We start from the raw sequence: 57,671 nt of genomic DNA on the forward strand, positions 1-57,671 counted from the left end.
ACTTACACCTACACCGTTGCGGCGACAGCACCTTGTACCGTTGATGATATTTCCGAGGTGATAGTCTCCGAACAGGCCGCTCCCGATGCAGGTACGGACGGAACATTGACCATCTGTGAAGGGTCAACGGTAAACGAAACCCAACTTTTTGCTCAACTCGGTGGCACACCCGATTCCGGTGGGACATGGTCACCAGCAATGGCAGGTGCCGGCACTTACACCTACACCGTTGCGGCGACAGCACCTTGTACCGTTGATGATATTTCCGAGGTGATAGTCTCCGAACAGGCAGCTCCCGATGCAGGTACGGACGGAACGTTGACCATCTGCGAAGGTTCGACAGTAAACGAAACCCAACTTTTTGCTCAACTCGGTGGGACACCCGATTCAGGGGGGACCTGGTCTCCAGCAATGGCAGGTGCCGGAACTTATACCTACACCGTAGCGGCTACTGCGCCATGTACAGTGGATGGGACATCCGAAGTAGTGGTCTCCGAACAGACCGCTCCTGATGCAGGTACCGATGGAACATTGACTATCTGTGAAGGCGCAACGATAAACGAAACCCAACTTTTTGCCCAGCTTGGCGGTACTCCTGATTCCGGTGGGACATGGTCGCCAACCCCCTCTGGAGCGGGAACCTATACGTACACTATAGAAGGTTTCTCATGTCCCAATGCAACTGCTACCGTTACTGTTATTGAAGAAATATTACCGGATGCCGGTACTAGTACCTCATTAATCATATGTCCCGATACTACAATATCCGCTGCTCAACTTTTTTCACTCTTAGGAACTTCAGAAACTGGAGGAACTTGGAGTCCAAATCCCGAGAACGCTGGTGCAGGGGTTTATGTCTATAGCATTGCAGGCAATATTTGCGGCGGAAATTCTGAGGCTTCAGTTACAGTAACAATATCAAATCTAGATTCAGACGGAGATACCATTATAGATTGTAAAGAAGACCTGGATACTACCGATCGTTTTAATGATTGCGACTCCATTGGTGGAACCCCCTTGTCCAATAGCGATTGTGACAATGATAACCTTTCAGAAGAGGAAGAAAATTTATTGGGCACAGACCCTAAGAACCCTGATACCGACGGTGACGGCGTACTGGACGGACAGGAAGTAACTGATAATACCGACCCCTTGGATTCTTGCGATTTCTTATTGGTAAGTCAGACTCTTGAACCTAGCGCAGATTGGAAGTTGGAAGATTGTGATATGGACAGCCTGAACAACCAACAGGAGGTAATGAGAGGAACCGACCCTGCAAATCCGGATACCGATGGGGATACAATTACCGATGGTCAAGAAGTTTTGGATAACACAGACCCACTTGATCCGTGCGATTCCGTAGGAGGAAATCCACCAGCCAATATTTCATGTGAGTTGTTCGTTGAAATAGATATAGTTAAGCCCGGGGATATTTTAAACGGAGCTTTTAAAATTATAAATATTGACCGATTCCCCGATAACCACGTAGAAATTTTTAACCGATGGGGAATTTTGGTTTGGGAATCCGAGGGTTATGATAATCAGAACAACGCTTTTGAAGGTTCTTCACAAGGACGTATAACTATAATCGAAAATCAGAAATTACCCTCCGGTGTTTATTTCTATCAAATAAAATATGTCTCAAAAGGAGAAGATAAAATGATAAGCGGGTATCTCTATTTGATGCGACAATAATTAAGGATGAAAAAAGAACTTACATCTCTAATACTACTTCTGACCACTGTTTTTTGCTTTGGTCAGCAGGATGCGCAGTTCACTCAGTACATGTACAACACCTTGTCTGTGAACCCTGCTTATGCCGGTTCTAGAGATGTCCTTGGGGTCTCCCTATTACATAGGTCACAATGGGTAGGCTTGGATGGCGCACCTAGTACCCAAACCTTCAATATCCAAGGACCTTATACTAATAAAATAGGTTTAGGTTTTTCTATCGTTCATGACGAAATAGGGAATAACACCAACCAAAACACAAATTTTGATCTTGCTTTCTCATATAATATTCCAACATCGGAAAACTACAAACTTTCATTCGGCCTTTCAGCCGGAGGTCATCTATTAAATGTAGATTTCAATAAGTTAAGGAATTATAGTGCTAACTTGGCACCTTCCGTAGAAAGTGAACTCTACAAAAAGTTTTCTCCCAGTATTGGGGCTGGCGTTTATTTCTACTCCAACAAGTTCTACATAGGTCTCTCTACCCCTAACCTCTTAGAAACCGAACATTTTCAAAATCCAGATGATGATGGCACTGTAATAGCTTCAGAGCGTGTGAATGTCTATTTAATATCAGGTTATGTCTTTGATCTAAATTCAAACTTAAAATTCAAACCTGCATATCTCATCAAGGCTGTTGCCGGAGCTCCTCTTCAAGTAGATGTTTCCGCCAATTTCCTGCTCAATGAAAAATTCACATTGGGAGCGGCATATCGGCTAGATGCTGCAGTAAGCGCGTTATTTGGATTTCAAATGGGAAAAAAGTTTATGCTAGGACTAGCCTATGACCGTGAAATATCATCTCTGGGAGGGCAACAATTTAACAACGGTTCTTTTGAAATATTCCTTAGATATGAATTCATTAAAAGTGCCAAAATAGATTTAACCCCAAGATTCTTTTAGATATGAAGATAAAACCCACATATCTATTACTTCTACTCCTTTTAATCTGCTGGGGCACGAATTGTTTTTCGCAGAGGAAAAAGAAAGACACGGATGTTGATAATTTTGACCATTATGCCTACATGCAGGAAATTGAGTCCTATGCATCTTTACTGGAAAAAGGGTATGATGAAGTCACTATTCATAAGAAACTTGGTAATGCCAATTACCATAGTGCCAACTATGACGTAGCCACTTTTTGGTATGGGAAGCTTTTAGAAAACGACCAAGTTGCAGTTTCTCCAGACTATCTTTACAGGTATGCCTTGGCGCTCAAATCCATAAAACGATACGATGAGTCCAACCAATGGATGGAGAAATTCAAAAAAATAAAGAACAATGATACCCGGGCCAATCTGCACGCCCGTAATCCGGAATATCTAAAAGAGATTCAAATTCCAAAAGAACAATATACGATAGAGAACCTAGCTGCACTTAATTCCGAAGAATCGGATTTTGCCCCATCTTATTTTTTAAAAAACCTCGTATTTACTACCTCCAGAGACTTGGAAACCCAAAAATACAGCCCCCTTCCCTACCTTAATTTATATGAGTGCGAAGTTGGAGAAAAGGGCAAAACGGGACAGCTTTCTGTACTTTCAGAGGTTCTAAATACCAAAGCCAATGAATCCTCTACATCTTTTTCAAAGGATGGAAAAACTGTATATTTCACAAGGAACAATTTTTCCAAAAAATCTTTCAAAAGGGATAAAAATGGAATCAGTAGGTTAAAGATATACAGAGCTTTCAATACAAATGAAATTTGGCAAGAACCGGAAGACCTCCCCTTTAACGGCACCAATTTTTCGGTTGCCCATCCTTCTTTAAGTTCAGACGGAACAAAACTCTATTTTGCTTCCGATATGCCCGGTGGAATGGGCGCTTCTGATATTTACGTGGTAGATGTATTATCCGATGGTAGTTTTGGAGAACCCAAGAATTTAGGAGCTCCTATAAATACCGAGGGCAAAGAAACGTTTCCTTTTATTTCGGATTCAGGAATTCTATATTTTGCTTCTAACGGACACCCTGGTCTAGGCGGACTTGATATTTTCAAATTCGATATTAATACTGAAAATAAGGTAACCAATTTAGGAAGTCCTATTAATAGCCCGGAAGATGATTTTTCACTTGTATTGGACCCATCCGAAGAAATAGGCTATTTTGCTTCCAACAGAAAAGGTGGAAAAGGCAATGACGATATATATACCTTAAAACGAAATGATACTGACTGCTTTACCTTTATAGAAGGAAATGCCTATGATAAGGATTCTGACCAACCATTGGCAGAAACTCTTATTGAAGCGCTGGACTATGATGGGCAGAAGTTGGCAGAGACCCTGACCGCTTCTGATGGCTCGTACACTATACGTATCCCCTGCCAAGAAAAGCAATACCAGCTCTCCGGCAAAAAAGAAGGTTATGAGGTTGGCACGTTGTTTATGCTCACTACCAGCGATAAAAAACAGATTAGCGGTACTCGTTTAGAACTAGAACTGTCTACCAAAGTTGCAGATGTAGGTTCCGATTTGGTCAAGATATTAAAGCTTACCCCTATTTATTTTGACCTGAACAGCTCCTACCTAAGAAAAGACGCCTACACCGAATTGGACAAGGTAGTTGATTATATGAGTAAAAGACCGGATATAAAAATTGCCGTGGGATCACATACGGATAGCCGTGAGGGAGATGACTATAATTTATGGTTATCCAAAAGAAGGGCTATGAGAACGGTAGCTTACATAACATCAAAAGGAATAGATTCTTCCCGAATTTCCGGTACGGGTTACGGTGAAACCCAATTATTGAACGATTGCGCCAATGGTGTAAGATGCTCGGAAAGCAAGCATCAACTGAATAGACGTTCAGAATTCATTGTAATAGAAAAATAACCTGGTTCCTGTCTAAGAAATAGCATTAGAGAGGGGGTAAAATAATTCTAGGAGCCTTATTTTTGCACAAAGGAAACTTCCTATGCAAAAGAACTTCAGAAAAGTGGCTAAAGTAGCTCTGGTCCTCGTATATCTTGTTATTATTGCCGGTGCCGTGGTACGTGGAACAGGAAGTGGAATGGGGTGCCCCGATTGGCCCAAATGTTTTGGACACTATATTCCTCCCACCGAAATTTCACAACTACAATGGAAGCCAGATACCGATATCAAGAAAGGCCAAATCATTATTGTAGACGAAACTCTTCAAGTGGCCACGGAAAGTTTTAGAACCAGCACTTCGTTTGATAAAAACAACTGGAAAACTTACACCAAACATGATTATGCTCAGTTTAATCCCGCCCATACATGGATAGAGTACATCAATCGCCTATTTGGTGCTTTGGCAGGTCTGGCTACTTTAGTGCTTGCCGTTATGTCTATCCCGCAATTTAAAACCAATAAAAAAATAACCGTTCTGTCATGGCTCGTAGTCTTCGGTATGGGCTTTCAAGCCTGGTTGGGTGCAACGGTAGTCTATTCCGTCTTAGAGCCGGTTAAAATCACGGTCCACATGGTTATGGCATTGGTTATTGTGGCCGTTCTTCTATACATTATCTACTTAACAAAAGGAAAAGTAGAAAAACCCAAAAATTACAGAGATATTGTTCCGCTTGTAGCGCTGCTACTTTTTATGACCTTGGTGCAAGTAATTCTAGGTACTCAGGTAAGACAATTTGTAGATGATCAGATGGATATTTTTGGCGATGCGGCAAAAAACCAATGGCTAGTTAATGCAGATTGGCATTTTTACGTACATCGTTCGTTTTCAATAGTTATTGTACTGCTAAACGTTTTTCTGGCTCAACGCATTTTTAAATACAAACTTAATTTCCCTAAAATAAATTGGGTACTACTATTCTTGCTGTTAGAGGCCTTGTCCGGTGTTGTCATGTACTACTTTCATTTTCCGCTCGCATCACAACCTATTCATCTGGTATTGGCCAGCTTGCTTTTTGGGGTTCAGTTTTATTTGCTTTTAGAAGCGTTAAGTGCCAAAAGAAGCTATAAATCTTTGTAACTTTGTCAACCCTTAAAAATTGTGGTTATGATTTACAAAATACGTGTCATATTAGATGCTAAAGAGGATATTTTCCGAGACCTAGAAATAGAAGCCAGTACTTCTATGGAAGAGTTTCATAATGCTATTGCACAATCTTTTGGGTTTCTTGGTAATGAAATGGCCTCTTTTTACACTTGCGATGAAGAATGGAACCAAGATGAGGAAATCGCCCTTTTTGATATGAGCGATAACGGTTCTGACGTACGCCTGATGAACGAAACGTTTTTGGAGGATATCATGACGGAAAACAGCCCAAAACTGATTTATGTTTATGATTTTTTAAGTATGTGGACGTTCTATGTAGAACTAGCGGATATTGTTGAACCTGAATCCGGTATTGCATACCCCAACGTATTGTTCAGCTTTGGTGAACTTCCCGAAACTCCACCTGAAAAGAATTTTGAGTCCAAACCCAAGTTTGATTTTGACGATACTTTTGACAATTACGATGATTTGGATTTTGATGAAAACTGGAATTAGTTTATTTCTTCCGGATCAGCAATATATCCATCTTTACAAATTCATTTAGCATTCTAATTTTAAGCAACACGTACCTTATCAAGAATTAAAACAGCTATTAAAATATGATCAACCTATATCCTACCCAAATCGAAACAATTTCCCTGCACCGTGTGGGGAACAAAAACAAAGGCGAAGGGATCTTTCTTTCCGAGGAGCCTTTTTCTTTAAATGATGAGACTACCGGTCTCCTTAAAGAATACTTCTTTAAGCCTTTTCGTGAGAAGGAAGAGAACTATTTTAAGTTTGTAAATGATGTAGATGTTGAGTTTAACGAACTCTTTAAAGTAGTTACAGATATGTTTTCCGATCCGGAAAGCATGCACGTAAATTCTAAAAAAATAGCACAACACCTTTTTGAACAATCCAACCACCCACATATTAAAAGTGGTGAGGTCTATGTGGCGCATTTGTCTAATGTTATGCTGGATAATGAAAAGACCGAAGCTATTGGTGTTTTCAAAAGTGAGCTAAAACATGATTTTCTTCAATTTGAGGAAAAAGGAAGCAACCTAGATATTGTAATCCAGCAAGGTATTAACATTAACAAATTAGATAAAGGCTGTCTTATATTCAACGTAAACAAAGAAGAAGGATATAAAATTCTTTCTGTTGACAGTAACCGCTATGACACCAAATATTGGCTAGAAAATTTCTTGGATGTAGAGGCACTTGCAGATGAAAACTTCTACACTAAAAACTATTTGAAGTTTTGTCAGAATTTTGCAAAAGATGTGGTATTGCCTGCCGAGGATAAGCAACAAGAGGTTCTCTTTATGAACCGTGCGGTTAACCATTTTGCTAAGAACGATGCTTTTGAAGAGACAGGATTCCTAAATGAAGTAATGGAAAATCCTGAATTAATACCTGAATTCAAAAACTATAAGGTAGAAAAAGGACCCAAATTTAGTATTGAGGACGTATCTAATTTTGATATTGCGAACAAAGCCGTATCCGACGCTCGAAAGAAAATAAAAAATGTCATAAACCTAGACACCAACATACAGATTAAAATGGATTTTATAAATCCGGAATCTGCAGAGAAATTTGTAGAAAAGGGCTGGGACGAAGAACGCCAAATGTACTACTACCTTGTTTATTTTAACAAAGAGGAAAAAAACTAAAAATTAGGGTTGTTGGTATCGCTAAAGTGCTATTACTTTTGATGCCAACAACCCCTTTTATTACTGTATTTTTATACGTTGTTCCAATATTTGCTTCATACTCACATCTTCGTAATTACGACGTACAAAATTCAAGGCCAAATCCAATACTTCGCCCATAGTTTCAGACTTCCTAAATTGCTGGTCCAGTGTTAGTTCGTAGATTTGTTCTCGTAACATTTCTAAATTTTCCCGAGTAGAAATCGTATCTTTCTTAACAATGCCACGAAGCCGTTTTATACGTGCTCCAGAACTTAAAATTCGCTTGGCAACAATAGACCTTTCTTCCAACTTATATTGATCTACGGAATCTCTTCTCAGCTTTTTCCTTACAAGCTCTACCATCTGAAAATTTTCCTTAAAAAATTGAGGTCTATACACCTTTAGTTTCCCTTCAAAACACTGTTGATCAAAATCTATGGCACGTATACGATAAACCACATGATCAAAGTCATGAACAGGAACAATTACGTAATTGTAAGACCTCATATCTCCCAATAAACGAATCATACAACGCTCATTGAATTTTACGAATTCTTTGGCCAATTGAGATTTTTCGGATTCCGTACAATTGGGCAACATATCCTTTATAAAAACATCTCCCGGAATACCGGCAATATGCTCTTCGATCAAGGTGTCTTTGTAGACCAAAAAGTTAAGGTTATAAGGAGAAAGCATATGCTCTAATTCCAGTCCGTATATCCTAGATGCATCGGTCTTTTTTACATAAAAATAGGTGAAGTTATCGTTTAAAATATTCCTGACCTTTATCCGAAAAGGTTTGGAGTTTCCAAAGGTGCAAAAGTCTACCGCATCTACATTTAAGTATTGATGAATGTTATCACTACCATCCGAATGGAGTATGGAATATACCTTCTTTAGGCTATTATCAATTTCAATTCTATCAAACTCTGAATAATATACCCGTATCCACAGTGTATCCTCATCATCAGAATCATAGACCACTACAGAACCGGCAAAACGTAACAAATCTTCATAAAAGATGGGTATCTCTATTTTTCGGCTATAATGCCCTAAATATTGGTCTAGCTTCTTGCTCACCGGGTACGCCGGTTTTTTCTTCGACATGAGTCGTTCTTCTGACATATTTCCAATTTCCTTACAAATTAATCAATTCCCACAAATTATGGGTCAACTTACAAGTATTACGCTTAAAACAACATCTTTTACAGGGTTTACAACATTTATTTAGCAGAGTGGGGCAACCTTAGTTATTTTGTTACAGTTCCAAATTGACCAAACCAATGAATACGTTACTAAAGCCATCTCTAAAGGGCATCCTTTATCTTTTTATTGCGTTTAATGCATTTTTCGGTTATTCACAATTAAGTGATCTTCATTATCTACCCCCATTAAAGCAAGGTCAAAATAACCAAGGTATACAAAACCAGGCAATTCATTTGTCTACACCTGAAACAACACCTTTTACCGTTAACGCCTATAGAGGTACGAGCAATACTCCTATACAGACCTTTTCTATTGACAATCTAAATTCGGCCGTTTGGACCCTAAGTAACGGAGACAACAATATTACATTGGTTAGTAACAGTAATACCGGGGTTGTACTTACAAATAGCGGATTGCGTTTTGAGGCACCGGGCGGACAAGAATTCTATGTTAACTATAGAGGTAAGTCCGGATCACAGGCCGCTTCTTTAACCGCAAAGGGAAGGCAAGCGCTAGGTACTAATTTTAAATGGGGAGGTGTACCGAATAAAGGTACCCATTCTTCAAAATCCAACACCTTAGGTATTATGGCCACTGAGGATAATACCACAGTAACCTTGTCCGGTTATGATTCCGGATGTCAGTTTAGGCTCGGTAACAACAGGGCCGGTATTACTGCAGACTCCTATACTATAACTTTAGATAAAAACGAATCGTTCGTATTTGAGACCTATATAGGTAATTCATATACTCGGGCCCATGAAGATGGTTGGATCGGAGCTTCAATTGTTTCTAACAATGATATTGTAATTAGTAACGGTTCTATAAACTTTGGTAGTCAAGACGGACAAAGCCATAGGGATGCCGGTATTGACCAACCTGTTCCAGTAAATAAACTGGGTAAGGACTATGTTTTTATTAGAGGTAATGGAAATACCAACGGACTTACGGAATTTCCATTGATTATTGCTACAGCAGATAATACACAGATTTTTGTAAACGGGAATACAGCCCCTATCGCAACAATAGACAATGGCGAGTATTTTAAAATTCCTAGCAGTAATTATTCTCGTAATTCCGCTGGTGGTAACATGTTCGTTCAAACATCAAAAGATACATACGCTTATCAATCCGTAGCGGGTTCGTCCGCGTTGTATACCCAAGGTCTAAATTTTGTGGCTCCGGTAAATTGTTTATTACCGGATAGAATGGACAACATTCCGGATATCAGGAACGTAGCCACATCAATAATGACCGGTGGACTAACGATTACAGCTTCAGTAAATACACCGGACAATAATGTAAAGGTTTTTCAAGATGGCGTAGAAATAAGCAAACCAGCGTCCGAAGCAGTTGCCGGCTCGTCAGACTGGAAAACATTTTTCATACCTAATCTAGATGGAGATATCAGTGTTACTTCAACCGGGCCTATGGCTATCGGTTTCTTTGGTTATAACGGGGCACAGGGTGTTGCAGGTTATTTCTCGGGTTTTGATACCGTTCCGGAAGTAAGGCTAGAAATTAACGGAGGTACTGTTGGGGAATGTTTTTCCGGTTCCAGTATTTTTGAAGCATCAGATGATAATTTTGATGCCTATCAGTGGTTTTTTGATGGAGTGTTGATTCCAGGAGCAAACTCGTTTGATTATGCCGCGACTATTGCAGGGGACTACTTCGTAAGGGGAACCAAAGGGCCTTGTACCTATGATTCGCAATCTATTAAAATTTTCTACTGTGAACCAGACGTTAAGGTTGAAAAAACAGTTGATAAACCAGAAATAGTAGAAGGCGAAACGGCCACCTTTACCATTAGAGTGGAGAATTTATACTTTAATGATATTACCAACTTACGGATTACAGATAATATTCCAGCAGGGTTGACCTTAAACTCGGCTAATACCATTAAAGGTTCTTGGAATGGTAGTGTTTGGAACATTGGCACCTTGGCTCCAGGAGAAGTTGCCTTTTTAAACTTGCAAGTAACCGCAGATGAAATAGACATTTTGCCTTTAGTAAACCTCGTTAACACGGCTACCAATTCACAAAATCAAATAGATGCCAACACTACAAGGGATGAGCCCTCTGCCCGAATTATAGTACATAACGATTTTGATAATGATGGCGTAGTAGATAGTGTTGATTTGGATGATGATAATGACGGTATTTATGATGCTGTTGAACAAATGTGTATCATATCTAGTGATGTTAATTTCACTTCTCCTTCAAGTACTATACAAGGGGGTACTGCGGTAACAGAAATTTTCTCTAATTACGGAGGTTTTTGGCGAAGTTCTACAGCTTCAAATAATCCCGTATTACCTAACTTATCACATGAATTATTGGCATTCACATCAGGAGGTACTACTTTCTCCACCGGGGTTGCAGACGATAATCTTTTTGATGCTGATGCTAATGGTTTATTAGATGGCATAGACTCCAATAATGATGGAATTGCAGACATTTCGGCTACAGAATCTAGCTGGATGGCCTTAACACCATCAAATAATATTTATGGAGAAGCAACATTTGAAGCGAATTTAAATGACGGTAACAACAATAATGCTTTAGGGTTGACCATTGTTAACGACCCTACCTCTGACCCATTAAATCCTTTATTGACCCACGGACAAAATGGATTAGATCTTGGTTCTGGTATTGTTAACATTGGTGACACATGGACCTATGAAATAGATCCTATCGTAGCTACCAATGTTGGTGATGGTATACCAGATATATTATTGACCCAAGTGGCAGACCCAAGTGGTGTTGGTCATGTTGTTAGTCTTTATGATGCTTCAGGCGCTCCTCTAGGAAATGCTGTACGTGTGCAAGCCTATAGCGGCGGTGCACTTGCAAATGTTGTTGGTTCGTACAGATTAGATATTTATCACGCAAACGGAAGTATTTTCTATAATAACACCACAAGAGATTACCGCTTGGCCACAGTAGAATTATCAGAATTTGGAATACCCACCGCTAGTTTAAGTAATGTGGCCTATCTACGCTTGCAACTTAGTTCAAATGCCGATGTTGCATTTTTATCCTACAATACATCGTCCTTCTCCGGATTTTGCTCGAACTTGGATACGGATATGGATGGTTATCCTGATCATTTGGACTTAGATAGTGATGATGATGGCTGTAGCGATGCAAACGAATTTTATAAAAGTGATTCCGCAGATGGAGGAGATGGCGGTGAATATGGTACAGGTGTTCCTGTAGTGGACCCTAATGACGGTACCGTAAATGCAGCTTCTTACAACCAAGTCTTCGCACCGGTCATCAATTTGGGCAACACTTCTGAATTATTGGGCGGCACGGATATTAACGGAGAGGATGTGAGTCTAGGAGATACTTTTAACTATGTGCTCCGTTTTCAAAATACAGGCGATGATGATGCCACCAATTTTACTATTAGAAATGTATTGCCAAATAATGTTACGCTAGACGACATCAATATTGATGACGCTCCTGGAGTAACCAGTACGTACAATGCAGGCACGAATACCATAGATTTTACTATTCCAGATAACTTGGTCGAAATTGATGACCCAGAATATAAAATTAAGATTACGGTTACCATATCCGGTGATTGCTCCGAATTTGTGGCTGCTTGCGCCTCTCAATTGGAAAATCAAGCTTTTGCTACGTACCAAGGTATCATTAATACGAACACATTTTCCGACGAAGACGGTAGCAATACGGCGGGCTCTTGTGTTACCGACCTGGAAGTTGCCAACAACAATGTTGCCGATGCTTTAACTAACTGTAACGTTGCACGCTCCGTACAACTTTGTGGGGCGGAAGCTGAACTTACTGCCGGATCTGGTTTTGAAACCTACAACTGGGCCATTGACAATAATAACAACGGAACTATAGATTCTGGTGACACTATCCTTAACGACGGAGACCCTGATAGCGACCCTAGTACAATCACTATAACCAACATTGGTAATTATATAGTAGAAAAAACAGTTAGTAACGGTTGTTCTAACCATACTGAACTTATTTCCGTAGAACGCTATGGGGAAACCCAGACCAACCCTATTATAGAATACTTTAACCAAGTAAATGGAGACACGAATCCCGATAATGATATTCAAGGTGAAATAGTTACCTGCTCTATAGACGGTAATTCTATGCCAAACATCTTCCTTTGTGGAACTGGAGATAGCGCCTTTATTCAATTGGGCATTACAGATGCACAGAGTATTACTTGGGAAAAACTTGACGAAAGTAGCTGTTCCGAAGCTACATGTGGCGAGGTAAGTGATGACTGTGCGAATACGGACAGTAACTGGTCTTGGACGCAAGAAGAAGTATCCAACAATTTTACGATTACCAATAGTGGTAAATACAGAGTGGTAATCGCTTACGAAGGAGGTTGTTTTAGCAGGTTCTATTTCAATGCCTACCAAAACACTTTGGATATACCAGAACCGGATACATCAGATATTATTTGTGATACAGATGGTTCCATACGTGTTATCGATTTGGGATCGGGCTACGGATATCAGTTGTACGATGTAGAAAACAATACAATAGCAGTGCCGTTCAGTGCCGGGCAAGGACCAATTTTTGATATTGCCGTTAGCGGAACGTACAAAGTACAGATTACACAAATTAACCCATCTACGGGTAGTCCAATAGCCAACAGTTGTATTTTTGAGACGGAAGAAGTTGGTATTTCGGAAAGAATATTTGAGGTAACCCTAGGTTCAACTCCTGTTGATTGTAATGATTCTGGAACCATATCCGTACAAGCGTTGAACGTTTCTCCAGAATACAGTTATGAACTTTATTATGATGACGGAAGTGGTAATGCCGGTGCGTTTGTTACCAACAACCTTGTTTCCTCAGATAACACACATACATTTACTGGTCTTTCTGAAGGTGACTATGTAGTGGTAACCACTACAGTGGACGGCTGTAGAGATGAAAGCACTATTACGGTAAATGAAATTCCAGAATTAAGCCTGACAGCGACCAATCTGGAGAACATCACTTGTACCTCGGGTGTTATTGACCTTTCAGTATCGGGTGGAACAACTGGCTATGAGTATGCTATATATAGTAAAGACGGAGTTGCTACTTATGCCGATGAAACTACTATTCCAGATTCTGAATTTTCAGAGAATGCCACATTCTTATTCGGTTATGACCTGGCTTCTTCCACCTATATCCCTAATGAAGATGGCGATTATGTTTTTGTAGTAAGAGATGACAACGGGTGTTACGGGCTTTCCAATATCGTAACCATGAATGATTTTGGTTCAGTAAGCATTACCGCTTCAAATACGGATATCAACTGTGCCGATTCATCCACATCGGTATTAACAATTAACGCCACAGGAGGTATCGCTCCATATCAATACAGTCTTGATGGAGGAACAACCTATCAATCCGAGAATTTTTTCAACAACATTTCAGCTGGTATTTACACTATAACCGTTAAGGATTCTAGCAACCCTAGCGGAAATGGTTGTGAGGAATCTATTGACTATGAGGTAATGCAGCCGTTTAGACTTACTGCATCCCCAGCTATCATAGAAGACGCTTCTTGCGATACTTCCGGAGCTACGCCTGCAACCGCACTCGTAAAAATCTTAAATACCACAGGAGGTCAGGCTCCTTATGAATTCAGTTTTGACGGAGGTAGTTCTTTTGATGTTGTAGATGAAAAACGCCTAGCTCCTGGAACCCACCAAATGGTAGTAATGGACGCGTTAGGATGTACTACGGATTTAGAAATTACCGTACCGACTACAGCAAACGACCCAAGTTTTGATAATGCTATTACCTACGCTTGTGACGGAAACGGAATCATAACGATTACGCCATCCAACACAACTGATTTTACATATACTTATCAACTAAACGGAACCGATAACACACCAATTGACAGTAACATTTTTAATAATGTAGCATCTGGAACACAAACGGTAACCGTAGGTTATACCAGTACAATTTCAGCTGGGCAAAGTACTGTACTACTAGAGAATTTTGGTACAGGTTCTACTACCCAAATTGCGGAAATAGGTCCTGGATATTGTTACGAACCACAAGACGGGAGCGAAACTAACTGTAACCTTGGTCCTGCAGGTATTTTAGTAAATGCAGAATATGCAGTAACCGATAGAGTTACGAACCCAAATACTACGTGGAGAAGTCCTAATGACCATTCAGGTCTTACAGACGGTAGGTTCATGGCTATAGGTGTAAGCACTTCTGCCGGTAACAATAACGTATTATGGTCTAGGTCTGGTCTTGAAGTTCTTGCCGATCAAGACATAACTATTTCGTTTTATGCCTATAACTTACAAGTAGATGGTACACCAGGCAACAACCCTGAAGTGCTTGTGGAACTAGTAGATGCCTCTGGCACAGTTATTAATAGTCAAGCTACCGGCTCTATTCCACAGAATACCAATGCAAATGATTGGCACTTAAGAGAGGTTACGTTTAATCCTGGTACAAACACTGCCGTTGGTATCGTGCTTCGTACCAATCTGGATAGTGATGATGGAAACTTTTTGGTCCTTGACGATATTCAAGCCACTCAAGTACCTGAAATCTGTAATAAAACCGCAGATATTACAGTGGTTGTAGAGACTGGTAAAGCTTTTGAGGTAAATATCCTTGGAAGTACAAACCCGACTTGTAATGGAAGTAACAATGGTAGTATTCGCTTTGAAGTCGATAATTTCAATCCTGCTTTTGGATATGAATACTCTTTGGATGGAGGTACCACTTGGACAGCGGAAACCACTTCTCCAATTACCTCAGCTGCTACCTTGGCCGATGGTACATACAGCGTAATGGCTCGTAAAGTAGATGACAATACATGCACGGCAACCTCAGCAACATCAGTTACTTTGACTTCACCAAATGCGTTGACTGCAACTTTACAGCAAACAGCTGAGTTTACCTGCTTAAACACAGGTGCAACGTTGGAGGCAACGGCAACAGAAGGAACACCGGGATACGAATATCAGTTGGAACTTACGGATGGCACCATGGTTCGGGCATTTAGTACGTCTAATCAGTTCTTGAATGTTCCTGCGGGTGATTACCTGGTTAGAATCTCCGATACGAACAACTGCGAAGCATTATCTACGGTACCAGTTAACGTAATTGATCCTACACCAATCTCTGTAGACCTAACGGCTACCCAGTGTTATGACGGTCTTAATAATGGAAGCGTAACCGCAACCGTCACGAACGGAAATGGCAACTATACATTTAAATTGGGTACAGGTGCAGAACAGACCCCAACACCTATCAACGGAACTACATTTACTTTTAATAACTTATCGGAAGGAACCTATGATGTAGAAGTAAAAGACCAATATGGATGTTCCTCAGGAATTCAGTCTATTACCATAGCTCCTGCCGTTACCTTAAGTGTTTCTGTAACCAACGCCAGCAGTTGTGCAGATGGTACTTTAACCGCAACCGCAAATGGAGGAGATACTAATTATATGTATGCATTTATACCTAGCGGAAATACGGTTACGGATGCAGATTTTGCTGCAACCAATACTAGGAACGTACCTCTAGCCGATATTGGAAATTATGATATTTATGTAAGGGATAAATCTAACGGAACCAATTATTGTCAAGCAACCGTTACGGAAGAGGTTCAAGCCAATCCTACTTTATCCTTTACCGCGGTCCCAACGGATGCCGAATGTTTTGGTGGCAACGGAAGTATTGAAGTGAATATCACAAGCGGACTTGCACCGTTCGATTACAGATTAATCGATATTACAAATGGTAACCCGGACCAATCAGATACGGACGTGGTTAGCAATACCAAAACCTATTTCAACTTAACCCCAGGCACATATGACGTACAGATTACTGACGCCGCTGGGTGCGTACAAACAGTTACAGGTATTGTTGTTGACGAACCTATTGAGCTAACCAGTGATATAGAAGGTAGAACTCCCGCCAATTGTACGGGTGATGTTAATGATTTTGGGTTTGACTTTTTAAATTATCCGACTACTATAGGAACTGTTGAATTTAGTGCCGATGGTGGTACTACATGGCAAACCTCCGATCAATTTAGAGGATATTTATCAGGTGAAGAAGTTGAGCCTTCATTAAGAACGGTAGATGGTAGCGGTGCTACTATATGTCAAACCGATTTACCTAGATTTATCATTCCTTACCCATTGGATGATTTAGATATTACAATTCTTCCAATAATCGTTAATTGTGATGAGTTACAGGTTAGTGTACGTGGTCAAAACGGTACAGCTCCCTATGAGTACACCTATTCGGACAATCCGGCAAACTTTAACGCCGTTACTCCAACCAACCCATGGACAGTGGCATATCCTTCGGGAACCACTCATACCTTCCCGAATTTAATTCCAGGAAGAACCTATGCTTTCTACGTAAGGGATGCCGTAGGTTGTGTAAGACAAAGTAGTGTAAACGTTAATGATATCGTTACCAATCCAATGGAAATTACGGCCAGTATTACCCCTGCCTGTAATGCTACAAGTAATGGTGAAATTGAATATACGATTACCGATAATCACGGAAGCACAGAGCCAAGCATGGAATGGGTTTTATATGACGTTGATGGTAACGCTATCCGCAATAGCGGAGGTGTAGTAGCCTATTCCGGTACCATTAATATTACAGGGTTACCAGCAGACGAATATTTCATAGAAGTTCAGCAAATAGATGGCTCTGGAACCCCACAATGTATCAGCGCCAGTGAAAATGAAATTCTAGATGAACTGGATACTATCACTGGAGTTCCACAATCTATTCAGGATATTTCTTGTGAAAGTCCCGGACTTATAGAAATTGACAATGCACAAGGTGGTGGCGGTACGTATCTATATACCGTAACCGGACCTGCTCCGTTTGCAACCATTACCGCTACAGGTGATAATCCTATTGAAATTGCGGCAAATTCGCCTGCAGGAACTTATACTGTTTCCGTAGAGGACCAATATGGCTGTTCGTATGCATTAGGTAATGTAACCATGAATTTTATGGCACTACCTACCATAGATGCTATTGATATAGATAACTGCAGCACCAATGCTACCATTACGGTAAGTTCTACCGGAACAGGAACCGTACTTTATTCTTTGGATGGTGGAAGCACATACGAGAATAACGGGGGTAATTTCACCTCTGTACTGGCAGGAAATTATGATATTTTCATTAAAGACGGAACCGGTTGTACAGCTTCACAAAATATTGATGTACACCCTACCCTACAGGCTACAGCAGGTTTGGATAAGCAACTGGGCTGCGGTGCCGGTAATGAAGCGGAAATAGCTATTGAGGCAATTTCAGGTTCCGGTAATTATGAATTCGAAATTTTAGATAGTTCTGCTGCGGTTAAAATTGCACGCCAAACATTAACGAGCAGTCCTTTCAATGCAATAATAGATGTTGCGGATACATATACTGTTAACGTTTACGACATGGGAACTTCGGCCCCACAATGTAGCAGAAGTTTCACAGTAGAGGTTCCTGCTGCTATTCAACCACAGTTCACGGCCAATCCTACAGATGTAAGTTGTTCAGGTGCTAATGACGGTAGTATAGAAGTGGCCCAAGTTAACAATGGTAATAATCCTTTGACTTTTACCTTGACCCCAATGCCGGTAGGTGCATCTTGGGATGCCACTATTCAATCTTTTATAAACTTACCTGGAGATACGTATACCGTAACAGGAGAAGGCCCTAACGGATGTTCAACAGTTATGAATTCGGTTGTAGTGAACGAGGATGTCCTCATTTCATTTGCCCTACCTGCTGTAGAACAATTTGGCTGTACAAGTGACAATGACGCCAATAATGCAAAAATTACTATTGATTACAGTAGTATTTCAGGAGGAAGTAGTACTTACAATAGATTTGTTTTCATTGACGATGCTACTTCAAACGTTCTTCAAGATGGCAGCAGTCTAGTTTATGAGTATACAGATTTTGCCGGCGGAGATGTAATCGTTCGTGTTTTTGATAGCAAAGGTTGTCCCGTTGAACGGACAGTTACTGTAAATGCTTATGACGCACTAGTTGACGCTACTATTTCCGTTACTAGAGATATCAGCTGTATCAACAGTGGAGAGGACATTAGTATTGATGTAACCAGCACTATTACGGACTTTGCAACCAACCCAACAAACTATGAGTTTAGACAATTGCCGTCCACTACATACCAAGCTTCTAATCAGTTCTTGAATCTTGGAGCTGGCAGCTATACTTTCGGAATTCGAAATATCACTACAGGTTGTGAAATTACCCGTAGTCATTCTGTAGAAAACCCGAATACATTTGATGTTACCGTTGAAAAACTATCCGATGTTGTTTGCCATGGAGACAACGGCAGTATTCGATTAACACTGGTTGATGCCACGTACACTACTGGGTTCTCTTATTCTATTTATGACACCAATGGTACTCCGGCAGACCGTTCGGATGATGGTGCTGCCGTGTTAACGGGCAGTTCTGTCAATGTTGGCCCTACTCCTGCGATTAGTGTACCTGCAGGAAACTATTTGATAGAAGTAGTACAAGATGATTTCCCTAATTGTACACAAGTAAGGTCCTTTAACATTACAACACCAAGCGCTCCAATAACTCTAGCACCAATAGATACGGAAGATGTAGGTTGTACCAATGACCTTGGTAGCGCCAACATTGCCCCTGCTGGAGGAAAAGCTCCGTATGACATTATCTTGACCCACAACGGTTCAGGTACAACATACACAGCCAACCAAGTAAATAGTTTCCTTTTTCAAGGTCTTGGAGCCGGGCAGTATACGGTTGAAGTAACGGACAACTTAGGTTGTAACCCTACGTTCGCCAATGCATTTGAATTGGTTGTCCCAGACCCTATTTCCGCTACCATTTCAAGTGTATCCTTAGTTTGTGAAGGTGATGCGGATGCTTCTGTTACAGCCACCGTTTCCCCAAGGAACGTAACTACAAACTACAGATACATTCTTAATACGTACGATGATGCTTCCGGTACCAACCTATTGCAGACGTCAAGCTCACAGACTACCGATACCTTTAGCAATTTAAGATCCGGTTTTTACAGCATCAGCATATTAGACGATATGAACTGTAGCTTTGAAACACCAATTGAGGAAATTGTTGAACCTACAAAGGTAGAAGGCCAATTGGTTACAGCTCAACGCTTAAGTTGTCTGTCCGATGCCGAGTTGCTATTGACCGCTTCTGGTGGAACCGCTCCTTATATGTGGAGTACGGACGGCACCAACTTTAATGCCATGAACCAAACAAGTGGTCCTAACACACATTTGTTCACCGGTATTACCGCAGGCTCTTACCAATACTATGTTAGAGATAGCTTTAACTGTATTTCCGTTCAGAGCAACAGTATTACCATCAATGCTATAGAGCCATTACAAGTTGTCATAGACGATTCTGCAGCTGTAGTAAACTGTAACGGTCAAAGTACAGCAGTTATTGATGCTGAAGCCACTGGCGGATTGGGCAATTATCAGTACGCCCTGTTCTCGGACGCTGCGCTTACCAATGAAATACGTCCTAACCAGAACACAGGTCTATTTTCAGATTTACCAATGGGCTCCTACTACGTTAGGGTTCAGAGTGATGATTGTGAAGTGTTGTCAACGGAAATTCCAATTGTAGAACCTGCTCCGTTAGAAGTTACTCCAGAAATTGTAGATGTAAGTTGTAATGGTGCCGAAGACGGAAGCATTACCGTGAATGTAAATGGTGGTACAGGAATCTACCAGTTTGCCATCTCTCCAAACTTGAATCAGTTTACAGATGAAAATACTTTTGATGAATTAGCTCCTGGAGACTATACCATCATTGTTCAGGACTCTAACGGTTGTTTTGAGGTTATTGAAGCCACCATTACCCAACCAGAGGTATTGGAAGTTGAAGCATTAGCTACTCCTGAAATATGTGTTGGCGAGGAAAATGGCGAAATAGATTTGACCATAACAGGTGGTACCGCTCCATACAGTACCCGTTTGTTTACAGAAACCAATTTTGTGGAAGGAAGAACTAACTTTAGTGATTTAGCTTCCGGCCTATATATTATCTATGTTGAAGATGCCCAAGGATGTGAAGAAACCATTACGGTTACCATAGAATCCGGAGTAAACCTTGAAGCACTTGTTGAACCGGTCTACGGTTGTAACGGAAACACACCTAGCAATTATGTGAATATTGTACTTGCGGACCCAACTCTAGAAAACGATGTTCTTTTTGGACTTGACACTATGGACCCGTCCCAAATGCAACTGAATCCGTTCTTCCGTGATATTGCTCCGGGTAGCCATTACGTTGCCATTTCGCACGCTAATGGTTGTGTAGCCACCTATGATTTTGAAATTGAATCATTTGACCCCTTAACTTTGACCGTAGCCGAGACCAATATCAATCAGATAACGGCAACCGCTTATGGTGGTAGAGAAAACTACACCTACTATTTTGGGGATACCAACAATGGTTCTGACAACGTTTTTTACATTACCAGAACAGATACTTATATAGTTACCGTAGTAGATGAAAATGGCTGTGAAAGTACCCAAAATATTTATATGGAATTCATAGATATTGAAATCCCTAATTTCTTTACTCCTAATGGAGATGGTAACAATGATATTTGGAGTCCGAAAAACATTGAGATTTACCCGGATATTTTTATCAGTATTTATGATAGATACGGCCGTACGGTGTACCGTTTTAAAGACAACCAAGATGGGTGGAGTGGTATTTACCAAGATACCAACTTACCTTCCGGAGATTATTGGTACATCATAAAACTTAACGGAGAAGCAGATACTAGGGAATTCGTAGGGCATTTTACGCTGTATAGATAAGTAAAATGAAATTAAGAGTATTTATTTTATTTTTCATAGTGTCACTGAGTGGTTTTTCACAACTCAGTGACCTTCATTATTTGCCACCTCTAAAGCAAGGGGGCAATAACCAGGCGGTTAAAGACCAAGCTGTGTACCTATCCACACCTGAAAACACTGCTTTTAGTGTAAATGTTTATCAAGGCACAAACGTTACCCCAATTGCTAATTTAACATTATCCAACGCAGCACCAGTTACTTATGGATTAGCCCAGGGTGACAATAATATTACCATGGTTACAAATAGTAATACGGGTATTGTTCTTACCAATAGCGGTCTTCGGTTTGAATCACCCGGCGGCGAGAAATTTTATGTGAATTATAGAGGTAGCTCGACCTCCCAGTCAACCTCACTTACCAGTAAGGGTAGACAGGCTATGGGTACTTTATTCAAATGGGGAGGTATTCCAAACAGAGCCACACAAAACAGTCTAACCAATTCTGTTGGTATTATGGCAACTGAAGATAATACCATAATAGACATCTTTGGATACGACCCAAATTGTGAATTCCGATTAGGGAATAATGCCGGAGGTATTACTTCGGATACTTTTCAGGTTACCCTGAACGCAAATGAAACATTTGTGATGGAGGCATACGTAAAACAAACTACGGCAAATATTGATGGTTGGCTAGGCGCCACCATTTCGGCTACTAAAAACATTGTAATCAGTAACGGGGGACTTAATATCGGCGTAAGAGTAGGAAACGGTAGTAGAGATGCCGCAATTGACCAGCCTGTACCTCAAAATAAAATAGGTAAAGAATATGTATTCATTAGAGGAAATGGTTCTAGTGAGACCGAAAAACCAATTATTGTCGGTACACAGAACAATACGGCAATTTATGTGAACGGCTCCGCAACGCCAATTGCTACTATAAACAATGGTGATTATTTTGAAATTCCAGAAAGCAACTATTCAAGTTCCGTTGCAGGTGGTAATATGTTCGTTACTACTTCCAAAGATGCATATGCCTATCAATTATTAGCGGGAGGAAGTTCTATTGTAACTGTAGGACTTAACTTTGTAGCACCGGTTAATTGTTTACTACCGGACAACCTTAATAACATTCCCAATATTCAGGATGCAGCAGGAATTACAATGAACGGAGGTGTAACCATAATAGCCTCTACCACTACCCCAAATGCAAATATTACCGTTATGGATGGCAATGGTGCCGTAACCCTTCCTGCCCCAACACCCGTTACAGGATCTGCGGATTGGAAAACTTTTTATGTAGCCAATTTAACGGGAAATGTATCCGTTGAATCCACCGGACCAATTGCTGTGGGTTTCATAGGTTTTAATGGTGCCCGCGGTATTGCCGGTTATTTCTCTGGCTTTGATACGGTACCTGCAGTTGACTTACAGGTACAAGGTGGTGGATGTCTTCCCGGTTCTATCATAGAAGTAGTAGATGCTAATTTTGACGCTTACCAATGGTATCAGAATGGAACTATTGTTACTGGGGCAATTTTTTCGAGCTATACCCCAAGTGAAGCAGGCGATTATTTTGTGAGAGTTACCAAAGGTGGGTGTACTTATGATTCACAACCTATTGCCGCTTATTATTGTTTTCCCGATATTGTTGTAAAAAAAACGGCGGACAGAAATAATGTACTGGATGGAGAACTTGTTGAATTTACCATAACCGTAGAGAGCTTGGGCGTGAACAATGTTACTAACCTAGTGTTGACAGATATTCTTCCTGCTGGATTAGAATTAGTTTCATCCTCTGTATCAAAAGGGAGTTTTAACAGTCCGGATTGGACAGTGGGAACCATGAGCCAAGGAGAACTAGAGTCGTTAACGTTGGTTACAAGAGCCAGATTGAACAATATTTATATTACTTCCGCTAGTTATACCAATACCGTAACTAACAGCCAGGACCAAACGGACGCCAATATTTCTTCCGATGACCCTTCGGAAACCATTATAGTTACCTTGGAACAGCCTACTACAGTAATAACCAATAGAAAAATAACCTATAGGGTAAAGAAAAACTAATGCTTTTGTAACATTATATCCCCTATTTCGTCAAGTATGATATATCAATCAAAAAACACTTGACGTGAATACAATTCTAACGGTTGACCATCTCACCAAAAAATTCGGCTACCTGACCGCGGTCAAAGACCTTTCTTTTACTATTGAAAAAGGCAATGTTTACGGCATTTTGGGCCCGAACGGTAGTGGAAAATCCACCACGCTGGGAATTGTTCTGAACGTTATAAATAGAACGAAAGGCGATTTTTCTTGGTTTGATGGTTCTATGACCACCCACCAAGCTTTAAAAAAAGTTGGGGCAATTATTGAAAGACCCAATTTCTATCCTTACATGACGGCCATACAAAACCTGAAATTGGTCTGTAAAATCAAAGAGGTAAGTGAAACCAAAATAGAGGAAAAATTGGAGCTAGTCGGTTTGTTAGACCGAAAAAACAGTAAGTTCAGGACCTATTCACTGGGTATGAAACAACGTCTGGCCATTGCCTCTGCCCTACTCAATGACCCCGAAATCTTAATTTTAGATGAACCTACCAACGGCTTGGACCCACAAGGTATTCACCAAATACGGGAAATCATAAAGAAAATTGCATCCCAAGGCACCACCATTCTCTTGGCTTCCCATCTTTTGGATGAAGTGGAAAAAGTATGTAGCCATGTTATCATACTTAGAAAAGGCGAAAAACTTTATTCCGGCCGTGTAGATGGCCTACTAGCAAGTCATGGTTTTTTTGAATTAAAGACCAATGATCAGGAACGCTTAAAAACATATCTGGAAAAACACGCCAGCTTTGGACAGGTAAAATTGGAGAACGATTGCATTACCGCTTTTTTAAAAGAAGAAATGAATGCCGGAGAACTCAACAAAACCTTATTTGACCAGGGGATAACGTTATCACATCTTGTGAAAAGAAAAGAAAGCCTAGAAGAACAATTCCTGACTTTGACCAAAAATCAATCCAACTAGAAAACCATGACACGACTCTTACAAATTGAATTCATCAAATTATGGAACAACAGGGCCAGTAAAGTTCTGATCGTATCGTACTTTGTTCTTCTTTGCTCCATTACTTTAGTGGCTGCCATTAAATTTGATATTGGCCCCATAAAGTTCCATTTGGCCGAACAGGGAATCTTCAATTTTCCATACATCTGGCATTTCAATTCATTTATTACCGCATTCTTTAAACTGTTTTTGGCCATTGTTATCGTCTCTATGATGGCCAATGAATACAGTAATAAAACCATAAAACAGAATTTAATAGACGGACTATCCAAGAAGGAATTTATCCTTTCAAAATTTCTGACGGTCATTTCGTTCGCTTTGATTTCCACCGTTTTCGTATTCGTGGTATCACTCATTTTGGGTCTTTTCTACTCTAATTTTAATGAAATTGGTATTATTTTCTCGGGACTGGAATTCCTTTTAGCCTTTTTTGTAAAACTAGTAGGGTTTTTCTCGTTCTGTCTCTTTTTAGGCATTTTGGTAAAACGCTCTGCTTTTGCTCTAGGTTTTCTAATTCTATGGCAAATATTTGAATCCTTTATTCGAGGTATTATCAGATGGCGTTTTTTTGATGGAGAAACCACAGATATGATTATGGGATTCTTTCCTCTTAATGCTATGTGGAACCTTATTAAAGAACCGTTCACCAGGTTAAGTGCCGTACAAACGGCCGTAAACCAAATGGGAGAAGAAATTGTCCTAAACTACAATGTACATTGGTATGAAATACTAATTGTACTAGCTTGGACAGCTATCTTTATTTATGGGTCCTATGCGTTATTGAAGAAGAGGGATTTGTAGGAGCTGATTTGCTGTGATTTCTACCGGATTACCAGTAGAAACCAGTAATTGTTTTCTAGTATTTATTAGTCGGAATTATTAGTGGATTTCCCTTTGGATTATATTCATTTCCAGAATATAACCGAACGCTATGAAATTCGTTTTTACACTAACGCTTCTCCTTACCTCCTTCTTAGTAATTTCTCAGCAAGCGAATGACTGTATTGATGCCATTGTTGTTTGTGGTAATACAAACATTTCAAGTAATGCAACTGGTTTTGGCACTCAAGAATTAGACCGTACAAATGCCTGTTTGCATTACGAAGAAAACAGTTTATGGTTAAGCTTAACTATTGGCACTGCTGGTAACTTAGCATTCAATATAATTCCAAATAGTACGGACTTAGTTGTGGATTATGATTTTTACGTTTTTGGTCCAAACAATGATTGTGGAAATCTTGATGACCCAATAAGATGTAATACAACTAACCCTTTAAAGGCTTCATTAAGTTATAATGAAACGGGCTTACGTGGTTCAGAAACAAACTTTTCTGGAGGACCAGCTGAGTTAGGAAATGGTTATGTTTCTTCAATTCCCGTAAACGTTAGTGAACGTTATTATATATTGATTGATAGACCTGTTGGTAATGGTGGCTTCACTCTTGAATGGACGGGTACGGCAGGGTTTCTTCCCTCACCTAACGTTACTCAACCCGATGATATTGAAATCTGCTCATCTACGACCAGCACAATACTCGACCTGACAAAAAATGAAGAGACCATAACTACTAGCTCCACTGCAAATATTGAGTATTATACCTCCTATAATAATGCTTTTGATGGTATTAACGCTATAGTTGACCCAACTCAATTTACGTACACGGACGCTGTGAATCAAATCTACGTTCGGGCAACAAACCCTAATGGTTGTTTTGAAATCACTGATTTTGCCATACACGCCACCTCGTTTGACAGTCCGCCAAATCTTAGCTATGAGGTATGTGATGAGGATTTTGATGGTGAAGGTGATTTCTCGATAAACGATATTAGACAAGATGCCAAAAACGGAATATCGAATAATTCAGCATACACAGTAAGTTTTCATCCTGATGAAAGTACGGCTATGTCAAATTCTAGTGAAATTACGAGTCCAATTTTCTCCTCAACAAGTACAATTATTTATGCGCGTGTTAGCTCAACTACAACTAGTAACTGTTATATTACATATCCTATTTCGTTAACGGTTACTCCATCAACACCTATTAGTATTGAAAATGTAAAAATTCAAGAATCGTTCAGTAACTATAGTGTAGAGATAGAAATACGTAAAGATGGAGTTTACGAATATTCACTTGACGGATTAAATTATCAAAATGAACCTAGATTTGATAATGTTGATGCCGGTTTTTATACTGTTTTTGTTCGAGATATAAATGCTTGCGGCACCACGGAAAAAGATATTTCCATCATTGGCTTTCCAAAGTTTTTCACTCCTAACGGAGATGGTGCCAATGACGTATGGCAAATTAATGGTCCCAATACCAATTTCGAAAACCTGGCCATCCATATCTATGATCGTTATGGGAAGCTCATAAAACAGATTAATTCAAATTCCGTTGGATGGGACGGAACCATGGACGGGCGTCCACTCCCCTCTTCTGATTATTGGTTTAGAATTACCTTAACTGATGAAAAAGAATTTAAAGGTCATTTCTCCCTAAAACGATAGCTTCATTTTTTTTAGTTAAACAGGGTTATTACAGATTGATCTTTCACTCTTTAAAGATAAAATGTACCACTCATAGAATTTATACAATAACAAATATTTAGGCGACTATATTAGCTCTCAAACGTTAGAGCTATATGAAATTTTCCCGTTTTCACCTATTTTTCATAGGTGTTCTTCTCGTATTTCTGAAAGTAAATGCAAAAGAGGGATATCCCCAGTCTTTACCCGCTGACAGGCCTTTTATCACTACTTGGAAAACGGATAACCCCGGTACTTCAGCGAATAATCAAATTATGATTCCTTCAAGTAAATACCTTCCATCAAATTACGAGGTAGACTGGGGAGACGGAACTTTTGACACCGGAGTAAGCGGTTCTACAACACACACTTATGCCCTACCAGGGGAATATGTCGTAAAAATAACCGGGTTGTTTCCCAACATTGCTTTTGAAAATATAGGAGACAAAGAAAAAATCCTTTCTGTTGATCAATGGGGAGATATTAAATGGAAAACCATGATCTCTGCGTTTGATGGGTGCTCTAACTTGGATGTGTTAGCTACTGATATTCCGGATTTCTCCGGTGTATCAACCGTTAATAATATGTTTACCCGGTGTACTTCGCTTATAGGGAACAGTTCATTTAATAATTGGAAAATGGACACCATTACAAACATGCAAAATATGTTTTCAGGAGCATCACTATTTAACCAACCTATTGACCGATGGGATGTAAGCAATGTTAAAGATATGGTTGGCACATTTAGTTGGGCCACCCAATTCAACCAACCTATAGGAAATTGGGACGTGGGAAATGTTACATCTATGTTTTTTATGTTTTTTGCTGCCGAATCTTTTAATCAAGATATTGGTGACTGGGATGTGAGCAAGGTCGCTTCCATGGATAGTATGTTTGATTTGGCTATTTCATTTGACCAAGACCTGGGCAAATGGAATCCCGTTAACCTAAACAAAGCTCCCTTTATGTTCAGTAGAGCCGGTCTTTCAACAAAAAACTACGATGCTCTCCTAAAGGGATGGACTACTAAAAATCTTAAAACCGATGTTAAATTTCATGCCGGAAATAGTACATACTGCTCGAGTTCCGACATGAGAAAAATTTTAATCGATGTTTTAAATTGGGAAGTTAAAGACGCAGGTCTAGAGTGTACTTCCCAAAAGCCTTTTATAACTACTTGGAAAACGGACAACCCCGGTACTTCAACCAATAATCAAATTACCATTCCTACATTTTTAGGGGAAATTTATAATTATACCATTAACTGGGGTGATGGTGATATTGATACTAATGTTACTGGCGAAATAACACATACTTATTCCACGGCAGGAACGTATGAAGTCTCTATCTCAGGAGATTTTCCTCAGATAAATTTTCGTGATTTGGGGGACAAAGAAAAAATTATATCGATTGTACAATGGGGAGATATTGAATGGAAATCAATGCGTAGCGCATTTAGCGGTTGTACAAATTTAGATGTAATAGCTACAGATTTTCCTAATTTATCGGAGGTTACAATAGTAAATGGTATGTTTTCCGGTTGTTCTTCGCTCATAGGAAATGAGTCTTTCAATAATTGGGATATGGGAATGATTATAGAAATGGAAGGTATGTTTGCTGCCGCATCCCAATTCAACCAGCCGATAGGAAAATGGGATGTAAGCAATGTTAAAGACATGACCGGTACATTTAGCCAAGCTACCTCATTTAACCAAACTATCGGGAATTGGAATGTTGGGAAAGTGGAAGAAATGTGGGATATGTTCGGCGGAGCAACTAGTTTTAATCAAGACATAGGAGACTGGGATGTAAGCAATGTCTTGGACATGTGTGGAATGTTCCTTCTCGCTGAGTCATTTGACCAAAACCTAAGTAAATGGAACCCCACTAGCTTACGTTCTGCCTGTTATATGTTTAACTATTCATCACTATCCACCGCAAATTACGATGCCCTTTTAATAGGCTGGAGTGAACACGATCTTAAAACCAATGTAGATTTTGACGCAGATAATAGTACATACTGCGCCGGAGAGGAAGCCAGAAACAAGTTGATTAACACCTATGGTTGGAAAATTAATGACAAAGGGTATTTAGGTATTACAATAACTGAATTACCTAACCAAGAACATACAGATAGCTATACCTTACCCAAAATTACCGGCGAAAACCTAACTGGAAATGAAATGTATTACACAGGCCCTATAGGAACCGGTCAATCTTTTTCTTCTGGCACAACGCTTTACGCAGGTGATTTTCCGGACTATCCCGTAACATTATACATTTATGATTTTAGTGGCGATAGTACATCCGGTTGTAATGATGAAAAAAGCTTTGAACTTACATTAAGTACTATTTGTGAAAATCCCATTGCTGATAAATTAGAATCCGCACTGAGCTGTACGAGTTATACATTACCAGAGCTAAGCGAAAACAATTTCTACTACACGGAAGCCAATGCAAACGGTAATAAATTAATGGCCGGCGACGTCATTTATAGCTCCAAAACCCTATATATCTATACAGGGTCTAAAAATTGTTATGATGAGAATACTTTTAAGATTACAATAAATGCGAGTTTATGTGATATTAAAATTGAGACTATTGATCCTTGTCTAGTGCAATTTCCTCAATTTATAACTCCCAATGGTGATGGCCTTTTTGATGTATTCAAACCCAAAAAAAATCCTTGCGGGCAATCAGGTGAATTGCATATTCTTGATAGATACGGTAGACTTGTTTATGCAACTGACGATTTATACATGGGCTGGGACGGCACTGACAACTCACGAAAACTACCTGAAACGGATTATTGGTACCTATTCCAAAACTCTGATTCCGGTAAAACAATAACAGGTCATTTTACCATACTCCGATAGATGCACGGATTATTTTAATCGAACTCTTTTAAATCACACTTCTTTTGTAATTTTAAGGGATGAAATTTAAAGTAGTCTCAGAGTTTGAACCAACGGGGGATCAGCCACAAGCCATAAAGCAACTTGTAGAGGGAATGGAGGCCGGTGAACGGTACCAAACTCTATTAGGGGTTACCGGTTCCGGTAAAACCTTTACCGTTGCCAATGTTATAGAGAATGTACAACGCCCTACCCTAGTGCTCGCCCATAATAAAACACTGGCAGCGCAGCTGTACTCGGAATTCAAACAGTTTTTTCCGGATAATGCGGTGGAGTATTTTGTATCATATTACGATTACTACCAACCTGAGGCTTTTATACCCTCATCCGGACTTTACATAGAAAAGGACCTTTCTATTAATGAAGATATTGAAAAACTACGGTTAAGCGCTACATCATCATTACTCTCCGGAAGGCGAGATGTGTTGGTAGTTGCATCGGTTTCATGTTTGTACGGTATCGGAAACCCTGTGGAATTCCAGAAAAATGTCATCACTATTAAAAAGGACCAAGTAATTGCACGTACCAAATTCCTTCATCAATTGGTGCAAAGTCTATATTCCAGAACAACGGCCGATTTTAGGAACGGTAACTTTAGGGTTAAGGGAGATGTTGTTGATGTCTTCCCCAGTTATGCAGACCATGCCTTCCGTATTCATTTTTTTGGCGATGAAGTTGAAGAAATAGAGGCGTTTGACCCGTTCAACAACAACGTAATTGAGATTTACGAAACCTTGAACATCTACCCGGCCAACATGTTCGTTACTTCTCCTGATGTGCTGCAGGGTGCAATTCATCAGATTCAGGAAGATATGGTAAAACAGGTAGATTATTTTAAAGAAATAGGAAAACCGCTTGAAGCAAAACGACTTGAAGAACGTACCAGTTTTGATTTGGAAATGATTAGAGAACTAGGCTATTGTTCGGGCATTGAAAATTACTCACGTTATTTGGATGGCCGTCAACCAGGTACCAGACCGTTTTGCCTACTTGATTATTTTCCGGACGATTATTTGATGGTGATTGATGAAAGTCATGTAACTATACCCCAGGTTCATGCCATGTACGGTGGCGACCGCTCTAGAAAAGTAAACTTGGTGGACTATGGTTTCCGTCTCCCAGCGGCAATGGACAACCGTCCGCTAAAATTTGAAGAGTTTGAAGCACTTCAAAACCAGGCAATTTATGTGAGTGCAACACCGGCAGATTATGAGTTACAGCTTAGCCAAGGGGTATATGTTGAGCAGGTAATTAGGCCTACCGGACTTTTGGACCCCATTATTGAGGTACGACCTAGTCAAAATCAAATTGATGACCTCGTGGAAGAAATTCAGGTTCGGGTAGAAAAGGATGAACGGACTCTAGTAACTACCCTCACCAAAAGAATGGCAGAAGAACTTGCCAAATACTTAACACGAATTAATGTACGGTGCCGTTATATTCATAGTGATGTTGATACGTTGGAAAGAGTAGAAATCATGCAAGATCTTAGAAAAGGTATTTTTGATGTGCTGATTGGAGTAAATCTACTCCGTGAAGGATTGGATTTACCAGAAGTTTCTTTAGTGGCAATTTTGGATGCTGATAAGGAAGGTTTTTTAAGAAGCAATAGATCGTTAACCCAAACTGTTGGTAGGGCAGCAAGAAATTTAAACGGAAGGGCAATTATGTATGCCGATAAAATTACGGAAAGCATGCAGACTACAATTGATGAAACCAACTACCGTAGAGAAAAACAAATTGCCTATAATACGAAACATGGACTCGTACCAAAAGCATTAAATAAAAGTTTGGATAGTGTACTTTCTAAAAATTCAGTTTCTACATATCACTTCGAAAAAGAGGAGATGAGAGCCGCCGAACCGGACCTTGAATATATGACGAAAGACCAGATTGAAAAGATGGTCCGAGAGAAAAGAAAGGCCATGGAAAAGGCCGCCAAAGAACTGGACTTTATGCAGGCTGCAAAACTGAGAGACGAGATAAAATCACTTCAAGAAAAAGCCTAAATTCACGTGTATTAGAGGAGGAAATCCAGTGATTTTAACTATATAAATTAATAATACATATAAACAATTTTAAATAACTGATTAACAGATTAAAAACGTTAATTTTTAGACAAGTCTAAATTGTGGTTTTTATCATTTTTCAATAAAAATAAACTCGTAGTTACAGTTCTTTAAACAGAAAAAAGTAACACTGTTTTAAGTCAATAATTTACTCGATTCACTTTGAAAAAGCAACCGTCAACTGCAAAATAATTTGTCTTTTACTATTCAAAAACGGAGCTGAAAATTGCTTGCCTTTCCACAAAAAAAGCACCCTAGAAATATACCTAGGGCGCTTCTTCAACTAACCAACCAAACTTAAATCTACCCGATTAATAATCGGGATTATGAAACGTTTTGTACTAAGACAAAACAACCAATCTAACTTTTACTTCAACTCAATAAGACGCTTTGGTTTTGGCAAAGCTTCTTCTTTTTTCGGTAATTCAATTTTCAAAACACCATCAATATAATCTGCTTTAATGTCATCTACATTGATAGATTCTGGAAGCGTAAAAGCTCTTTTAAAAGATGAAAATCTAAACTCGCGACGGGTATAATTCTCTTCTTTTACTTCTTTTTCATCCTTTAATTCAGCAGAAATGGTCAAAAGTTCATTGTCTACTTCAATATTAAAATCCTCTTTCTTTCTTCCAGGCACAATCAAATCGAGTTCAAAACTCTTTTCGTTATCCTTAATATTTACAGCAGGAGTGCTTGTTGCTACATTCTCCATACCTCCAAACCAATCAGGCTTAAAAATCTCGTTCATTAATGAAGGAAAAGCCAAGTTGTTTCTTTTTACTATACTCATGATATCTATATTTTATATTAGACTTTAAATTTTTAATTCGATTGATTAAGGACAAATTACATACCAACTACTAAATCATGACTATATGTCATTATTTGCATATATAAAAGTGACAAAACGTCATTTTTATATGTAATATGCAATAGAAGTTACAGCTTGTTCTATGGCAAGATTGTCAGTATAGGGGTTCATCAGTATGGTTCTCCATATTTTTGTAATACCTTGCCGAAAATTTTACGCTATGACCAATAACGATGTTTTTAAGAAGCTCAGAGTAGCATTAATGCTGAGAGATGATGAGATAATTGACATTCTAAAACTTGTTGACTTCAACATTAGCAAAAGTGAATTGGGCGCCTTTTTTAGAAAGGACGACCACCCCAACTATATGGAGTGCGGCGATCAAGTATTGCGTAATTTTTTAAACGGATTAGTCATTCATTTAAGGGGAACGAAAGAAAACCCAAAAACACCGGGTGAAGTACTTTCCAAAAAAGTTGTAAAACCGGCAAAGGTCAATCACGCTAAAAGACCGGATTTTAAGACGCAACAACAAAAGAAAATCAACAAAGATATTACTAATGTAAAATACAAGAACAAAAAAAAATCCTGAGTTCGGTGATGAGCCGCCCTCAGGATTTAATATTTACCTAAACCTATTTAACCTGCAATGCTAACAGGCAAAGTATAGGTTCTCCCTTCCTTATACGCCTGAATACTGACCTTTTTATAATTGAGCTTCTCTTTTACAAAAGCTTCAACCACTTCATTATCTGCATTTACACTTAACACCACAATTTCTTGATTTTGGTTTAAGGTAAAACGAACAAAGGCCGTTTCATCAACTTCTTTAATAGTTAAAGAGTTGTCCGTTAGCAGCTCGTAAATTTGAACCGTTAAGTTTTTTGTTGATTTCTTGTTTTCACCTTCGTTAGCAAAAACATTACCGATTGAAAGTAGCATTGCAGCTACCAAGACTAAACTAGTTTTTCTCATGATTTATCGTTTTAAATGATTTGATGAATTACTTAAAAGACGATACTGAGATGAGATTGTTACGAAGGAACAGCCTTTTTAACACATTCTTATCATTCTAAACAGCCATACACGCTGTTGTAATAGCATGATACTTAGTGGTCAGCTCTCAAAATTTATATGCCTACTCATGTTCTCTTCTACAGAAATAAAGGATTCTATACCCCTAATACCTTCAATAGTAAGTATTGCCTCTTGATACAGTCTCCTGTAATGTAGACTATCCTTGGCATGTACCTTTATAAAGATGTCATACTTTCCGGTACTATGATGAATTTTAACCACCTCTTGAATTTTAGCCAATTCTTCTATTACTATCTTATATAAGAAACTCTCGCGCAGATATATCCCCAGAAAAACAGTCATCTTATATCCCATTTTACTGTAGTCTAGACTTAGGGTAGCCCCTTTAATAACTCCCATATTCTTCATTTTACGTGTACGCATATGTACCGTTCCAGGAGAGATTCCTGCACGCTTTGCAACTTCCGTATAGGGCATCTGTGCATCATTAGATAATAACGTTAATATTTTATGGTCTACTGAATCAAGTTTGTCTCTCATTTGTAGTATTTTTCTTGGTTATTTACTACCCGAAATTTTGGGTCACCTCTTGATAATCAGCTTACAATCATCATAAAATGTTCAATTTAATTTACCATTTAGAGGATTTTAGTAAAAATAGTTTAATGATTTTAAAAAATCAGTTATAATTCACTAATTAAACCCGTTTTTTTATGGATATAATTAAAAATTGACCGCTTCAAATTTTTAATGCCATAAAAATGGTTTTATAACGCAATATTTACATATCGTTAGATTTTTAAAATCTAAAAATCTCAATTCTGTCATATTGATCAATTTTTCATCAAAAATTACCATATCGGTAGATTATACGCTCATAACTACCTAAAACACAGTGTTTTCAAAGGGTGTTGCATTTTTTTTAATCAAAAAGTCACACTAATATTGTCTTGTCGTTACGTCATAGAAAATGGCACTCGGCACAGTTAAGTATCCGGAACTTTTCTTTAGATCTGCATTTGACCACCGTCCCCCGATTGGATGAGGTGTGGTTGGGCAAATGAACAATGTTTAGTATCAACCAAAACCTTGTACTTATGAAGAAAGCTCTAATACTATCACTCTTATTTTTAAACTGTATGATCTCATACGGACAAGAGACGACTATTACCGGTACGGTAGTAGATGAAGAAGGAGTCGTGCTACCAGGCACCGACATTATTATTAAAGGCACAACAAAAGGAACACTTACTGATTTTGATGGAAATTATACGATAGACGCTCCGGCAGATGCTATCCTTATATTCTCATCCTTAGGATACGGAACTAAAGAAGTACCCGTAGGCGGTCAAGCAACCGTAAACGTAACCTTGGCCATGGCAGCGGAACAACTGCTAGAAACTATTGTAATTGGTTCTAGGGGTCAACCCAGAACTAAATTGAACACTCCGGTTCCGGTAGATGTTATTAATATTAAAGAAGAAGCTATTAATATGCCTCAACAAGATCTTTCACAAATGTTGGCTGCTTCGGCGCCGTCATTCACCGCTTATACCAGTGGTGGTGGAGATCTATCCTCATTCGTTAGCCCACCAAGCCTTAGGGGTTTGGCCCCAAACCAGATGCTGGTTTTGGTAAATGGCAAAAGAAGGCATACTTCGGCAATTTTAGCGGCATCACAAACAGGCACACCGTCTAATGCGGTAGATATGAAATTTATACCTTCTATTGGTATAGACCATATAGAGATACTTCGTGACGGGGCATCTGCACAATATGGTTCTGACGCTATTGCCGGTGTTATAAACGTAGTAACCAAAAAGGGAACCGGTGAATTTACCGGAACCCTTACCGTTGGTGGTTACCCAAACAAATCTCCGGATTTCAGCGATTCGGATTTGACCGACGGGGAAAAAGCGTTAAACAGGTCTTCCGGCGACTGGGACGGTTTCAACTTTCAATTTGATGGAAATTATGGAATTGGCTTTGAAAACGGAGGATACTTTAATGTATCAGCTTTAATAAGTCAATCTGAACGTACCATACGCCCTACGGTTCTTGAAATAGACAGAGCCCCGCTTTACAGCGACACCTATCTGAACAACCAAACTACAGATGTAAACGGAAGACCCGTAATAACCAACCCGGAACTAGTGGCCGCACAAGCCAGCGGCAATGCTGCTGCAATAAGCTCACTAACAACGGTAGAAGGGCTCATGGCCGCAAGAGACATTGAACAAGTAGACGTAGCAACGTATTCAGGACTGCCGGCCAAGACACTCATGGGCTTTGGCTTTAATCTTGAAAATCCGTTGAGTGAAACCACGGATTTTTATGCTTTTGGGGATTTCGGTTACCAGTATTCCGATGCTTATAGCTGTTTTTATAGAAGAGCTGCTCAAGCGGACAGAACTAGTTTTGACCTATACCCGAACGGATTTAGACCTCAAATTTATACAGACCAATACAATCTTTCTTTGTCCACGGGAATTACCGGAGAGCTTGGTGATTTTGATTTTGACCTGAGTAATACCTTTGGTTACAACTCCGCTAAATATGGTATGTTCAATACTTGGAACGCAAGTATCGGAACCAGTTCACCAACAGAAATGTACTTAGGTACGCACAGCTTTGCCCAAAACACATTAAATCTTGATTTCACTAACTTTTATGATGATATTCTATCTGGACTTAACGTAGCCTTTGGTGGCGAATTAAGAGTTGAAAACTATGCAATTGTTGCTGGCCAAGAAGAAAGCTGGACAGCAGGAACTGCAGGTGTAGTTACCGCTACGGAAGACAACCAAGCCTTGGTTGGTCCTGATGGCTTTCCTTTAGAAGACTTAAACGGAACCCCAATTGTAGATGGCTCTGGAAACCCAGTTGTACTACCTTACGCAGGGGTAAGCCAAGAGTTGGTTAAAAACTACGCATTAAACTGTCAGTGTTTCCGCGGATTTGCACCAGAAAATGAAAGTAACTCTTACCGTTCGGTAATGGCGGCTTATGTAGATATGGAATTGGATGTTACTGAAGCTTTCTTAGTTTCCGGAGCACTGCGATTAGAAAACTACTCGGATTTTGGTAACGTATTGACCGGTAAGGTAGCCGCACGTTATTCTATTGGCGATAATTTTGCATTGAGAGGCTCTTTCAGCAGTGGCTTTAGAGCTCCTTCATTACAAGAATTGAACTACTCTCACAGTTATACTTTTTTCGTAGGCCTAGAGCCATTTGACGGTACGTTATATCCTAATAGTAGTTCTGCTGCAAGAGCATTGGGCATAGGTCAACTACAAGAAGAGCGTTCTAGAAACTACAGCTTAGGATTCACTACCAAAATTGGAAAATTGAATTTAACTGTTGATGCCTATAAAATTGACATATTCGATAGAATCTTTGAAACAGGTGAATTTGATGCCGGTCAAGCACCTGTACTTTCTCCAATTATTGGTAGCGGTCTGGCCAGTTTTAGAATTAACGGTGGTGACATCAGTACTAAAGGTGTTGAAGCCGTACTGAACTACAACAAGAATATTGGTGCAGGTAAGTTGGGAGTTACACTTTCAGGAACTTTCAGAGAGAACAAATTTGAAAATGTAAATATTCCTGACCTAAACACTAATCTTACCGATGCCGAATTGGCTGACAACTATGTAAACAGAGGACTTATCGGTCAGTTTGAAACGGGTACACCAAGTAGCAAGATTATCGGAACATTAAACTACTCTATTGGTAAGTTCTCAGCCATGTTAAGAGGTACAAGATTTGGTTCTGTTCAAACTAGGGATAGCAGAGAACGTACGCTTCTTGATGGTAGTGTAGGTTACGCGGATCAATATTTCACACCTGAGTTCACTACGGACATGGGTGTTACCTACAACTTTTCAGATAAAATCAGTTTCACCATAGGAGGTAACAACATCTTTAATGAATACCCAGAAATAGTAAGGTATGAATTAAGAACCTTCAACTTGTATTCTAACTATCAGCAAGGATCATCGGGATCTTACTACTTCGGTAGATTGACATTTACACTATAAGAAAAGAATATCCGGTAAAACTTAAAAAAGATAATTATGATAAAGTATATAAAAAACATTTTAGTAGTAATGGTGGTCGCTACAGGTCTTATCTCTTGCGAACAAGAAAGACTTGACCCCATACTTACCACAGCTGACGGTGGCGGTACACTTAACCAGTATATGGCATACACCATAGCATCTACAGACCCAGCAGGATCAAATGTAAATGGAAGAATTGTTTTCTGGAAAGACAACCTTGATCGCACTTTAGTACAGGTTGCACTATACAATACTGTAGAAGGACTATCGCACCCTGCCTTAATTATGGATGGCATGGTAGGTACCGGAACCACTACAATGATTGCATTAGATGATGTTTCCGGAGATAGTGGTGAATTTATGATGAATAAATTCTTCGTTATTACTGACACCAGTTTTTATGATTCTATCCCTGATATGGATTCACACATTAACATCTACTTAAGTGACACTGATGATACCATTGTTGCTTCCGGAGATTTAGGCGCCAACGCCTTACCAGTAGAAATGAATTAGACTTTTTAACTTAAATACAAACAGCATTATGAACACTTTAGACAGAAGAGCTTGGTTGAAACGAGGAATGTTGACCGCAGCAGGAGCAATGGTAATTCCACACGTAACTTTTGGAAAATCAAATGCCAAAGGACTACATATTAACGCAAAAGGGCAGACACTTTATAGTCCGTTTTTCAAAGAATATAACGCCAATGTATTTCCAGACACGATGGAGCTTTTGGCCAAGTTAAACGCAAATGAGAACCCATACGGACCGTCTCCTAAAGCTATCGAAGCCTTTAAGAACGCGGCACCAATGGGAAATAGATATGCATGGAAAGAACTTTTTGACCTAATGGAAAAAATTGCCGTTGAAGAAAAAGTTACCGCCAAGAACATTATGATGGGACCAGGTTCTTCTGATCTATTGGAAAAAACCGCAATGGTATTATTTGCCGATGGCGGAAATATTGTTTCTGCTGATCCATCCTACATGTCTCTTATTAAAGTTGCCGAAGCCACTGGTGCCACTTGGAAGCCCGTTCCATTAAAGGAAGACTGGTCTCATGACCTTTCCGCTATGGAAGCAGCTATTGATGCAGATACCAAATTGGTATACATCTGTAACCCCAACAACCCAACAGGTAGTATGACCGATCATGCGGAATTGGTAGATTTCTGCTCCCGCGTATCGGACAAGGTTACGGTTTTCATAGATGAGGCCTATTTAGGGTTCTTGGACGATGCGGCCAAAAAGAGTATGGTTTCCCTTATTAACGAGGGCAAAGACGTTATTATAGCCCGTACTTTCTCTAAAATTCACGGAATGGCAGGCCTTAGAATAGGTTACATTGTGGCACAAGAGGCTACATTGGATAAAATCCAAAAAATAACCCGTGGCGGAATGGGCATCTCCTACCCTACCATTTTTGCGGCATCCGTTAGTATGGACGATGTAGCGTTCCAAAACAAGTCAAGAAAACTAAATGCCGAATGTAGAGAATATGTCTACTCTGTTCTGGATAAAATGGGATACAGCTACGTACCATCCTCTACAAGCTTTATTCTTTTCCCAATTGAAATGGAAGGCAAAGAATTCTTGGAAAAAATGACCGCGCAACGTGTTGGCGTGCGTGCTTTTGACATTATGGACAAAAACTGGTGTCGTGTAAGTATGGGTACTATGGAAGAAATGGAAATTTTTGGTGCCGCTTTACAAAAAGTCCTCGCATAATTGCTATGAAATACCCCCGAGAGTCGGTTCAATCATCAATTGCCTTGATATTACCAGATATCGGCTCTCTTTGGGTTTTTCAATCCTTTTTACCTACTCATTAATTCTTAAACTACACCCTATGAATTTCGCCCTTCAAAACACGTTAGAACTATTGCTTATTATTGGTTTAGGGCTACTATTACAAAAAAAAGTAGCTAAGCAAGACCTAAAAGGTGTTAAGGTTATCATTCTTAGTGTTGCCTTGCCAGCCGTAATATTTGTTGCTCTACTCAAAATAAAACTAGATAGTTCCTTACTAATTTTCCCCTTGCTTGCTTTGGCATTTAACCTTGTTATGCTATTGGCAACCAAATATTTCCTGAACTCAACCATATCAAAAGAAGAAAACTCAAAAAAACGAACCATAATGATGCTGATGCCTTCTTTGGCACCAGGTCTATCCTGTTTTCCTTTTATTGCTATCTATTTAGGCGATGATTCTTTAGCTCTTGCTGCTTTGGCCGATGTAGGAAACAAAATATTTGTTCTTATACTACTATACATGTTGGCTACTCATTGGTATCACAAAAGAGCATTACAAGACTTAAAACCGTCCACTTCCAGTAAGCTTAAAGGTTTAGGACTGGCTCTAATTAAAGAGCCTATAAATATGGTCATAATTGCCGGCCTTTTGTTATTGTCATTTGGTTTTAATTTAGACTCATTGCCCACTTTTATAAAAGACACCGCTTTAAGCATTAAGGTAATAATGACACCGCTTATACTTTTGTTCATAGGTATGGCCGTACGTATTAAATCCGGAGAATTTGGACTTATCCTTTCGCTTTTAACACGCAGAGCAGGCATTACGTTCTGTTTATCCGCTATATTCATTTTGCTGTTTCCGGCGCTATCTACCCCGTTAATTCTTTTATTGGTGGTATTTCCGCAAAGCTCATGTAGCTTCTGGCCGTTTGCCCATATGAGCGCTATTAGTTCAATGGAAGAAGAGGACAAACAAACCAAGCCAACCTTTGATATCAATTTTGCCGTAAACATCTTGGCGTTATCCCTACCGTTTTCTACCATTTTATGTATTGGTATATTCTCTTTTAGCGATTTCTTTATCAACCCCGCGGTTTTACTTTTAATAGGTTTTGGGATGATCGTTGTATCTTTCATTCCATATGTAATTGAAAAAATAAAAAAAAGCAAAGCATCGGAACTATCAGGTCAGTTTAACACCTACGCGGGTATAGACACCCACTCACAGACCTCGGAAAAAAACTAGATTAAAAGAACCCAATATTTTAATTTATATAAAGAAAAGAGCATGACAATCGGTATTCCCAAAGAAGTTAAAAACAATGAAAATCGTGTAGGGATGACTCCTGCAGGAGTCTACGAACTCACCAAACATGGGCATATTGTTTATGTACAATCTACCGCTGGCGAGGGCAGCGGTTTTTTTGATTACGATTATAAAAAAGCCGGAGCCCTTATTTTAGATACTATTGGACAAGTTTATGGCATTAGTGAAATGATCGTAAAAGTCAAGGAACCCATGCCCGAGGAATACGATTTGGTACAACCTGATCAGATTATTTTCACTTATTTTCATTTCGCTTCTAGCGAATCTCTAACCAAAGCAATGATAGAAAGCAAAGCTATATGCATTGCTTACGAAACGGTTGAGGACGAAGATGGCACCCTGCCATTGTTAACCCCCATGTCTGAGGTTGCAGGAAGAATGGCCATACAACAGGGAGCTAAATATTTAGAAAAACCCGCAAAAGGCAGAGGGGTTCTTCTAGGAGGTGTTCCCGGTGTTGCCCCAGGAAAAGTTCTAGTTTTAGGTGCTGGCGTTGTTGGTGTGCAAGCAGCTAAGATGGCTGCCGGGCTTGGAGCTCAAGTAACCATCTTGGACATTAATATGAAACGGCTTAGACACATAAATGATGTGATGCCCCCACATGTTATTACTGAGTTTTCAAATGAATTCAATATCCGTAAACACATAAAGACCCACGACCTAATTGTTGGCGGAGTTCTTTTGAAAGGTGCAAAAGCACCCAATCTTATAACTAGGGATATGCTTAAAGAAATGCGTCCGGGAACCGTTATTGTTGATGTTGCCGTGGACCAAGGCGGCTGTGTGGAAACTACAAGACCCACCACTCACGAAGACCCTATCTATATTATAGATGATGTGGTACATTATTCCGTAGCGAATATGCCGGGAGCTGTTCCCTACACTTCTACTGTAGCCTTAACAAACGTTACTTTGCCCTATGTGCTGAAGCTCGCCAATTTAGGCTGGGCAAATGCAACAGATACCGATGCCTCGTTAAGAAAAGGACTGAATATCATTAATGGTGAAATTGTTTATGATGAAATAATGCAAGCATTTTAACCGACCAATAATCATAAAAAAAGGTCTCCAATGGAGACCTTTTTTCAATTATAAAATGATTGACTTTTATCGCTTAGCTACTTCAATTGGAATGCGATAAACAATACCCTTTTCAAAAGTTCCTTTTGATAATTTTTCAAAGTCAATAGCACTTTTCAAAAAATCTTTTAAGGCTTCGTTCTCCGTTTCTATAGAGAGGATTCTTAAATAATTTCCATCATCTACAGCAACTCTTACTTCTGCTTTTGAACCTCTTATTTCATTAGGAATTACATTTGTTCCCAACATCTCATAAATTTGTGAAGTAAGAACTTTTAATGCTTTTGGTTCGTGTACTTCAACTTCGGGTGTGTTGGCCAGAACATAACCTATGTTAAATACCATCATCACCATTAATGCATAAATTGATTTTTTCATGGCGTTTGTTGTTTTGTTTTGCTAATTCAGATAACTAATTCACATTAAAGATATTACAAAATAGAGCCCGTATACTGACTATTTACTAAAATTTAACACTAGAAAACAGTAATGTCATAAAACAAGTAAAAAATCTAACGATACCTCAGCTTTTTACTCGACCTGAGTAAAACACAAATTGTAAAATGTTCAATTATGCGTATAAAAAAAGGGATGAACCGTGCGGTTCATCCCTTTCAAAATTTATAAAAAGTGAGTTTTAGCTTAAAACTTCTTTTACTTTATCAGCAGCTTCTTGAAACTGTACTGCGGAATGTACCGCCAAACCGGAATTATCAATAATTTCCTTCGCAATTTCTGCATTGGTACCTTGTAATCTAACAATTATTGGAACTTTAATAGCATCTCCCATATTCTTGTAAGCCTCTACAATACCGTTTGCAACACGGTCACAACGTACAATACCTCCAAAGATATTCACCAAAATAGCTTTAACACCTTCGTCTTTTAAGATAATACGGAAAGCTTCTTCTACCCTTTTAGCATCGGCTGTACCACCAACATCTAAAAAGTTAGCTGGTTCACCACCGGCCATTTTAATCAAATCCATCGTGGCCATTGCCAATCCGGCTCCGTTTACCATACAGCCCACATTTCCATCTAAATCAACATAATTTAGACCTAAGGCACCAGCTTCAACTTCAATTGCGTTCTCTTCTCGTAAATCACGCATTTCTGCATATTGCTTTCTACGGTAAAGCGCATTGTCATCAATAGATACCTTAGCATCTACCGCCATTATCTTGTCATCCGATGTTTTCAACACTGGGTTGATTTCAAACATACTGGAATCACTCTCTACGTAAGCCTTGTACAAAGAAGCAACAAATTTGGTCATTTCTTTAAAAGCAGTACCTGACAATCCTAGGTTAAAAGCAATTTTTCTAGCTTGAAACGGTAAAAGACCTGTAGCAGGATCAATTTCTTCAGTAAAAATAAGATGTGGAGTGCTTTCGGCAACCTCCTCAATGTCCATTCCACCTTCGGTAGAGTACATGATCATATTTCTTCCTGTACCTCTGTTCAAAAGAACTGACATATAGAATTCACTAGTTTCACTATCGCCTGGGTAGTATACATCTTCGGCAACTAAAACTTGGTGAACTTTTTTACCCGCCGCAGAAGTCTGTGGGGTAATCAGGTTCATTCCTATAATGTTTCCTGCAATTTCTTCTACTTCCTTAAGGTTTTTGGCCAATTTTACACCTCCACCTTTACCACGGCCACCTGCATGTACCTGGGCTTTTATAACGTGCCAACCTGTTCCGGTCTCGGCAGTTAATTGTTTGGCAGCCTCTACGGCTTCCTTTGAATTATGGGCCACGATACCGCGCTGAATGCGCACACCGAAACTGGCCAAAATCTCTTTTCCTTGGTACTCGTGAAGATTCATATATTAAGGTATATTTAGATTCGAAAGCAAAAATAGGAAACGTAGAGGATTTAGACTAATGAAATATAGAGTTAGTTGCGTAGATATATCCTAAGCCTTAAAAACTCTTACCCATAACTGGTCCATCCACCTAAATCACGTTCCTTTTTTTTATTTAATAAGTTTTACAATGGTCTATGAGAACAGAATTACAAATTAAAATCCTTAAAGTCTAAGGGGTCAAAGTTTTTAAAGTTGCCGTTCATTTCTATGGTCTTTTTGGTACGATTAACTTCGCTCAACATTGATATGGTTGAAATTAAATGCGACTTCATAAATAACAAACGATCACGCTCACTTGGCATTTGCAATAATTGGTACTCTTGGTCAAACGAAAGCCCCATTTTATGTACCAATACATAACTATTGAACTTCTCTAACGGCAAGGGGGTATAGGGCACGGCCATAAGCTCATACAGTTCGTGAATCTTATCTAGCACCTCCTTTTTCAAGGATTTATCCGCATCTCTTACGCTATCAATAAATTTAATGGTTCCGCCCGCGTAAAGCTTGCCATCCATTTGGTTTTTGAAACTTAGGATACGAAAAACTTGGCGTGCTACACAGGTTACATCCATAGCTCCGTCTTCGTAAGTATTTACAATTTCTACCAATTGAACTTCTGTTCCATAAGTCATACTATCATTAATATAAACAGGAATACCAAAGGTAACAGCCTCATTTCTACAATCTTTTATCAATTGCTTGTAGCGATCCTCAAAAATATGTAGCGGTACGGTTTCGCCCGGAAAAAATATAGATTGCAGTGGTAATAACGCCAATTTCATAGTGTAATATTTGCTCTAAAAATACGACCGAAATTACGAACCGCAAATTTAAATTACACAGACTCATGTTTCAAAAATAACAATTTGTTGTATTTTTTATATTTGTAACGGTTTTTTTGCCCATATAAGATTAACGGGTTAAATTTGCTTTAAATACCGAAGATATGAATAATGCCGATTTGCTAAATATAGCAAAAACATATGGAGACCCCGTTTACGTTTACGATTCGGAAAAAATAATTTCTCAGTTTGAGAGACTTACAAATGCCTTTAGCAGTGTAAAGAAGTTGAAACTTAATTACGCCGCCAAAGCTTTATCCAATATAGCCATCTTAAAACTAATGAACAGTTTGGGAAGTGGCCTGGATACGGTTTCCATACAAGAGGTTCAATTAGGCCTTCTGGCAGGATTCAAACCAGAATCTATCATTTTTACACCTAACGGTGTTTCTTTGGAAGAAATAGAGGAAGCATCAAAATTGGGGGTTCGCATTAATATAGACAACCTTTCTATTTTAGAGCAATTTGGCAGCAAGCACCCAGATGTTCCCGTTTGTATTCGCATCAACCCACATGTTATGGCAGGTGGAAATGCTAATATATCCGTAGGTCATATTGATTCCAAATTTGGTATCAGCATTCATCAAATTCCACATTTGTTACGCATTGTTAATGTTACCAACATGAACATTAACGGTATACACATGCATACCGGAAGTGATATTTTGGATATTGATGTTTTCCTTTATGCATCGGAGATACTTTTTGAAACTGCTAAAAACTTTAAAAACCTTGATTTTATAGATTTTGGTAGTGGTTTTAAAGTACCTTATAAAGAAGGTGATATTGAAACCAACGTTGAAGAGCTTGGCAAAAAACTAGGCTCCCGCTTTAACGAGTTCTGTAAAGAATACGGCAAACAGCTTACATTGGCTTTTGAACCTGGGAAATTCTTGGTTAGTGAAGCCGGTAACTTCCTTGCTAAAGTAAATGTAGTAAAACAAACTACTTCAACGGTATTTGCTAGTATTGATTCTGGTTTTAACCATTTAATTAGACCCATGCTTTATGGGGCTACGCATCGCATCCTTAACATATCCAACCCAGAAGGTAGAGAACGTTACTATTCTGTGGTAGGCTACATTTGTGAGACCGATACTTTTGCCAGTAACAAGCGAATAAACGAAATAAGTGAAGGTGATATTCTTTGCTTTAAAAATGCAGGGGCATATTGCTTTACCATGGCCAGTAATTACAATTCTAGGTTTAGACCTGCAGAAGTACTTTGGCATGAAGGCAAAGCTATTTTAATTAGGGAGCGAGAAACTTTTGATGACCTGATCAAACATCAAATAGATGTTAAAAATCTCTTTGCCACCAAGAAGGAAAAGGCTTTAGCAAAATAAACTTGTTGGATTTTCGTTAGTTTTGGTACATTAGTTGGACTAATACCGCAAAAATCAGAATGAAAATACGCACCACATACGCCTTAAAATTTGCCCTGTTTGCCTTTATAGGGCTAACTATCACAACCATGAACGCCCAAGAGGTAAAATGGTTGAGCTGGAACGAAGCGGCAGAATTAGTTGCAACGGAAAAAAATCCTAAGAAAATTTTTATAGATGTCTATACGGATTGGTGTGGATGGTGTAAAAAGATGGACAAGGATACCTTTCAAAATTCTGAGGTTGCTGCCTACATGGCCGATAATTTCTATATGGTGAAGTTAGATGGTGAAGGTAAGGACCCTATTGAATTTAAAGGAAAAACCTATAAGTTTATCCCCTCTGGAAGAAAAGGATATCATGAATTTGCCGCAGCCCTTATGCAAGGTAGATTAAGTTACCCAACCACTATTTTTCTAGACGAAGAAATGAACATGCTTTCTCCTGTACCGGGCTATCAAAAACCAGAGCCTTTCTTAAATATTGCCAGATACTTTGGCGATAATATTTACAAGGACCAAGACTGGAAGACTTATGCCGGTGAAAGCAAATAAACAAAAGAGCTACATATAACATTTTAAAACCCTGATATTGTAAAATAATATCAGGGTTTTTTATTCTCTAAAAGTTAGATTAGTTAAACCTCTTGTATTCGTTTTTACTTTTAAGTACTTTCATTTCATCAAAGTAAATACTCCCCGTTCAAAAGTTCATGAAAGCACTCTATATTACATTAGTTACAGCCTTAATTTTCTTATCCTGTAAAGACCGTACCAAGACAGCTCTTCAGTTAGAAGATGGGGTTTCCTTAGAGTTGGCAACTTACAGGAAAAACCAAGTTTCCAACGTCAACTATCAACTTAATTTTAAAATTCCGGAAGCGAAAACCCAGCCTATTCCGGCCCAACTGGTTTTAACTTTTCAAATTTCTGACGCAGATGCTCCACTGTATCTTGATTTTAAAGAACAAACTTCCCATTTAAAATCTATTGACGTCAACTCCAAGACCACAGCCATTGTTCACGAGCATGAACACATTAAAATAGACTCCAAGTACCTAAAAGCCGGGAAGAACATAATAGAAATAGATTTCATTGCAGGGGAATCTTCTTTAAACCGAAATGATGATTATCTCTACACCCTTTTAGTTCCGGACCGTGCCCGAACGCTCTTTCCATGTTTTGACCAGCCTAACATAAAGGCTACCTATTCTCTGGATATTACGGCGCCAAAAGATTGGACTGTACTGTGCGGAGCTCCAGAAATAAGTAAAGAGGATAATAACGGGGTTACCACTCATCATTTTGGCCAAACGGACCTAATGAGCACTTATCTATTCTCTTTTGTAGCCGGTAAATTCAATCTTACGCATCAAAATCCAAATGGTTTTGGCATGACTATGTTGTACCGGGAAACGGATAAAAAGAAGGTTGCCTATAGCACTGATACCATTTTTAACCTTCACCAACAATCCATAGCTTTTTTAGAGGATTACACCCAATACAAATTCCCTTTTCAGAAGTTGGATTTTGCTACTATTCCAGGGTTCCAGTATGGCGGCATGGAGCACGTGGGTGCAATACAATACAAAGAAAGTGCCCTGTTTTTAGATGAAACTTCTACTGAGAACCAAAAATTAAGAAGGTTAAAACTCATAGCCCATGAAACCAGCCATACGTGGTTTGGAGATTTGGTAACCATGGATTGGTTCAATGATGTTTGGATGAAGGAAGTCTTTGCCAATTTCATTGCGGATAAGATTGCCAACCCGGCTTTTCCGGATATAAACCACAACCTTTCTTTTATGACCACGCACTACCCAAGAGCGTACGGTGAGGATAGAACCAAGGGCTCCAACCCTATTCGCCAAGAATTAAACAACCTCAACAATGCAGGTTCGCTTTACGGAAGTATCATTTACAGCAAAGCTCCGATAATGATGCGCCAGTTAGAAACCATTTTAGGAAAAGAAACTTTTCAAAAGGGTATTCAGGAATATATAAAAACCTACAGTAATGGCAATGCCACTTGGAACGACCTTATACAGATACTGGCAAAAAACACTGAAGTAGATGTTGAAAAATGGAGTGCAACTTGGGTAAATGCTGCTGGGCGGCCTTTATTTCACGACCAAATAGTATATGATTCTAACCAAAACATAGCCTCTTTTGAAATAAGCCAGACCGCAGAAGACGATAGTTACCACATATGGCCCCAGACTTTTGATTTAACCTTGGTATACCAAGATAGCTTAGTAAACATTCCCGTTCAAATGACTGGGAGCAGCATTACCCTTCCAGAAGCCATTGGCAAACCCAAACCTTTATCTATCCTGTACAATTCCAATGGTATGGGCTATGGCGTTTTTCCGCTGCACGAATCAGAAACGGAAAACCTGCCCAAAATTACGGATGATGTGGCACGAGGATATCTGTTCATCAACATCTATGAAAATTTTCTAAGGGGGAATATTACACCAAAGGAGGCACTCCAATTCTATCGCAAGCACCTGGTCCATGAAAATAATGAACTTGTAGCTAATTTACTTTCGGGCTATATAACCCATATTTTTTGGACATTTTTATCCGCTGATGAAAGAACAGAGCATCAACCTATACTAGCCGAGCAACTTTGGTCCCAATTGCAATCGGACTTACCTTCCAATCTAAAGAAAACCTTGTTTTCAACTTTTCGTTCCATTGCTTACTTGGAGGAATCACGTACACAATTGTATCAAGTATGGCATAAGGATATTACGCTGCCAAATTTAAAATTGAATACGGATGATTATACCACTATGGCAGAAAGCTTAGTTCTTTTTCATCACCCAGATTCGGAAAATATAGTATTGGAAGCCAAGAAAGCTATAGACAATCCTGATAAATTGGCGGAATTTAACTTTCTCCTCCCTTCTTTATCTAATGATGAAACGGTTAGAAATGAATTCTTCAACGCTCTTCTAAACGAAAAAAACCGACAGAAAGAATCGTGGGTCTTAGATGCCTTAAGCCATCTAAATCATCCGCTTCGCGAAAAACAAAGCTTAAAAAACCTGAGAGCAAGTCTTGATATACTGGAAGAAATTCAAAAAACCGGAGATATATTCTTTCCAAAAGGCTGGCTGAACAATACCATCGGGAAACATACATCCGCTGAAGCATATACCATATTGGAGAATTTCCTAACCGAAAATCCCGATTTAAAACCAACAATCAAAAACAAACTAATGCAAGCTGCAGATGACCTTTATCGGGTACATGCCTTAAAAAACAAAGGCCAAAATAATTAATTTTGGCCTTTGTTTTTAATTGATGAACTATCTACTATAGTTAGGTGATTCTTTTGTTATGGTTACATCATGCGGGTGGCTTTCATTAATACCGCTAGATGTAATTTTTACAAAACGCCCATTTTCCTTTAGCGTATCAATATCTTTTGCCCCACAATATCCCATACCGGCACGAAGACCGCCAACAAATTGGTGAATACTCTCGTACAACTCTCCTTTGTAAGGAACACGGCCAACAATACCCTCTGGCACCAGTTTTTTAATATCATCCTCTACATCTTGGAAATAACGGTCTTTACTACCCTCTTTCATGGCTTCAACAGACCCCATACCACGGTAAGACTTAAATTTTCTTCCCTCATAAATTATGGTCTCACCAGGAGACTCTTTTGTTCCTGCCAAAAGAGAACCTAACATAACCGTATCCGCCCCTGCAGCAATCGCTTTTGGTATATCACCTGTATAGCGGATTCCTCCATCGGCAATAACAGGTACTCCAGAACCTTTAATAGCGGCAGCCACTTCTAGCACGGCCGAAAATTGAGGAAAACCAACACCTGCAACCACACGGGTGGTACAAATAGAACCAGGTCCAATACCTACTTTAACGGCATCTGCTCCTGCTTCTACCAAATATTTTGCAGCCTCGCCCGTAGCAATGTTACCAACAATAACATCCAAATCCGGGAATTTCTTTTTCACTTCCTTTAAAACGGAAACCACACCTTTCGTATGTCCGTGTGCGGTATCAATCACTACGGCATCAACACCGGCATTAACTAAAGCTTCGGCCCTGTCTACGGCATCAGGAGTAACTCCTATGGCCGCAGCAACACGTAACCTTCCGTAAGTATCTTTATTGGCTATTGGCTTTTGGGTAAGTTTTGTAATATCCCTAAAAGTAATTAGCCCAACCAGTTTATAATCCTTATCAACAACCGGTAATTTTTCAATTTTATTTTCTTGAAGAATATCTTCGGCCTGGGCCAATGATGTACCTTCACTAACCGTAACCAAATTTTTAGAGGTCATTACCTCAGAAATAGGTCGGTCATTGTTTTTCTCAAAACGAAGATCTCTGTTGGTAACAATACCTATTAACTTTCCTTCATCATCTACAATAGGTATTCCTCCAATACTGTATTCTTTCATATTGGCCTTTGCATCACGTACAAAAGAATCTAGGGGTAGCGTAACCGGGTCTATGATCATACCACTTTCCGCACGTTTTACTTTACGCACCTTAATGGCCTGTTGCGCTATAGTCATGTTTTTATGAAGAACACCAATACCACCTTCTTGCGCTATGGCAATAGCCATTCGCGATTCCGTAACCGTATCCATAGCAGCCGAAACGACCGGTACGTTTATTGTAATGTTACGAGTGAATTTGGTTTGAATATTTACTTCTCTTGGGAGTACTTCAGAAAAGGCAGGGACTAAGAGTACGTCATCATAAGTGAGACCTTCTCCAACAATTTTATTCAGGTGGGCTTCCATAGCAATTAAAGATTTAATTGCGTGCAAATGTAGTAAAATTAATTGGTTATCACCTTATTATCAATGTTGGATTACGAGCAAAACAAAACCTACAGAAATCACCCACATTCTTACGGCGAATATCTCTAATTCACATCAAAAAACTACTTCCATATATTTTGTTTTAAATCGATATAAAAAAGAAAAATACAACTACGCGAGTATCAACTGATTATATCTTTGAAAATCGTTTATAATTTAAGCTGAAGGGTGGTATAAAATGTTCTTGGTTCAGATGGAATAATGCCCGGCCCGGGATAACCCGTAGCCCTCCGGGTAAAATAGGAATTGTCCAAAAGGTTGTTGACACCCGCTTCCAACTTCCATTTTTTATAGGTGTAAGAAAGCGAAAAATCTAAAATATCATACGCAGGAATTTCCCCTTCTATGCCTCTCTGGTTGTCCTCTACGTCCTGAAGGGCGTTGGTTGCATCTGTAAATTGTTTGTCAAAATACGTATACTGTAGGCTTCCCAACAGGTTTCCATACCCAAAGTTCAAACCTGTTTTTAGATTTACCTTTGGAATAAATTCTACTTCTTTCCCTTCCACATTGTTCCTTTCGGAAGAAAGGTACTCAGATTGTGTCAAAGCCAAATTAGCGAAATAATTAAGCTTCACCTTTTCCGACTGTGGAAAGAAAGTTTCTTTTAAACTCCAATTGGCAAAACTCTCCAGCCCATAAATAAAGGCGGTTCCTATATTACCTCTTGCCCTTAGCAATCTTCCTGTAGAAACTTCTTCGCCAGCTGCATTAACCCGCGTTTCTTCTTTTAGAATTTCTCCCAGTCTATTGTCATAATACAGGCCATACACACTTACATCATAGGAGAGCACATCTTTAAACCTTCCTCTGGCGCCAAAATCTGCCGTAAAGCCATCTTCATCAGAAATATTCGGGTCAACTTGAAAAGAAGGATTCACTACACGTATATCACTAAAAGTTACAGAACGATAATTCTGCGAAAAGTTACCGTAGAGTTCTACGCTAGGCGACACTCTATAGGTAGCTCCCAAGCCCAAGAGTAAAAATGTTCGCTCAAAATCCCTATTATCATCTACCTCTCTGTTCAACAGCGGGTTATCCGCCAAGTCTAACGTAATTTCTCGATAGCTCCCTATACTCTCAGTCTTAATATGTTCCAATCTAAAACCGGGTGTCAAGGCCAACCTATCCGAAAGATTGAAAATATTTTCACCAAAAAAAGCGACATTAAAATTGGGGAAATTAAACTGGGATTGTCTCTCATAATTCGGGAAATCAACATCGGCAAATGTAAAATCAGCATCGGCGGCAGCGGTACCAGGGCCTTGCCTTTGGTCATTATCCGTTTTATAAATTTTGGAACCTAACAAAAGTGCAGATTCAGTGCCTCCTAAATTATAGCGGGTCAATACCCTTGCCTCTGCGCCCCAGTTACTAAAGTCATCTATCAATAACTCTCTAGGGGTGTCAATATTATCAACTTCAGAAACCCTGTTAGTTCGGAAACCCAAAGCTCTACGCGAGGCATTTAGACCAAATATGTTTAGGCTAAAATCTGTCTTGGTAGAAAACGCATGGTCTAATCGCAATGAATACAAACGCCAATCTACTTCAAACCAGTTTCGGTCTCGATTGCTAAAAGTGGGGTCTGCATAAAACTGGGCATCGGTCAGTCCACCGGGCTGCTTAGCCAAATAATGCATAAATGTGGTTTCCAAGCTCACCTTTGTCCTATCCGATATTTCATAACCCAAATGGGTAAAATAATTCTTACTGTTAAAATTAGAATTAGGTCTAAACCCGTTACCATCCTTATAATTTAGATAAGTGTAATAACTGAACTTACCCACTGTACCACTTAAACTATTAAAGCTCGTAAACAAATCGTACGAACCAACGGTCTGGCGAGAAATGAGTTCTATTTCCTTGTTTAGATTCGGTTTTTTGAACTTAAAATTGATTAAGCCTCCAAATTGAGTGCCGTACTGCAAAGAAGCGGCACCACGCACCACCTGAATTTCCTCGAGGGATTCGGCAGGTGGGGTGTAATAACTTTCTGGATAACCCAGTACATCCGCACTAATATCATATCCGTTCTGACGCGTGTTAAAATTGGCGGTACGGTTAGGGTCCAATCCCCTACCCCCAATATTCAGCTGCAGACCTGCATCACCATTATCATAAATATTAAGCCCCACAACCTGACTATATATTTGCCGCGCGTTATTGGCCGCAAGGTTCCCCGTAAGACCCTCCAAAAGAACTACCTCTGTCTTCTTTCCTGCATATATAGCGGTACCCTCTACTTTTTTAAGTTGTTTTAAAGCGAATACTTTCTCTCGTCTTTCAGTTAGAACTACTTCTGAAAGGGCTTGCGACTTTATTCGTTCTAGCTGAATATTAAGATTGAAGGCCGTGTCAAAAGTCAGTTCCTTTTCATAGATTTCATACTCAAAAGCAAACACCACAATAGTGTATTTACCCCCCGGAATGTTGGAAAAAACAAAATTGCCATCTGCCTGTGTAGTTTCTAAAAGCCGAAGTTCCTTTAGGTAGACCTCTGCATCTTGTACAGCGTTACCTTTGTTATCTACCACTTTACCGGTAATACTAATTTGGCCAACAGCACTTAATGCGGTTAGAAATGTTATAAGTACGATACTAAATTCCCTTAATTTCATCAGTAAAAGGTATTATCCATTTTTTATGTTCAAACGACTCCCGCTCTTGGCCAAGGTCTACTTTGGGGTCTATATAGGTAGTGCTCAATCTACCATTTAGCGCCACCCGGCTATCTACAAATATTTGTACGTTTTTGTGCCCGTCATTTTCAAAATGCTTTTTCAGGTACTGGGCATATTCTAAAATAAAGTCTGGCTGAAAAGACATTTGCTTTTCCTGAAATGGCGTTAAAAAATCGGAATTATCCACATAAAACCATTTACCCGAATCTTTACTGACTACTTTGAATTGTGCATAACCCGATTTTTCCATTAACATTACCCGCCAAGAAAACCGGTAACCTTCTTCCGTCCAGAACAACTCTCCCGGATATGCCAAATAACGCCAGGGCATTACCAACTGCACCACAAAAAACAGTGCTATTAAAATCAGTTTTGGGTTGGCTTTTTCCCTAACTGACAAAGCCAAAACCTTTCCATTATCAAATCGGTTTTTGTTTATGCGAAAAAAGCTTGCCAAGTAGTTTAGAAACTTACGGTGAAAAGACGAATCAAAAAATATTAAGGTTGATATAATCATGATATACGGAAACATGCCTATAGGGAACAACACCCGTGTCATCACATGAAAAATAACCACCATAATAAAAGCAAAAGGGCGTGTTTTCTTGTACAAAAGCAAAAATGGAATTGCTAGGTCATATCCAGCTCCAAACCAGCTGAAAGCGTATTGCACCCACTCTTCATGCAAAAACTGCCCAAAAAAAGGCGTATCAAACTTGGAGGGCAACCAAATTTTTAGGGGCATGGCCTTAAGGAGCCAATCGGAATTTAGTTTGGCAAGTCCTGCATAAAAATAGACAATGCCCAACATGAGCTTTATACTGTTGACCGTCCACGCCGAAATTTTCTGAAATGCTATTTGCGGCCTTTGTTTGGCATCCAAAGAGAAATAGGCATTGGCCGGCAAAAAAATCATTAAAAAGCTAAGCAGACTTATAAAGTAGTAATGGTTAAGATAGGTAGTCTTATCCATTAGTTCTATGTACGTAAAACTTAAAAAGAAGGTAACAATGGCCACTTTGTATTTATAGCCCAAGGTCACAAAGATGGCAGATAATGCACAGATGGCAAATATGAGATAGGTATAGACACCCAAGGGCTTGACCCATTCAAAACCATAATACGAGAAGAAAAATTTAGGCTGAATGTATAATTTTTCTATCCATCCATAACTCCAAAATCTTACAATACTAAGCAACATCATTACACCAAATAAAATGCGAAAGACCGCCAAAGGGGCGGCCTCTATTGGGGCTGATATATGTTTGCTAATGAAACGGGTCATTTTCTAATCGCCATCTGCATCAACAAAATCAATACTTACGCTCATGGCAGATACCATATCTACCTTTAGCAATGGAACAACACGTTGCACCTCATCATAGGCCAAAAGCATATTGGTAGGTGGTACATTGTCTTCTATTTCTTTTCGAAAAGGCTCCAATTCCTGAACCTTGGTTCTTGCTAAATTAAACTGATTGTTTATCAATTTCTTTAAATCATCTCCATCCTTAACTGTGTTCAGTGCATCTAAATAAGACGCCAAACTTTCTCCGGAAGTGGTTTTACCATAATGAACACCATTGAAAAAATCCTGAACAGCTTCAAGCCCTTCTAAGAATAGTTCATTGGAAATATCTGCCTTATAATAGGCCTCTACGTTTTGAGGAAGTACATTTTCAGAAAAAGCACCTACAGGAATACCCATTTTTCCCGCTCTTAAAAATTTCTCGTAGTAAAAAACATAGTCGTTAATAAAACGATCTACGGATGCGGTTGAGGACGCTCCGTTATTGGCCACAAAGGTTGCTCTGTATCCCGAGTTCCATTCCGCAAGAACACCTTGGGTAAGACTTACCATGTCTGCAATAATATCACCTGTATACGAAACCAAATTCTCTTTTTCGGTTCCATTGAATCTGTCCAAAATAGCTTCATCCGTATCACCTAGACCATTAATTAGGTAGTCCAAGGCAGGAAAACCTTTTGCATCTCTGTTAGAGGCCAAAGCCAAGTCATACCCTCCTGAACTTATAAAACCGTCCATTTTATCATTATCCGCAGGGTAAATATTCATATTCAAACGAAAACCTACGGTTTCTGCCGGTCCAATTTCGAACATAGAAACCCTTTGCCACATTTTATAGGCGGACAACCATGATGCTCTAAAAGCAATAAGATTAGCCTCGTTTGAATCAGTTTTAAACGCATCAAACGCGGTTTGCAAGTCCGTTATTTCGGTAGAAAATGCCTCGTAAGAAGGTATAATTATATTATCTGCCCAATTCACCAGCATGGGGCCACGCTCAAAACTTACCAGATCCGGGTTTGGATCTACTACAACATCATCTGTGGGATCACTTCCTCCATCAGAGCTACAAGCCCAAATCATTGCCGCTACAGCTACAATGGCAAAAAACCTCCTCATACCTTATTTTTATTTATTCTAAGTAAGCAAAAATATAAAAAGCAGCCTGTTAAACCTTAACAGAAGCTGCTTTTTTTTTACAACACTTAAATTTTAGTAATTACAACCCTTTGTTACTCGGCTGCTTGGGCTACTGTAAAATCGAATTTTGATGCAATATCCTCGGAAATCATATCAATAGTTTCAGCCTTTACATCCCATAATCCGTTAGCACCATCTCCCATTAAATCTTCCAAAAGAGCCTCAGATTCAGCTTTGGTAAAGTAAGGAGCATCCGTACCCGGTTTGCGGGTAAAGCGTAAGCTATAGATAAAGCCGTATGCTTCTGAAAGTGCATGAAAAGCATTTCCGTAATTTGGTGCCGCCTCGGCCAATGTTTCTTTTGCACGTTGCATGTAAAAAACACCTCTAACAGCAATTACTTCTGATATTTTTTCTCTAATTATATCTGCCTGAGCATCACGAACTTCGTAATCTCCAGCTACAATAGCAGCACGACCTAATTTAAAAGCCTGAAAAATCTCATCAGCAATTCCAGCAAAATCAGAATCCTCCTCTAATTTCCCGATGTACTCGTTCAAAAAGCTATCCGCACCAAGATCTGCATTAGGGTTGGAAGCATCGGCATTAAGTCCGTAAACGTATCCATAAGCTTCATCCCACTTATGCTCCATATTGGTATAGGACTTGCCTTCCAATACAGTTCCCGCGTCGTTATCAGCACGGCTAGAACCTTCATCTAAAACCGCTGTGCTCAAATAGTTGTTCAATGCTTGATCGGTCATTAAGGCTCCGATCAACCCTTTGGCGAACAATTGATTGTACTCAAGACCTTTAGCATTTACGTAACGGGTTCTCTCCCCATCCGCTAATTGACCTGCAACTCCAGCTTCGGCAGCAACATTCCAGTTGGCAAAGACTTCATTTACCTGACCGTCTATCCATGATTCAAAATCCGCACGAATAAGGGCTTGATCTGTTGCGTTGGTTGAAAAATAATCGGCAGAAGCCGCAGTCTTACTACGAAGACTCTTATCCGAAGCATTCAAATCTGCATCTTCAAAATCATCCGCACCCTCTTCATGGGCATACATAGCCTGCAAAGTTTCTGCAGTATTGGTATTGGTAGTGAAACCTCCTAAAAGCTCCTGAGCCATTAAGATACGTGTAGTCTGACCTCCAAAGCTAACCGTGGTTGCTCCATCTCTTTCAAAAGAATAACTAGTTGGATTGTCAATCATGATATCTTCGTTCATATCCGAAGCATTATCATCCGAGCTACAAGATGTAAGAAGAACTGCAGAGCTAATAGCCAATGTGTAAATAATCTTTTTCATTTTTGTGTGCGAAATTTATTTAGACTTGATTTAAATAAAGCGCCAAATTTAATACATGAAAATGTGCCTCGCAACATTATTCTTATTAAATCTAAATAACATTGAATTTAATATTTGCTCTTCCTAGTTATAGTGC

At 39.3% G+C, this 57,671-nt stretch carries 34 protein-coding genes; 22 read left to right on the forward strand and 12 right to left on the reverse strand.

All coding sequences use genetic code 11. The features are described 5' to 3' along the window. The 6 genes from Q4597_RS18095 to Q4597_RS18120 form a co-directional block, all read left to right on the forward strand. A partial coding sequence (locus tag Q4597_RS18095; RefSeq protein ID WP_303407479.1) for a gliding motility-associated C-terminal domain-containing protein occupies positions 1-1,695 on the forward strand: 1,695 nt, incomplete at its 5' end. A gap of 6 nt (positions 1,696-1,701) precedes the next feature. Then, the gene (locus Q4597_RS18100; protein ID WP_303407481.1) at positions 1,702-2,637 is read left to right on the forward strand and encodes a type IX secretion system membrane protein PorP/SprF; all 936 of its coding nucleotides are present in this window, start codon (positions 1,702-1,704) and stop codon (positions 2,635-2,637) included. A 2-nt stretch (positions 2,638-2,639) separates the two neighbouring features. Continuing rightward, positions 2,640-4,568 carry an OmpA family protein gene (locus Q4597_RS18105; protein WP_303407483.1) on the forward strand — a complete coding sequence of 643 codons (1,929 nt, stop codon included), beginning with the start codon at positions 2,640-2,642 and terminating at the stop codon, positions 4,566-4,568. Positions 4,569-4,650: 82 nt separating this feature from the next. After that, positions 4,651-5,685, forward strand: a complete 1,035-nt coding sequence (locus Q4597_RS18110) for a heme A synthase (RefSeq protein ID WP_303407485.1) — start codon at positions 4,651-4,653, stop codon at positions 5,683-5,685. A 27-nt stretch (positions 5,686-5,712) separates the two neighbouring features. After that, the gene (locus Q4597_RS18115; protein WP_215441560.1) at positions 5,713-6,207 is read left to right on the forward strand and encodes an IS1096 element passenger TnpR family protein; all 495 of its coding nucleotides are present in this window, start codon (positions 5,713-5,715) and stop codon (positions 6,205-6,207) included. Positions 6,208-6,311: 104 nt separating this feature from the next. Beyond that, the gene (locus Q4597_RS18120) at positions 6,312-7,370 is read left to right on the forward strand and encodes a nucleoid-associated protein (RefSeq protein WP_215441558.1); all 1,059 of its coding nucleotides are present in this window, start codon (positions 6,312-6,314) and stop codon (positions 7,368-7,370) included. Between the two features lie 60 nt (positions 7,371-7,430). Here Q4597_RS18120 and Q4597_RS18125 read toward each other — a convergent pair whose 3' ends face one another. Further along, the gene (locus Q4597_RS18125; protein ID WP_215441556.1) at positions 7,431-8,516 is read right to left on the reverse strand and encodes a hypothetical protein; all 1,086 of its coding nucleotides are present in this window, start codon (positions 8,514-8,516) and stop codon (positions 7,431-7,433) included. A gap of 158 nt (positions 8,517-8,674) precedes the next feature. Here Q4597_RS18125 and Q4597_RS18130 point away from each other — a divergent pair, with 158 nt between their 5' ends. The 7 genes from Q4597_RS18130 to uvrB all read left to right on the forward strand — a co-directional run bounded on the left by Q4597_RS18130 (position 8,675) and on the right by uvrB (position 31,968). After that, positions 8,675-21,463 (forward strand): T9SS type B sorting domain-containing protein, encoded by a 12,789-nt coding sequence (locus Q4597_RS18130; RefSeq protein WP_303407487.1) that lies wholly within the window; start codon positions 8,675-8,677, stop codon positions 21,461-21,463. A gap of 5 nt (positions 21,464-21,468) precedes the next feature. Beyond that, positions 21,469-23,511, forward strand: coding sequence for a DUF11 domain-containing protein (locus Q4597_RS18135; RefSeq protein WP_303407489.1), 2,043 nt, complete (start codon positions 21,469-21,471; stop codon positions 23,509-23,511). Positions 23,512-23,575: 64 nt separating this feature from the next. After that, positions 23,576-24,478, forward strand: coding sequence for an ABC transporter ATP-binding protein (locus Q4597_RS18140; protein ID WP_303407491.1), 903 nt, complete (start codon positions 23,576-23,578; stop codon positions 24,476-24,478). A gap of 6 nt (positions 24,479-24,484) precedes the next feature. Then, entirely contained in the window at positions 24,485-25,318 is an 834-nt protein-coding gene (locus Q4597_RS18145; protein ID WP_303407492.1) for an ABC transporter permease, read from the forward strand. A 130-nt stretch (positions 25,319-25,448) separates the two neighbouring features. Beyond that, entirely contained in the window at positions 25,449-27,026 is a 1,578-nt protein-coding gene (locus Q4597_RS18150; RefSeq protein ID WP_303407494.1) for a T9SS type B sorting domain-containing protein, read from the forward strand. A 134-nt stretch (positions 27,027-27,160) separates the two neighbouring features. Continuing rightward, positions 27,161-29,920, forward strand: a complete 2,760-nt coding sequence (locus Q4597_RS18155; protein ID WP_303407496.1) for a BspA family leucine-rich repeat surface protein — start codon at positions 27,161-27,163, stop codon at positions 29,918-29,920. A gap of 59 nt (positions 29,921-29,979) precedes the next feature. Beyond that, positions 29,980-31,968: an excinuclease ABC subunit UvrB gene (gene uvrB / locus Q4597_RS18160; protein ID WP_215441546.1), complete on the forward strand. Its 1,989-nt coding sequence runs from the start codon at positions 29,980-29,982 to the stop codon at positions 31,966-31,968. Positions 31,969-32,395: 427 nt separating this feature from the next. Here the strand turns inward: uvrB and Q4597_RS18165 are convergent, their stop codons facing one another. Next, positions 32,396-32,821, reverse strand: a complete 426-nt coding sequence (locus Q4597_RS18165) for an Hsp20/alpha crystallin family protein (RefSeq protein WP_303407501.1) — start codon at positions 32,819-32,821, stop codon at positions 32,396-32,398. Positions 32,822-33,062: 241 nt separating this feature from the next. On the opposite strand from Q4597_RS18165, the gene Q4597_RS18170 reads away from it, so the two are divergent. Further along, positions 33,063-33,434: a DUF1456 family protein gene (locus tag Q4597_RS18170; RefSeq protein ID WP_215912659.1), complete on the forward strand. Its 372-nt coding sequence runs from the start codon at positions 33,063-33,065 to the stop codon at positions 33,432-33,434. Positions 33,435-33,481: 47 nt separating this feature from the next. On the opposite strand, the gene Q4597_RS18175 is transcribed toward Q4597_RS18170, so the two are convergent. Further along, a complete protein-coding gene (locus Q4597_RS18175) occupies positions 33,482-33,817 on the reverse strand; it encodes a hypothetical protein (RefSeq protein ID WP_303407503.1) in 336 nt (111 codons plus the stop codon). 141 nt (positions 33,818-33,958) lie between these two features. Continuing rightward, positions 33,959-34,420, reverse strand: coding sequence for an Lrp/AsnC family transcriptional regulator (locus Q4597_RS18180; protein ID WP_215441538.1), 462 nt, complete (start codon positions 34,418-34,420; stop codon positions 33,959-33,961). Positions 34,421-34,977: 557 nt separating this feature from the next. Here Q4597_RS18180 and Q4597_RS18185 point away from each other — a divergent pair. The 5 genes from Q4597_RS18185 (at position 34,978) to ald (ending at position 42,071) form a co-directional block, all read left to right on the forward strand. Further along, complete coding sequence (locus Q4597_RS18185) at positions 34,978-37,923, forward strand: TonB-dependent receptor (RefSeq protein WP_289041356.1); 2,946 nt, start codon at positions 34,978-34,980, stop codon at positions 37,921-37,923. A 36-nt stretch (positions 37,924-37,959) separates the two neighbouring features. Continuing rightward, on the forward strand, positions 37,960-38,460 hold the full coding sequence (locus Q4597_RS18190; protein WP_303407507.1) for a hypothetical protein: 501 nt from the start codon (positions 37,960-37,962) through the stop codon (positions 38,458-38,460). 28 nt (positions 38,461-38,488) lie between these two features. Then, complete coding sequence (locus Q4597_RS18195) at positions 38,489-39,676, forward strand: histidinol-phosphate transaminase (protein ID WP_303407509.1); 1,188 nt, start codon at positions 38,489-38,491, stop codon at positions 39,674-39,676. Between the two features lie 121 nt (positions 39,677-39,797). Next, positions 39,798-40,949 (forward strand): permease, encoded by a 1,152-nt coding sequence (locus Q4597_RS18200; RefSeq protein WP_303407511.1) that lies wholly within the window; start codon positions 39,798-39,800, stop codon positions 40,947-40,949. Positions 40,950-40,991: 42 nt separating this feature from the next. Further along, positions 40,992-42,071: an alanine dehydrogenase gene (gene ald, locus Q4597_RS18205; protein WP_215441528.1), complete on the forward strand. Its 1,080-nt coding sequence runs from the start codon at positions 40,992-40,994 to the stop codon at positions 42,069-42,071. Positions 42,072-42,137: 66 nt separating this feature from the next. Here ald and Q4597_RS18210 read toward each other — a convergent pair whose 3' ends face one another. The 3 genes from Q4597_RS18210 to Q4597_RS18220 all read right to left on the reverse strand — a co-directional run bounded on the left by Q4597_RS18210 (position 42,138) and on the right by Q4597_RS18220 (position 44,768). After that, positions 42,138-42,488 (reverse strand): hypothetical protein, encoded by a 351-nt coding sequence (locus Q4597_RS18210; RefSeq protein WP_289041361.1) that lies wholly within the window; start codon positions 42,486-42,488, stop codon positions 42,138-42,140. A 259-nt stretch (positions 42,489-42,747) separates the two neighbouring features. Continuing rightward, positions 42,748-43,941 carry an ADP-forming succinate--CoA ligase subunit beta gene (sucC, locus tag Q4597_RS18215; protein ID WP_215441524.1) on the reverse strand — a complete coding sequence of 398 codons (1,194 nt, stop codon included), beginning with the start codon at positions 43,939-43,941 and terminating at the stop codon, positions 42,748-42,750. A gap of 188 nt (positions 43,942-44,129) precedes the next feature. Continuing rightward, positions 44,130-44,768 carry an LON peptidase substrate-binding domain-containing protein gene (locus Q4597_RS18220; RefSeq protein ID WP_215441522.1) on the reverse strand — a complete coding sequence of 213 codons (639 nt, stop codon included), beginning with the start codon at positions 44,766-44,768 and terminating at the stop codon, positions 44,130-44,132. Between the two features lie 164 nt (positions 44,769-44,932). Here Q4597_RS18220 and lysA point away from each other — a divergent pair, with 164 nt between their 5' ends. From lysA to Q4597_RS18235, 3 genes are all read left to right on the forward strand, one after another. Further along, a complete protein-coding gene (gene lysA, locus Q4597_RS18225; protein ID WP_303407514.1) occupies positions 44,933-46,174 on the forward strand; it encodes a diaminopimelate decarboxylase in 1,242 nt (413 codons plus the stop codon). Between the two features lie 59 nt (positions 46,175-46,233). Further along, positions 46,234-46,767 (forward strand): DUF255 domain-containing protein, encoded by a 534-nt coding sequence (locus Q4597_RS18230; protein ID WP_303407516.1) that lies wholly within the window; start codon positions 46,234-46,236, stop codon positions 46,765-46,767. Positions 46,768-46,925: 158 nt separating this feature from the next. Continuing rightward, positions 46,926-49,502, forward strand: coding sequence for a M1 family aminopeptidase (locus Q4597_RS18235; RefSeq protein ID WP_303407518.1), 2,577 nt, complete (start codon positions 46,926-46,928; stop codon positions 49,500-49,502). 27 nt (positions 49,503-49,529) lie between these two features. Here the strand turns inward: Q4597_RS18235 and guaB are convergent, their stop codons facing one another. The 5 genes from guaB to Q4597_RS18260 form a co-directional block, all read right to left on the reverse strand. Next, a complete protein-coding gene (guaB, locus tag Q4597_RS18240; RefSeq protein WP_215441514.1) occupies positions 49,530-51,002 on the reverse strand; it encodes an IMP dehydrogenase in 1,473 nt (490 codons plus the stop codon). A 230-nt stretch (positions 51,003-51,232) separates the two neighbouring features. Next, complete coding sequence (locus Q4597_RS18245) at positions 51,233-53,707, reverse strand: TonB-dependent receptor domain-containing protein (protein ID WP_303407521.1); 2,475 nt, start codon at positions 53,705-53,707, stop codon at positions 51,233-51,235. After that, positions 53,688-55,055 carry an HTTM domain-containing protein gene (locus tag Q4597_RS18250; RefSeq protein WP_303407523.1) on the reverse strand — a complete coding sequence of 456 codons (1,368 nt, stop codon included), beginning with the start codon at positions 55,053-55,055 and terminating at the stop codon, positions 53,688-53,690. Before Q4597_RS18250 ends, Q4597_RS18245 begins: the two co-directional genes overlap by 20 nt. Before the next feature lie 3 nt (positions 55,056-55,058). Then, positions 55,059-56,198, reverse strand: a complete 1,140-nt coding sequence (locus tag Q4597_RS18255; RefSeq protein WP_303407525.1) for an imelysin family protein — start codon at positions 56,196-56,198, stop codon at positions 55,059-55,061. Between the two features lie 113 nt (positions 56,199-56,311). Next, positions 56,312-57,535 (reverse strand): DUF4856 domain-containing protein, encoded by a 1,224-nt coding sequence (locus Q4597_RS18260; RefSeq protein ID WP_303407527.1) that lies wholly within the window; start codon positions 57,533-57,535, stop codon positions 56,312-56,314. Positions 57,536-57,671 lie beyond the last annotated feature (136 nt).

It is taken from the genome of Zobellia sp. 1_MG-2023, from assembly GCF_030549125.1.
Lineage (GTDB): Bacteria > Bacteroidota > Bacteroidia > Flavobacteriales > Flavobacteriaceae > Zobellia > Zobellia russellii.

Excerpts from the sequence above, each read along its gene's own strand:
- Q4597_RS18245 (WP_303407521.1), bottom strand. The coding sequence starts at position 53,707 with ATGAAATTAAGGGAATTTAGTATCGTACTTATAACATTTCTAACCGCA.
- Q4597_RS18145 (WP_303407492.1), top strand. The coding sequence starts at position 24,485 with ATGACACGACTCTTACAAATTGAATTCATCAAATTATGGAACAACAGG.
- Q4597_RS18230 (WP_303407516.1), top strand. The coding sequence starts at position 46,234 with ATGAAAATACGCACCACATACGCCTTAAAATTTGCCCTGTTTGCCTTT.
- Q4597_RS18235 (WP_303407518.1), top strand. The coding sequence starts at position 46,926 with ATGAAAGCACTCTATATTACATTAGTTACAGCCTTAATTTTCTTATCC.
- Q4597_RS18180 (WP_215441538.1), bottom strand. The coding sequence starts at position 34,420 with ATGAGAGACAAACTTGATTCAGTAGACCATAAAATATTAACGTTATTA.
- Q4597_RS18120 (WP_215441558.1), top strand. The coding sequence starts at position 6,312 with ATGATCAACCTATATCCTACCCAAATCGAAACAATTTCCCTGCACCGT.
- Q4597_RS18170 (WP_215912659.1), top strand. The coding sequence starts at position 33,063 with ATGACCAATAACGATGTTTTTAAGAAGCTCAGAGTAGCATTAATGCTG.
- Q4597_RS18155 (WP_303407496.1), top strand. The coding sequence starts at position 27,161 with ATGAAATTTTCCCGTTTTCACCTATTTTTCATAGGTGTTCTTCTCGTA.
- Q4597_RS18100 (WP_303407481.1), top strand. The coding sequence starts at position 1,702 with ATGAAAAAAGAACTTACATCTCTAATACTACTTCTGACCACTGTTTTT.
- Q4597_RS18220 (WP_215441522.1), bottom strand. The coding sequence starts at position 44,768 with ATGAAATTGGCGTTATTACCACTGCAATCTATATTTTTTCCGGGCGAA.
- Q4597_RS18165 (WP_303407501.1), bottom strand. The coding sequence starts at position 32,821 with ATGAGTATAGTAAAAAGAAACAACTTGGCTTTTCCTTCATTAATGAAC.
- Q4597_RS18210 (WP_289041361.1), bottom strand. The coding sequence starts at position 42,488 with ATGAAAAAATCAATTTATGCATTAATGGTGATGATGGTATTTAACATA.
- lysA (WP_303407514.1), top strand. The coding sequence starts at position 44,933 with ATGAATAATGCCGATTTGCTAAATATAGCAAAAACATATGGAGACCCC.
- Q4597_RS18115 (WP_215441560.1), top strand. The coding sequence starts at position 5,713 with ATGATTTACAAAATACGTGTCATATTAGATGCTAAAGAGGATATTTTC.
- Q4597_RS18185 (WP_289041356.1), top strand. The coding sequence starts at position 34,978 with ATGAAGAAAGCTCTAATACTATCACTCTTATTTTTAAACTGTATGATC.
- Q4597_RS18110 (WP_303407485.1), top strand. The coding sequence starts at position 4,651 with ATGCAAAAGAACTTCAGAAAAGTGGCTAAAGTAGCTCTGGTCCTCGTA.
- guaB (WP_215441514.1), bottom strand. The coding sequence starts at position 51,002 with ATGGAAGCCCACCTGAATAAAATTGTTGGAGAAGGTCTCACTTATGAT.
- Q4597_RS18195 (WP_303407509.1), top strand. The coding sequence starts at position 38,489 with ATGAACACTTTAGACAGAAGAGCTTGGTTGAAACGAGGAATGTTGACC.
- Q4597_RS18190 (WP_303407507.1), top strand. The coding sequence starts at position 37,960 with ATGATAAAGTATATAAAAAACATTTTAGTAGTAATGGTGGTCGCTACA.
- sucC (WP_215441524.1), bottom strand. The coding sequence starts at position 43,941 with ATGAATCTTCACGAGTACCAAGGAAAAGAGATTTTGGCCAGTTTCGGT.
- Q4597_RS18150 (WP_303407494.1), top strand. The coding sequence starts at position 25,449 with ATGAAATTCGTTTTTACACTAACGCTTCTCCTTACCTCCTTCTTAGTA.
- Q4597_RS18200 (WP_303407511.1), top strand. The coding sequence starts at position 39,798 with ATGAATTTCGCCCTTCAAAACACGTTAGAACTATTGCTTATTATTGGT.
- Q4597_RS18125 (WP_215441556.1), bottom strand. The coding sequence starts at position 8,516 with ATGTCAGAAGAACGACTCATGTCGAAGAAAAAACCGGCGTACCCGGTG.
- uvrB (WP_215441546.1), top strand. The coding sequence starts at position 29,980 with ATGAAATTTAAAGTAGTCTCAGAGTTTGAACCAACGGGGGATCAGCCA.
- Q4597_RS18105 (WP_303407483.1), top strand. The coding sequence starts at position 2,640 with ATGAAGATAAAACCCACATATCTATTACTTCTACTCCTTTTAATCTGC.
- Q4597_RS18175 (WP_303407503.1), bottom strand. The coding sequence starts at position 33,817 with ATGAGAAAAACTAGTTTAGTCTTGGTAGCTGCAATGCTACTTTCAATC.
- ald (WP_215441528.1), top strand. The coding sequence starts at position 40,992 with ATGACAATCGGTATTCCCAAAGAAGTTAAAAACAATGAAAATCGTGTA.
- Q4597_RS18135 (WP_303407489.1), top strand. The coding sequence starts at position 21,469 with ATGAAATTAAGAGTATTTATTTTATTTTTCATAGTGTCACTGAGTGGT.
- Q4597_RS18260 (WP_303407527.1), bottom strand. The coding sequence starts at position 57,535 with ATGAAAAAGATTATTTACACATTGGCTATTAGCTCTGCAGTTCTTCTT.
- Q4597_RS18130 (WP_303407487.1), top strand. The coding sequence starts at position 8,675 with ATGAATACGTTACTAAAGCCATCTCTAAAGGGCATCCTTTATCTTTTT.
- Q4597_RS18250 (WP_303407523.1), bottom strand. The coding sequence starts at position 55,055 with ATGACCCGTTTCATTAGCAAACATATATCAGCCCCAATAGAGGCCGCC.
- Q4597_RS18255 (WP_303407525.1), bottom strand. The coding sequence starts at position 56,198 with ATGAGGAGGTTTTTTGCCATTGTAGCTGTAGCGGCAATGATTTGGGCT.